General features: G+C 72.1%; 37 protein-coding genes, 1 rRNA gene and 1 other RNA gene (1 of these 39 running past the window's edge). 14 read left to right on the top strand and 25 right to left on the bottom strand.

The annotated features are described in order from the left end of the window. From ssrA to ftsE, 5 genes are all read right to left on the bottom strand, one after another. Positions 1-144: a transfer-messenger RNA gene (gene ssrA, locus ABZ370_RS40115) on the bottom strand; it reaches 226 nt to the left of the window's first position. A gap of 112 nt (positions 145-256) precedes the next feature. Continuing rightward, complete coding sequence (gene smpB / locus ABZ370_RS40110; RefSeq protein WP_358632189.1) at positions 257-742, bottom strand: SsrA-binding protein SmpB; 486 nt, start codon at positions 740-742, stop codon at positions 257-259. Positions 743-759: 17 nt separating this feature from the next. Then, positions 760-1,974, bottom strand: coding sequence for a S41 family peptidase (locus ABZ370_RS40105; protein WP_358632186.1), 1,215 nt, complete (start codon positions 1,972-1,974; stop codon positions 760-762). A gap of 68 nt (positions 1,975-2,042) precedes the next feature. Next, complete coding sequence (gene ftsX, locus ABZ370_RS40100) at positions 2,043-2,954, bottom strand: permease-like cell division protein FtsX (protein WP_358632183.1); 912 nt, start codon at positions 2,952-2,954, stop codon at positions 2,043-2,045. A gap of 9 nt (positions 2,955-2,963) precedes the next feature. After that, complete coding sequence (ftsE, locus tag ABZ370_RS40095) at positions 2,964-3,653, bottom strand: cell division ATP-binding protein FtsE (RefSeq protein ID WP_201857601.1); 690 nt, start codon at positions 3,651-3,653, stop codon at positions 2,964-2,966. 328 nt (positions 3,654-3,981) lie between these two features. Between ftsE and ABZ370_RS40090 the strand changes: the two genes are divergently transcribed. Next, entirely contained in the window at positions 3,982-4,182 is a 201-nt protein-coding gene (locus ABZ370_RS40090) for a hypothetical protein (protein WP_055555454.1), read from the top strand. A 151-nt stretch (positions 4,183-4,333) separates the two neighbouring features. Here ABZ370_RS40090 and ABZ370_RS40085 read toward each other — a convergent pair whose 3' ends face one another. From ABZ370_RS40085 to ABZ370_RS40070, 4 genes are all read right to left on the bottom strand, one after another. After that, positions 4,334-5,023, bottom strand: coding sequence for a PT domain-containing protein (locus tag ABZ370_RS40085; RefSeq protein WP_358632178.1), 690 nt, complete (start codon positions 5,021-5,023; stop codon positions 4,334-4,336). Positions 5,024-5,334: 311 nt separating this feature from the next. Further along, entirely contained in the window at positions 5,335-6,447 is a 1,113-nt protein-coding gene (prfB, locus tag ABZ370_RS40080; RefSeq protein ID WP_358632176.1) for a peptide chain release factor 2, read from the bottom strand. A 67-nt stretch (positions 6,448-6,514) separates the two neighbouring features. Further along, positions 6,515-8,020 (bottom strand): serine/threonine-protein kinase, encoded by a 1,506-nt coding sequence (locus ABZ370_RS40075; RefSeq protein WP_358632173.1) that lies wholly within the window; start codon positions 8,018-8,020, stop codon positions 6,515-6,517. A 195-nt stretch (positions 8,021-8,215) separates the two neighbouring features. Beyond that, the gene (locus ABZ370_RS40070) at positions 8,216-9,937 is read right to left on the bottom strand and encodes a serine/threonine-protein kinase (protein ID WP_358632170.1); all 1,722 of its coding nucleotides are present in this window, start codon (positions 9,935-9,937) and stop codon (positions 8,216-8,218) included. Between the two features lie 527 nt (positions 9,938-10,464). Between ABZ370_RS40070 and ABZ370_RS40065 the strand changes: the two genes are divergently transcribed. The 6 genes from ABZ370_RS40065 (at position 10,465) to ABZ370_RS40040 (ending at position 23,304) form a co-directional block, all read left to right on the top strand. After that, on the top strand, positions 10,465-15,435 hold the full coding sequence (locus tag ABZ370_RS40065) for an FtsK/SpoIIIE domain-containing protein (RefSeq protein ID WP_358632167.1): 4,971 nt from the start codon (positions 10,465-10,467) through the stop codon (positions 15,433-15,435). A 297-nt stretch (positions 15,436-15,732) separates the two neighbouring features. Next, on the top strand, positions 15,733-17,100 hold the full coding sequence (locus ABZ370_RS40060; RefSeq protein ID WP_358632164.1) for an extracellular solute-binding protein: 1,368 nt from the start codon (positions 15,733-15,735) through the stop codon (positions 17,098-17,100). Between the two features lie 22 nt (positions 17,101-17,122). Then, positions 17,123-18,496: a sugar ABC transporter permease gene (locus tag ABZ370_RS40055; RefSeq protein ID WP_358632161.1), complete on the top strand. Its 1,374-nt coding sequence runs from the start codon at positions 17,123-17,125 to the stop codon at positions 18,494-18,496. Further along, positions 18,493-19,374, top strand: a complete 882-nt coding sequence (locus tag ABZ370_RS40050; RefSeq protein ID WP_358632158.1) for a carbohydrate ABC transporter permease — start codon at positions 18,493-18,495, stop codon at positions 19,372-19,374. Before ABZ370_RS40055 ends, ABZ370_RS40050 begins: the two co-directional genes overlap by 4 nt. 958 nt (positions 19,375-20,332) lie before the next feature. Next, complete coding sequence (locus ABZ370_RS40045) at positions 20,333-22,315, top strand: stealth family protein (protein ID WP_358632156.1); 1,983 nt, start codon at positions 20,333-20,335, stop codon at positions 22,313-22,315. Then, positions 22,288-23,304 carry an FkbM family methyltransferase gene (locus tag ABZ370_RS40040; protein WP_358632153.1) on the top strand — a complete coding sequence of 339 codons (1,017 nt, stop codon included), beginning with the start codon at positions 22,288-22,290 and terminating at the stop codon, positions 23,302-23,304. Before ABZ370_RS40045 ends, ABZ370_RS40040 begins: the two co-directional genes overlap by 28 nt. Here ABZ370_RS40040 and ABZ370_RS40035 read toward each other — a convergent pair. Then, positions 23,288-24,382 carry a serine hydrolase domain-containing protein gene (locus ABZ370_RS40035; protein ID WP_358632150.1) on the bottom strand — a complete coding sequence of 365 codons (1,095 nt, stop codon included), beginning with the start codon at positions 24,380-24,382 and terminating at the stop codon, positions 23,288-23,290. The two genes, ABZ370_RS40040 and ABZ370_RS40035, sit on opposite strands and share 17 nt — an antisense overlap. A gap of 161 nt (positions 24,383-24,543) precedes the next feature. On the opposite strand from ABZ370_RS40035, the gene ABZ370_RS40030 reads away from it, so the two are divergent. Both ABZ370_RS40030 and ABZ370_RS40025 read left to right on the top strand, forming a co-directional pair. After that, positions 24,544-26,688, top strand: a complete 2,145-nt coding sequence (locus tag ABZ370_RS40030; protein WP_358632148.1) for a hypothetical protein — start codon at positions 24,544-24,546, stop codon at positions 26,686-26,688. A 273-nt stretch (positions 26,689-26,961) separates the two neighbouring features. After that, positions 26,962-29,007 carry a glycosyltransferase gene (locus ABZ370_RS40025; RefSeq protein WP_358632145.1) on the top strand — a complete coding sequence of 682 codons (2,046 nt, stop codon included), beginning with the start codon at positions 26,962-26,964 and terminating at the stop codon, positions 29,005-29,007. Between the two features lie 7 nt (positions 29,008-29,014). Here ABZ370_RS40025 and ABZ370_RS40020 read toward each other — a convergent pair whose 3' ends face one another. The 4 genes from ABZ370_RS40020 to ABZ370_RS40005 all read right to left on the bottom strand — a co-directional run bounded on the left by ABZ370_RS40020 (position 29,015) and on the right by ABZ370_RS40005 (position 38,622). Then, a complete protein-coding gene (locus ABZ370_RS40020) occupies positions 29,015-29,233 on the bottom strand; it encodes a hypothetical protein (RefSeq protein ID WP_358632142.1) in 219 nt (72 codons plus the stop codon). 29 nt (positions 29,234-29,262) lie between these two features. Beyond that, the gene (locus ABZ370_RS40015) at positions 29,263-31,062 is read right to left on the bottom strand and encodes a glycosyltransferase family 2 protein (RefSeq protein ID WP_358632139.1); all 1,800 of its coding nucleotides are present in this window, start codon (positions 31,060-31,062) and stop codon (positions 29,263-29,265) included. A gap of 71 nt (positions 31,063-31,133) precedes the next feature. Further along, the gene (locus tag ABZ370_RS40010; RefSeq protein ID WP_358632137.1) at positions 31,134-33,464 is read right to left on the bottom strand and encodes a CDP-glycerol glycerophosphotransferase family protein; all 2,331 of its coding nucleotides are present in this window, start codon (positions 33,462-33,464) and stop codon (positions 31,134-31,136) included. A gap of 184 nt (positions 33,465-33,648) precedes the next feature. Continuing rightward, a complete protein-coding gene (locus ABZ370_RS40005; RefSeq protein ID WP_358632134.1) occupies positions 33,649-38,622 on the bottom strand; it encodes an NAD-glutamate dehydrogenase in 4,974 nt (1,657 codons plus the stop codon). A 431-nt stretch (positions 38,623-39,053) separates the two neighbouring features. Here ABZ370_RS40005 and ABZ370_RS40000 point away from each other — a divergent pair, with 431 nt between their 5' ends. After that, complete coding sequence (locus tag ABZ370_RS40000) at positions 39,054-39,629, top strand: DJ-1/PfpI family protein (RefSeq protein WP_358632131.1); 576 nt, start codon at positions 39,054-39,056, stop codon at positions 39,627-39,629. Positions 39,630-39,694: 65 nt separating this feature from the next. Here ABZ370_RS40000 and ABZ370_RS39995 read toward each other — a convergent pair whose 3' ends face one another. Together ABZ370_RS39995 and ABZ370_RS39990 are read right to left on the bottom strand one after the other, a co-directional pair. Continuing rightward, positions 39,695-40,363 (bottom strand): HAD family hydrolase, encoded by a 669-nt coding sequence (locus tag ABZ370_RS39995; RefSeq protein WP_358632128.1) that lies wholly within the window; start codon positions 40,361-40,363, stop codon positions 39,695-39,697. A 48-nt stretch (positions 40,364-40,411) separates the two neighbouring features. Beyond that, positions 40,412-40,918, bottom strand: a complete 507-nt coding sequence (locus ABZ370_RS39990; protein WP_358632125.1) for a hypothetical protein — start codon at positions 40,916-40,918, stop codon at positions 40,412-40,414. A gap of 673 nt (positions 40,919-41,591) precedes the next feature. Between ABZ370_RS39990 and ABZ370_RS39985 the strand changes: the two genes are divergently transcribed. After that, entirely contained in the window at positions 41,592-42,305 is a 714-nt protein-coding gene (locus ABZ370_RS39985) for an Rv3235 family protein (RefSeq protein ID WP_358632122.1), read from the top strand. 90 nt (positions 42,306-42,395) lie between these two features. Here ABZ370_RS39985 and secA read toward each other — a convergent pair whose 3' ends face one another. Then, on the bottom strand, positions 42,396-45,230 hold the full coding sequence (secA, locus tag ABZ370_RS39980) for a preprotein translocase subunit SecA (protein ID WP_358632119.1): 2,835 nt from the start codon (positions 45,228-45,230) through the stop codon (positions 42,396-42,398). A gap of 242 nt (positions 45,231-45,472) precedes the next feature. Between secA and ABZ370_RS39975 the strand changes: the two genes are divergently transcribed. Continuing rightward, positions 45,473-46,099, top strand: coding sequence for a GNAT family protein (locus tag ABZ370_RS39975; protein ID WP_358632116.1), 627 nt, complete (start codon positions 45,473-45,475; stop codon positions 46,097-46,099). Positions 46,100-46,149: 50 nt separating this feature from the next. Next, complete coding sequence (locus tag ABZ370_RS39970) at positions 46,150-47,340, top strand: crosslink repair DNA glycosylase YcaQ family protein (RefSeq protein WP_358632113.1); 1,191 nt, start codon at positions 46,150-46,152, stop codon at positions 47,338-47,340. A gap of 36 nt (positions 47,341-47,376) precedes the next feature. Here ABZ370_RS39970 and ABZ370_RS39965 read toward each other — a convergent pair whose 3' ends face one another. The 7 genes from ABZ370_RS39965 to mtnA form a co-directional block, all read right to left on the bottom strand. Next, positions 47,377-48,114 carry a response regulator transcription factor gene (locus ABZ370_RS39965; RefSeq protein WP_358632110.1) on the bottom strand — a complete coding sequence of 246 codons (738 nt, stop codon included), beginning with the start codon at positions 48,112-48,114 and terminating at the stop codon, positions 47,377-47,379. Between the two features lie 219 nt (positions 48,115-48,333). Next, positions 48,334-49,026 carry a ribosome-associated translation inhibitor RaiA gene (raiA, locus tag ABZ370_RS39960; RefSeq protein WP_358632107.1) on the bottom strand — a complete coding sequence of 231 codons (693 nt, stop codon included), beginning with the start codon at positions 49,024-49,026 and terminating at the stop codon, positions 48,334-48,336. Positions 49,027-49,343: 317 nt separating this feature from the next. After that, positions 49,344-50,090: a ComF family protein gene (locus tag ABZ370_RS39955; protein WP_358632104.1), complete on the bottom strand. Its 747-nt coding sequence runs from the start codon at positions 50,088-50,090 to the stop codon at positions 49,344-49,346. 131 nt (positions 50,091-50,221) lie between these two features. Then, positions 50,222-52,090, bottom strand: coding sequence for an LpqB family beta-propeller domain-containing protein (locus tag ABZ370_RS39950; protein ID WP_358632101.1), 1,869 nt, complete (start codon positions 52,088-52,090; stop codon positions 50,222-50,224). After that, positions 52,080-53,999: an MtrAB system histidine kinase MtrB gene (mtrB, locus tag ABZ370_RS39945; RefSeq protein ID WP_358632241.1), complete on the bottom strand. Its 1,920-nt coding sequence runs from the start codon at positions 53,997-53,999 to the stop codon at positions 52,080-52,082. The genes ABZ370_RS39950 and mtrB overlap by 11 nt, the downstream gene beginning before the upstream one ends. A 112-nt stretch (positions 54,000-54,111) precedes the next feature. Continuing rightward, the gene (gene mtrA / locus ABZ370_RS39940) at positions 54,112-54,789 is read right to left on the bottom strand and encodes a two-component system response regulator MtrA (RefSeq protein ID WP_358632098.1); all 678 of its coding nucleotides are present in this window, start codon (positions 54,787-54,789) and stop codon (positions 54,112-54,114) included. Continuing rightward, complete coding sequence (mtnA, locus tag ABZ370_RS39935; protein ID WP_358632095.1) at positions 54,786-55,943, bottom strand: S-methyl-5-thioribose-1-phosphate isomerase; 1,158 nt, start codon at positions 55,941-55,943, stop codon at positions 54,786-54,788. The genes mtrA and mtnA overlap by 4 nt, the downstream gene beginning before the upstream one ends. 149 nt (positions 55,944-56,092) lie before the next feature. Between mtnA and ABZ370_RS39930 the strand changes: the two genes are divergently transcribed. Continuing rightward, a complete protein-coding gene (locus ABZ370_RS39930) occupies positions 56,093-57,307 on the top strand; it encodes a hypothetical protein (protein ID WP_358632092.1) in 1,215 nt (404 codons plus the stop codon). Between the two features lie 276 nt (positions 57,308-57,583). On the opposite strand, the gene rrf is transcribed toward ABZ370_RS39930, so the two are convergent. After that, positions 57,584-57,671: ribosomal RNA gene (gene rrf / locus ABZ370_RS39925) — 5S ribosomal RNA — on the bottom strand; the annotation flags it as partial.

Raw genomic sequence — 57,671 nt, 5'->3', positions numbered from 1 at the left:
AAGTCGCTACTTAGGCAGCGAGGGCGAAGGAATCGCGCTTGGTATTGGCGATTATTGTTTGCGACATATGGTTAACGAGATCATTGCCGCTTCCTCGACTCGCTTCCCCTGCTTCGACAGCCGCTGTCGAAACCGATCATCCCCATGTTGATTTTTCAATAGGTGGTGCTACCGCGCCCTCGGAGGGGCACGGCGTCCATCATAGGTGAACAACGCACGACGGGGCCACATCATTCCCGCCGGGCGGCGTCCGAGGTCAGACTCGGCCGCGCTCGCGGCGGCGGGCCGCCGAGATCACCCGGTCGGTCTCGCGGCGGTCCTGCTTCTCGCGGAGGGTCTGCCGCTTGTCGTAGTCCTTCTTGCCCTTGGCGAGCGCGACCTCGACCTTGGCGCGGCCGTCCCTGAAGTACAGGGACAGCGGCACGATGGTGTGGCCGCTCTCCTGGGTCTTGTGGATCAGCTTGTCGATCTCCGCCCGGTGCAGCAGCAGCTTGCGGCGGCGGCGCGCCGAGTGATTGGTCCACGTCCCCTGGCTGTACTCGGGGATGTGGACGTTGTGCAGCCACGCCTCGCCCTTGTCCAGCTGTGCGAAGCCGTCCGCGAGCGAGGCACGTCCCTGGCGCAGCGACTTCACCTCGGTCCCGGTCAGCACCAGACCGCACTCGTAGGTGTCCAGGATGTGGTAGTCGTGCCGCGCCTTCTTGTTCTGCGCGATCAGTTTGCGACCCGTCTCTTTAGCCATAGCGAGGTCATTCTCGCCTAGGACCCGCCCCCGAGGCCACTCAATACGGTTCTGGCGCGCGCCTCGGCGCTCGGGCCGCCGTCGCCGTGGACCGTGAGGTCGGGTGCGATGCCCGCGCCGTCGACGTTGCGGCCGGCCGGGGTGCGGTAGTGGCCGACGGTCAGCTCGGCGACCGAGCCGTCGGCGAGCTTGCTGGGCATCTGCACCGAGCCCTTGCCGAAGGTGCGGGAGCCGACGACGACGGCGCGGCCGCGGTCCTGGAGGGCTCCGGTGAGCAGTTCGGCGGCGCTCATGGTGCCGCCGTCGACGAGGACCACCAGCGGGCTGCGGGTGTCGCCGCCGGGCCGGGCTTCCAGGACGCGCTGCTCGCCCCGTACGTCGTACGTGGCGACGAGGCCGCCGTCGAGGAAGGAGGAGGCGGTGGTGACGGCCTCGGTGACCAGGCCGCCGGAGTTGCCGCGCAGGTCGAGGAGGATGCCGTCGCCCCGGGGTACGTGCCGCACCGCGCGGCGCACCTCCTCGCCGGTGCCCTTGGTGAAGGAGTCGACCTTGATGCGGACGGCGCCCGGCCGCCGGTCGCCGACGCGGTCGACGGTGACCGGCTCGGTGGCCAGCCGCGCCCGGTGCAGGGTCTGCCGCCACCGGTTGCCGTCGCGCTCCAGGCCGAGCGTCACCGGGGTGCCCGCCGAGCGGTCGCCGTGTCCGCGCAGCCGGGCGACGACCTCGGTGACGGGGCGGCCGGTGGCCTCCATACCGTCGACGGTCAGCAGCCGGTCGCCGGAGCGCAGCCCGGCCCGGTCGGCGGGGCTGCCGGACTGGACGTGATCCACTTCGATCCGGCCGCCGGTCGCGACCCGCGCGGAGAGCCCGACGCCGACGTAGGCGCCGTCGAGGTGCTGGCGGAATCCTTCGTACTCACGGGCGCTGTAGACCGCGCCCCACCGGTCGCCGCTGCGGCTCACCACGTCACGGGCGGCCTGCGAACCGGACTTACCGTCCTCCTCGGCCGCTGCTGCCGCCGCCTCGACCTGGTCGCTCTCGACGGAGCCGGCGGCGACCGGGCGGATCGGTATCCGCGTGGCCGGCGAGCCCCGGTCGGCGGCCCGGGCGGGACCATCCGCGCCCCATGAGCCGGTGGCGGCGCCGGTGGCGAGCACGCTCACGAAGACCAATGTCAGGGCGGCCCCGTGGCGAATGCGGCGGGGATGGACGAACAAACACGGGCCCGACATGCCGGTGAGTGTAGGGCAAGCCCGGGCGCCGTACGCCGCGTTGTGAGGTACGGCGCCCCAGGCGAATGTCACACCTTGAGGTACTTGCGGAGCGCGAAGAACGCCGCGAGGGCGGGCATGAGCAGCCCGATGGCCAGCACCAGCGGCAACTTGGCCAGCACCGCGTCCCAGCCGATGAAGTTGATCACGTCGATCTGGCCCGCGAGCCAGTTGTCGACCAGGAAGTACTGGCCGCTGACGAGGAGTACGCAGGCGAAGCCCGCGCCCATCAGCCCCGCGATGGCGGCCTCCATGATGAACGGCATCTGGATATAGAAGCTGGACGCGCCGACGAGCCGCATGATCCCGGTCTCCCGGCGGCGGCTGAACGCCGACACCCGGACCGTGTTCACGATCAGCATCAACGCGACCACCAGCATCAGCGTCATCACACCGAGCGCCGCGTAGTTCATGCCGTTGAGCAGATTGAAGAGATCGTCGACCAGGGCCTTTTGGTCCTGTACCTCCTGCACCCCGGGCCGGGCGGCGAAGGCGGTGGAGATGACGTCGTACCGCGTCGGGTCCTTCAGCTTGATGCGGTAGGACTCCTGCATCTGGTCCGGGGTCAGCGAATCGGCGAGCGGTGAATCGCCGAACTGCTCCTTGTAGTGCTTGTACGCCTGCTCACTGGTCTCGAACTGAACCGAGTCGACGATGTTCATCTGGTTCAGTTCGGAGCGGATCTCCTTCTTCTGGACCTCGGTGGCCGCGCCCTTCGCGCAGTTGGCCGATGACTCCTTGTCGTTCTTGTTGCAGAGGAAGATCGAGACGTTGACCTTGTCGTACCAATAGCCCTTCATCGTGCTCACCTGCTGGCTCATCAGCAGGGACCCGCCGAACAGGGCGAGGGAGAGGGCAACGGAGACGATCACCGCGAAGGTCATCGTGAGATTGCGGCGGAGACCGACGCCGATCTCCGACAGGACGAACTGGGCGCGCATGGCGTCCTTTCAGTGCTGGTAGCCGTAGACGCCGCGGGACTGGTCGCGGACGAGACGGCCCTTCTCAAGTTCGATCACGCGCTTGCGCATCTGGTCCACGATCTGCTGGTCGTGCGTGGCCATGACGACCGTGGTGCCGGTCCGGTTGATCCGGTCCAGCAGCTTCATGATCCCAACGGAGGTCTGCGGGTCCAGGTTGCCCGTCGGCTCGTCGGCGATCAGCAGCATCGGACGGTTCACGAACGCGCGCGCGATGGCCACGCGCTGCTGCTCACCACCGGACAGCTCACCGGGCATCCGCTCGTCCTTGCCGCCCAGCCCCACCAGGTCGAGCACCTCGGGCACCGTCTTGCGGATCGCGCCGCGCGGCTTGCCGATCACCTCGAGCGCGAAGGCGACGTTCTCACCCACCGTCTTGTTGGGGAGCAGCCGGAAGTCCTGGAACACCGTGCCCAGCTGGCGGCGCATCTGCGGCACCTTCCAGTTGGACAGCCGCGCGAGATCCTTGCCCAGCACATGGACCGCGCCGTGGCTCGCCCGCTCCTCGCGGAGCAGCAGCCGGAGAAAGGTGGACTTTCCCGATCCCGAGGAGCCCACCAGGAAGACGAACTCGCCCTTCTCGATCTCCAGCGAGACATCCCGGAGTGCGGGACGGGTCTGCTTGGGGTAAGTCTTGGATACGTTGTCGAATCGGATCACTGATGCACCACGGTGACCTGGGTAGCGGTACGGGCTGCCGCCGGAGCGGCTCCCGTCGGTGAGCGTGACCATACGCGAACCGCGCGCGCGTGCGCAGCGCCCATCCGGCTTGGTGCGTTTATTCACGGCACTATTGGGGGCAAACGGTTGACAAACTGGCCGTCCGGACCGTCCGAAACGGCCACAGAACCGGTACGGATGCGGCACGGATTCATGCGGGACGCGCCGAACCGGGCGGAAGCTGGCACAGTGGAAGGGGAACCAACCCTTTTCCCTGAGCGTTGGCCTCTTATCTACTGCGGCACCGCCGCGCGGGAGGAGAAAGCGCATGACGTACGACAGGCTCGTCTGCGCCAACTGCGCGAGCCCGGTCAGTGAGGGCCGCTGCCCGGTCTGCCGGGCCAGCAGGGAGCGCCTCCAGCAGCAGGAGGGCCCCTTCGCCGGGCTGACCCCGGCCGCGCTGATAGCGCTCCTGGTGGCACTGATCGCGGTGGCCGTGCTCGCTCATGAGATGGCAGCGGCGGCGTAACGCAGCGTTACCGCACGATCGATACAATCGACACCGACGCATCGTCGACACCCACGCATCGTCGATACCGGCGGCACCATCGATACCGACGCCCGAGGGGCCCGGAGCTCTGCAGCGCTCCGGGCCCCTCGATGTGCGTGCGGCGTATGTATCAGGCCACGTTGTTGTTGCGGTTCGCGAGACGCGGCACGACGCGGAAGCCGATGCCACCCGCGATCATCGTCGCGGCACCGATCAGCAGGAACGTGGTCTCGGAGGAAGCACCGGTCTCGGCCAGCTCCTCCTTGGCCTTGCCCTGCTCGACCGGCTTGGAACCGACGCTGTCGGTGTCCGTGTTGTCGTCGCAGTTGGTGGAGTCGAGGTCCACGGTGCAGGTCGAGTCGTCGCCGCCCGCGCCGCCGCCCTGGCTGGGCGAGGTGCTGGGCTGGCCGGAGGGCTCGTCCGTGGGCTGGTCCGTCGGCTGGCCCGTGGGCTGATCCGTCGGCTCGCCGGTGGGCTCGTCCGTCGGCTGGCCGGTCGGCTCGTCCGTCGGCTCACCGGTCGGGAGCGTCGGCAGCCCGGTGGGCAGGCCGGTGGGCTCATCCGTCGGCTCGTCGGTGGGCTCGTCCGTCGGCTCACCCGTGGGAATGCCGGTCGGCTCATCGGTGGGGTTGTCGGGCTTGCCGACGCCGACACCGACGTCCAGACCCTTCTCGTCCGCGTTGACCGAGGCGTCGACGCCACCGATACCCACGTCGATCCCCACGGCCGATGCGGCGCCGGCGGCGGTCAGCGACGCACCGGCGGCGATCACCGCGGCGGCCGCTATGCGCGCGACCCGCAGCCGCGTCTTCTTCGTCATCTGCCTGCTACCCCCAGTAGCTGTACTCGTCGATGGAGCAGCTATGCACGGGGCCACGGCCGTCAGGGAAAGAATTCCGCGGGCTCTGCCTGCACTGTCTGCTCAGGCGATCCGCCGGTCCCCATTCACACGCGCCCCAGTCATACGCATGCCGCGCGTCAGCCTTCCCAGTTTTCATGGCACCGTCAAGCGTCTTTGGGTGCGAGATGTCCGCTATGAAGGTGCTTGTGTGACGCATGGGTACAGGACTGTGACCAAAAAACGTCCTTGAAAGACCACTTGGCGATCAGGCCGACGGCCCGGAGGGGGTCTTAGCTCTCCTGCTCGCGCTGCTTGCGCCAGCGGATTCCGGCCTCCAGGAAGCCGTCCAGCTCGCCGTCGAGCACCGCCTGCGGGTTGCCGACCTCGAACTCGGTGCGCAGGTCCTTGACCATCTGGTACGGGTGCAGGACGTACGAACGCATCTGGTTGCCCCAGGAATTGCCGCCGTCGCCCTTGAGCGCGTTCATCTTGGCCTGCTCCTCCTGACGGCGCCGGTCAAGGAGCTTCGCCTGGAGGACGTTCATCGCGGTCGCCTTGTTCTGGATCTGCGAGCGCTCGTTCTGACAGGAGACCACGATGCCGGTGGGGATGTGGGTCAACCGCACCGCGGAGTCGGTGGTGTTGACGCCCTGCCCGCCGGGGCCCGACGAGCGGTAGACGTCGATCCGCAGCTCGGACTCGTCGATCTCGATGTGGTCGGTCTGCTCGACCACCGGCAGCACCTCGACCCCCGCGAAGGAGGTCTGACGGCGGCCCTGGTTGTCGAACGGCGAGATGCGCACCAGACGGTGGGTGCCCTGCTCGACGGAGAGCGTCCCGTACGCGTACGGGATCTGCACGACGAAGGTGGTCGACTTGATGCCGGCCTCCTCCGCGTACGAGGTCTCGTAGATCTCCGTCTTGTAGCCGTGCCGCTCGGCCCAGCGCAGATACATCCGCTGCAGCTGCTCGGCGAAGTCGGCGGCGTCGACGCCGCCCGCCTCGGCGCGGATGTTGACGACCGCCTCACGGGAGTCGTACTCGCCGGACAGGAGGGTACGCACCTCCATCTCGTCGACAGCCTTGCGCACGGCCCCCAGCTCGGCCTCGGCCTCGACGCGTGTGTCCTCGTCGTCCTCGTCGGCGGCCAGCTCGAACAGCACCTCGAGGTCGTCGATGCGGCCGCGCAGCTCCTCGGCCCGGCGCAGGTGGCCCTGGAGGTAGGAGAGCTTGCTGGTGATCTTCTGCGCGTTCTCCGGGTCGTCCCACAGGGACGGGGCCGCCGCCTGCTCCTCGAGCACGGCGATGTCGGCCCGCATCTTGTCGAGGTCCAGGACGACCTCGATCGACCCCATGGTCGAGGAGAGGGACTTCAGCTCTTCGGATACATCGACGACTGCCACGTGCACCAGCCTAACCGCTATAGAAGGATCACCGGCCCGTCGGTCCCTCGCCGGGACCGGCGGGCCCTCAGCGGGCGCCGGAGTCCTGTCCGGACCCCTGACCAGAGCCTTGTCCGGACCCCTGACCAGAGCCTTGTCCGGACCCCTGACCGGAGTCTTGCCCGGACCCCTGTCCCGACCGCTGTCCGGAGCCTTGTCCGGAGTCTTGCGAGGACGAGTGCTCACCGCCCTTGGGGGCATCGTCGCCGTCATCGCCGCCCGCGACCAGCCATCCGCCGACGCCCACGGTGATCAGCGCCGCCACCGTGACCGCGGCGACCTTGAGCCTCCGGCGGCGCAGCGCCCCCGAGACCGCCGGATGGCGCGCCGAGCCCGCCCGGCGCTCACCGTGTACGCGGGGGGCGCGGGCGGTGCCGTGCGCGCCCCCCGCCAGCTCGTCCGGGCTGGGTACGCGCATGCTGGTGTGGGTCTCGCGGCTGCTGTCCGGCACCGCACCCGGGACCAGCGGGACAGCGCCGCGCCGCCGCCGCTGCTGCCCGCCGTCGGCGCGCCCCTGGCCGTACCCCTGCTCGTATCCCTGGCCCTGGCCCGGTGCGGTGGGGGCGGGCTGGTGGCCGCCCTCCACGCGCGTGCCCTCGCCCTCCCGCCGCTCCTGCTCCTCGTCCTCGTCCGGCTCGTCGATGTCCAGCGGCGGGTACCCGACCAGGCTGGGCAGGATCTCGCGCAGCCGCGCGGCCAGCTCGGAGGCGCGCAGCCGGGACGCGGGCGCCTTGGCGAGGCACTGGAGCAGCAGCTGCCACAGCTCGTCGGGGATGCCGGGCAGCGGGGCGACGGTCTCCGTCACATGGCGGCGCAGGATCGCGCCGGGGTGGCCGCCGCCGAACGGGGTGAAGCCGGCCAGCAGCTCGTACAACACCGTGGCCAGCGCGTACACATCCACGCTGGCCCGCGGCGGCAGCCCCTCGATGATCTCCGGCGCGAGGTAGTCGGGGGTGCCGATGACGCTGCGCGGGTTGGGCGAACGGCCCTGGGACGTGTGCTGGCCGCGGGCGGGCCGGCCGCCGCGGGCCCGGCCCGGTTCGTCGACCAGGCGCGCGATGCCGAAGTCGGTGAGCAGGGCGGGGTGGGAGCGGCCGGGGCCGAGCGGGCCCTCCATGTCCAGCAGGACGTTCTCCGGTTTGACGTCCCGGTGCACGATCCCGGCGGCGTGCGCCGCGGCCAGCCCGTCGGCGACGTCCGCGGCGATCGCGACCGCGGCCTCCGGGGACAGCCGCCGCTCGCGGTCGAGCCGGGTGCGCAGATCCGTACCGCGGATCAGGTTCATGACGAGCGCCAGGTCGTTGCCGTCCACCACGAGATCGCGCACACCGACCACCCGGGGGTGGTCGAGGCTGAGCAGCGCGGTGCGCTCCTGTACGAAACGGCCCACGAGCTCCTGGTCGGAGGCGAGATCCTCGCGCAGGAGCTTGATGGCGACCGGGCCCTCGGGACCCTCGCCCAGCCACACCGTGCCGGCGCTGCCGCGTCCCAGGACCTGGTGCGCGGTGTACCGGCTGCCGATCTTCCGTGACAAGACTGCTCCGAATCCTCCGACAGGGGGCACGTTGGCGACAAAGCTACGCGGCTACTGACGCGTTGGGGGCATCAGACAGCGCCAACTGTCACTTCTGAGCGGAAAACACCCCTTGGATGTCGACAAATCATCTGACTCGGCGCATCGGTCGGGGTGTTGAGGGGGTTCCGGCGTGCTTCCGGCGTGCTTCCGGCGTTAGCTCGGGCCGCCGAGCGCGGAGATCCAGTCCTTGACCTCGGTGACCCAGGACGAGACCGCGTCCCAGTAGCCCTTGCCCTCGGCGACCCAGTCCTTGAGCGGGGTCAGCTCCCAGATCAGCCAGGAGCCCACGACCAGGATCAGGATCACGAACAGGCAGCCCTTGAGGCACCCGAGCCCGGGAATCTTCATCCGGTTGGGGTTGGACCCGCGCTGCCGGGGCTCGCGGCGCGGCTCCGGCTGCTGGGGCTGCTGCGGCGGGGCGTACTGCTGGGGCTGCTGCGGCGGCTGCTGTTGCTGGCGGCGCTGCTGACGGCGCGACGACGGCTGCGGCTGCCGGGGCTGCTGTTGCTGCTGGTACTGCTGTTGCTGCTGCTGGTACGGCTGTTGGTACTGCTGTTGCTGATACTGCTGCTGTTGCTGCTGGTACCCCTGCGGCGGCTGCTGCGGGCCGGGGCGGTGCGGGCGGCGGCGCAGCGGGTCGTCGCCCGGGTCGAGGGGCTGGACCTGCGTCTGCTCGTTGCGGTCACGGGCCGCGCGCATCTGGTTCTGCCAGGGGTGCTGATCGTCCTGGCCGGGGACGCCGCCGGGCGGCACGGGAGGCATGGCCCGGGTGGGGTCCGCCCCGGGGCCGTTCGGGCCGTTCGTCGGCATCGCCTGGGTGGGGTCGGCGTTGGGGCCCGTGGTGGGGAGCACGTTGGTGGCCGCGGCCGGGTCGTACGCATTGCCCGGCGCGTTCGTCGGCAGCACCTGGGTCGCGTCGCCCGCGCCCGTGGGGGCGGTGTCCGGGACCGGGGCCGGCGCCGGGTCCGGCGCGAGCAGCGCGGCGACGCCGAGGGCGGCCTCCGCCTGCGCACCCGAGGAGTGCACGCCGATACCGGCGGCGACCACGCGCAGGCCCCGGGCCAGGCTCTCGGCGCTCGGACGCTCGTCCGGGTTCTTGCGCAGACAGCGCTCTATGACCGTCCACAGCGGCTCGGGCACGGTCGTGGGGCGGCGCGGCTCCTCGCTGAGGTGGCGGTGCAGCACCTCCAGCGCCGTGTTGCCCGCGAACGGCGGACGGCCGGTGACCAGCTCGTACAGCATGATGCCCGCGCCGTAGATGTCCACCGCGGACGTCTGCGGACGGCCCTCGGCGGACTCCGGCGCCACGTAGGCGGGGGTGCCGACGAACTCCTGAGTGCGGGTCAGGCCGGGCGAGTCGGCGAGCCGCGCGATGCCGAAGTCGGTCAGCATCGGATGCATTTCCTCGCCCTCGCCGGTGCCCGCGAGGAGCACGTTGGCGGGCTTGAGGTCGCGGTGCACGACGCCGTCGGCGTGGCTGGCGGCGAGCGCGTCGGCGACCTGCGCCATGAGGAGGGACCCGGCGACGGGGCTGAAGGGGCCGTTGGCGCGCAGGTAGTTGTGGAGATCCGGACCGTTGATCAGGTCCATGACGAGGGCGAGCAGATCGCCTTCGACGACGAGATCGCGGGTGCGGACGATGTTGGGGTGGGTGAGGCGGAGCAGTACGGAACGCTCGCGGAGAAAGCGCATGACGATATCCGCGTCGTTCGCCAGCTCCTCCTTGAGGACCTTGATCGCGACCGTCTCGCCGGGCTGTCCGGCCACGGCCGCCTCGGCGCCCGCCGTCTCCCGCTGGCTGGCCCGCCAGACGGTGCCCGTGGCTCCGCGTCCGAGCGGCTCCTCGAGCAGGTACTTGCTGCCTACCGGCCGCACGTCATGCGCTCCCTGGTCGTGGTCATATCACTTGCATCGCTTGCTGCATCGCTTGTACTGCCTGCCGTGCTCGTCCGCCCACTGTAATGGGGACGGACAAGGTGCCGTGCCGATCACCGCTGATCACCGTCCGAGTAGGGCGTCGAGGCCCCGCCGGGACCCCGCCGGGGCCCCGTCACGGGCCGCCGGGGTCCCGGGGAAAGACGCGTGATCCGGGGAGTCGGTTGCCCACTCGCGGCCTCTTAACACAGCCGATCCGGTCCTCCTGACCCAGCGAATCCGGTCGCAATCAGCCAGTTTCGGCCGAGTAGCCGACCAATCAAGATCATGTGGTGCCGGGCGGCAGGCGAAGTGTCAGTGGCAGGTGCGAGGATGCACGCAGCACGGAAGCGCCGAGCGGCGGGAGACTCACGCTCCGTGATCCGTACGACCCCGTGCGGACCTGTACGTGCCGAAGCGCCTGGGGGCGAGACGGTGGGGTTGGCACCCCCGTCCGGCCCCCCGGACAGAAGGGACCGTTGACGGCGATGCAGATTCGGCTGACCGTCCTCGGGTCGCGCAGCGCCCATCCGGGCCGTTCCGGCCATCCTGCGCCCGCGCCGCCGCCGCACGCCCTCGCGGGCGCGGTGGATGTGCTCGTGACCGCTCCCGTCGGCACCGCCCTCGCCTCCGTGACGAGCGGCCTCGCCGCCGCCGTCGCCGCGGCCGGGCACGACGCGGGGGGCGGCACCGGCGCGGTCGTGGTGTACGCGGGCGCGGAGCGGCTCGACCCCCAGCGCTGCGCGCTCGGCGACCCACCACTGGTGGACGGCGCGGTGCTCTCCCTCCACGCCCCGGCCGACCCCGACCACTACCCCGGCTACCCGGGCTACCCCGGCCTGCCCGAGGCGGCGGTGTCCGACGCCACGGTCCACCTGGACGTGATCGCGGGGCCCGACGCGGGCGGCGTCCACCTGCTGCACGGCGGCCAGGTCCGCATCGGCCGCTCCGCCGACGCCGACGTCCCCCTGGACGACCCCGACGTCTCCCGGCTGCACTGCGCCGTGACGGTCACCGAGGACGGCCGGGTGACCATCGCCGACCTCGGCTCGACGAACGGCACCGCGGCCGACGGCGCCCCGGTCGGGCGCGACCCCGTACCGCTCGCGCCGGGCGCGCTGCTCCGGATCGGCGAATCCGCGCTGCGGCTGCGCGCCCCCGGTGCGGCCCCGTCCTCCCCCGCCCGCCTCCCCGCGCAGCCGGACGGCGAGGGCCACCTGCGGGTCACCCCGCGCACGGACGGCGTGGCCCACGCCAAGGGCCCCTGGACCGGCGCCCCGGCCCCCCGCCACCCGGGCCGCGGCTGGACCCCGGTGGGCCAGGGGGCCACCACGCCCCACCCCGAAGCCCCCACCACCCACGGCACCGGCACCCACCCGGGCGACGGCCGGACGAACGCAGCCGCAGCCCCGGCGGTCGGCACCGGCCCGTACGGCGACGGGGCTCCCGACGGACGCACGGCAGCCCCCACCCACGACGCGCAGGCGCCATGGCCGAGCGACGGCCGAACGGACGGGGGCAGAACCCCCGCAGACCGCCCCGCCGCCGGACAACCGGGAGCCCCGGGCCCGGCGGGCAGCAGCGCGCGCTACGGCACCTCGACCGGAAGCGGCCGGGGTCCGGCTGGACGGTCCGCAGGCCCCGAGCACGGGGGCCAAGAACCGTGGGCCGGAGCCCCGGCTACGGACAGCGGCACACCGTACGGCGCAACCGACCGACGCCCGGGCGGACAGCCCGGCGGTCAGCCGGGAGCCCCGGCGCGCGACGGCGCGGCCGGTGGCCCCGGGCGCGGCACGCGGGACGTCCGGGCCGAAGGCCCGGCGGGCGGCAACGCGACCGGGAGCGGCCGAGACCCCGGCGGACGGGACGCCTGGGCCGAAGGCCCAGCGGGCGGCGGCGCGTCGCACGGCGGATCGACAGATACCGGGCGCCGCGGCGCAACCGAGCGACGACCGGCCGACGACCGGGGACGCCCCGGACAGCCGGGCGCGGGCGGCAATGGGCCCTACGGCGACCCGACCAGCAGGCACCACGGAGCCACCGGGCAGCCCGGCACAGCCACAGGCCCCAATCGCGGCGCGCGGGACCCCAGGGCCGAAGGCCCGGCAAGCGGCAACGCGTCGCACCGCGACCCGGCCGACGGCCAAGGGCACCCCGGGCAGCCGGGCGCGGGCGCCAACGCGCCGTACGGCACCCCGACCGGGAGCAGCCGGAGCCCCGGCGGACGGTCCACAGACCCCACGCACGGTGCACAGGACCGCTGGCCGGACGACGCCCGAACCGGCACCGGCAGGCAGCCCGGCGCGGCCGCAGGCCCCGAGCGCGGCGCGCGGGACCTCTGGGCCGAAGGCGGCGCGTCGTACCGTGACCCGGCCGACGGCCGGGGGCGTCCCGGGGAGCCGGGCGCTGGCGGCAGCACGCCCTACGGCGACCCGAATGGCAGCAGCCGAGGCCCCGGCGGACGGTCCGCAGACAGCGGAGCCACCGGACGGCCGGGCACAGCCGCAGGCCCCCGCCGCAGGGAACGGGACCCCCAGGTCGAAGGCCCGGCAAGCGGCGGCGCGTCGTACGGCGCAACCGACGGCCGGGGGCGTCCCGGGCAGCCGGGCGCGGGCGGCAACGTGCCGTACGACGACGGGCCGACCGGCAGCAGCCGGGGCCTCGGGGGGCGGTCCGCAGACCTCACGCACGGCGGGCAGGCGCCATGGTCCGGCGACGGCCGAACAGCAGGCACCGGCAGGCAGCCCGGCGCAGCCGCAGGGTCCGAGCGCGGCGCGCGGGACCCCTGGGCCGAAGGCGGCGCGTCGCACCGTGACCCGGCCGACGGCCGGGGGCGTCCCGGGCAGCCGGGCGCCGCCGGTGGCGCGTCGTACGGCGGACCGAACGGCAGCGGCCGGGACCCCGGCGGGCGGGCGGCGGGCCCCACGCACGGCGCGCAGGAACCCTGGCCCGGCGGCCCTGGCCACCCCGGCGGGGCCGCCCCGGCAGGCGGCGGCGCAGCGTACGGCAATCCGCCCACCATTCCCGAGCAGCCCGGCGCGGCCGACCGGCGCACCGCCGCACCGGGGAGCCCCGGGCGGGGGACTCCGTTGCGGGGGACCACCGTGCCGCAAGGGCTCGGCGAGGCGAGGGCGGGGGCGGAGGCGTACGCGTACGACGCTCCCGGGGCGCAGGTCCGGCGGCGCGGGATAGGGGCCTGGGTGCGGCAGTTGACCGGGGGCCGGGGCGCGGACGAGCGGGGCGCGGACGAGACCGTGGGCGCCGAGGACCGGGCGGCGCAGGCGGCCGAGGAGGCCGCCACGCTGCACCGGCGGTGGCCGGACCCCGCCGCCGTGCTGATGACGGCGCTGGGGCCGGGGCCACGGCTGTGGGAGCGCGGGCCGGGCCATCCGGACGCGCTCACCGTGCGGCTCGGCTCCGCCGACCGGCTCTCGGGCGCCGGGGGGCTGCTGCCCGCCGCGCCCGTGACCGTCGATCTGCGGCAGGCCGGTTCGCTGGGGCTGGCCGGGCCGCGCGGGCGGCTGGCCGGGCTCGCCCGGTCCGTCGTGGCGCAGCTCGCGGCGCTGCACTCGCCGGGCACGCTGGAGATCGTGCTGCTCAGCACCGAGGACCGGCCCGCCGAGTGGTCCTGGCTGGGCTGGCTGCCGCAGCTCCAGCCGCTGCGCGGGCAGGACTGCCGGTTGCTGCTGGCGTACGACGCGGAGCAGGTGACGGCCCGTACGGCGGAGCTGACGCGGCGGCTGGACGACGCCACGGGCCCGGCCGGGCCGTACACGGTGGTGATCGTGGACGGCGATCCGGGCCCGCCCGCGCTGCGCGAGACGCTCGGGCGGCTGGCGGTCGGCGGTCCGGGGGCCGGGATTCACCTCCTGTGTCTGGCCGAGGCCCCGGCCGCGTCGCCCGCGTCACCGCTGTCGGTGAGCTACGAGACGGCGTGCGCGGCCTCGGCGGCGTTCGCGTCGTGCGAGGTGGCGGCGGTGCTGAGCGGTGATGTGGCCACCGGGCTGCAGATCGTGCGGCGGGACGCGGCCACCGGCGGCGCGGGCGTCCCCATGTGGGTGGCCGGGGCCACCACGGCGGCCACCGTGGACGCGGTGTCGGGGGCGTGGGCCGAGCGGTTCGCGCGGGCGCTCGCGCCCCTGCGCCCGGCCGCTTCCGGCCACGGCGACGAGGGCGGCCCGGGGCGGCAGGTGTCGGCCCCGCTGCCCGACTCGGCGCGGCTCCTGGACGAGTTGGGGCTTGCCCGGGCCACTCCGGCGTCGCTGATGGCGCGTTGGGCGGCCGCCGCGGACGAGGTTCCGGCGGGCGGCCGGGCGCTCGCGGTGCTGGGCGCCGGTCCGCGCGGGCCGGTCACCGTCGACCTGGCCGCCGACGGCCCGCATCTGCTGATCGACGGCGGCGCGGGCACCGGCAAGACGGAGCTGCTGCGGTCGCTGGCCGCCTCCCTCGCGGCCGCCGAACGGCCCGACCGGCTGGAGCTGGTACTCCTCGACGGCGCGGGGGCGGGCGGCGGGGCGGAGCGCGGCGAGGGGCTGCGGGTGTGCACCGACCTGCCGCATGTGTCGACGTATCTGGCGGCCTCCGACCCGGTGCGGATGCGGGAGTTCGCGCAGGCGCTCAGCTCGGAGCTGAAGCGCCGGGCCGAGTTGCTGGGGCGGCTGGACTTCGTCTCCTGGCACACCCGGCCGAGGGAGGGTACGGGCGCGAGCGCGTCCGGCGGCGCTCCCCCGCGGGTGGTCGCGCCCCGTTCCCCCGGGGACATCGACCCACCGCCCAGCACGACGCTGAAGCTGCGCCCCCAGCGCGGCCGCAACAACCAGCCCGACCAGCAGGGCCAACAGGGGCAGCACGGCCAACAGGGCCAGCACGAGCCCGCCCCGCGCCCCTTCCCCCGCCTCGTCGTCCTCGTCGACGACTTCGACGCGCTGGTGGCCCCGGCCCTCGGCAGCCCGGGCCGCCCGGCGGCCGGTTCGGTGGTGCGCGCGCTGGAGGCGATCGCCCGCGACGGCGCCCATCTCGGCGTCCACCTGGTGGCGGCGTCCGGCCGCCCGGACCGTACGGCGGATACGGCGGCGGTCGAGCGAGCCGGGCTGCGGGTCGTCCTGGAGCCCCGTCCGCTGGGGCCCGCCTCGTCCGAGCGGCCGGAGGCGGAGGCTTACGCGTCCGACGCGTCCGGTGAGTCCGGCGGTGAGCACGCCCCCGGCCGTGGCCGCCTGCTACGCCCGGACGACGCCGCCGCGACCCCGTTCCAGGCGGGCCGGGTCACCGGTCGGATACCGCGTACCGCGACGCAGCGGCCGACGGTCGTCCCGCTGGAGTGGGAGCGGATGGGCGATCCCCCGGCCCGCCGCCCACTGCGCGAACTGGGCAATGGGCCGACCGACCTGGCGCTGCTCGCCAGCGCGCTCCAGCGCGCCGCTCAGTCGGCGGACGCGCCGACCGCGCCCGCGCTGATCTGACGGTCACGCGGGCCGCATCACGGGCCGCACCGCGGGCAGCCGAGCCGTCCGATTAATTGATGCTTTAACGAATCACAGCCCCGCCCCTCCCCCTCACCTTTGCGATTCGATCCCCCGTGCGAACCGCCTGACCCACCTGTCCCGTTCCCGCCGTTCTCGGCGGAAGCGTTCATCACGGCACGGTCACGACCGTAAGTGAACGCGGAAAACAGTATTGCCACGTTGGGTGACCGGGCGTAGGACTGTCGCACGGCACACGACCGCGCGCGAGGCGGTCGGCATCGGAGGGAAACGGGGATGCAGAAATCGCTTCGCGGGAAGCGGAAGAAGCGAACGGTACGAGCCGCGCTGGCCACGGCATCGGCGGGAGCGCTCATGCTCACCGCCGCGGGCTGCGGCGGCGACGACGGGGACACGGTCAGCGGCGGCCCGCCGCCGGTCACCGTGAAGCTGCCCAGCCTCAAGGGCCAGAAGCTCCAGGTCACCGCCGTCTGGACGGGCACCGAGCAGGAGAACTTCACCAAGGTGCTGAAGGAGTTCGAGAAGCGCACCGGTGCCAAGGTCTCCTTCGTCCCCAGCGGCGACGACATGGCGGGCTTCGTCGGCTCGAAGGTCGCGGGCGGCTCCCCGCCGGACGTGGCGATGGTCGGCCAGGTCGGGGTCATGCGCGAATTCGCGCAGAAGGGCTGGGCGAAACCGCTCGACGCCACCGCCACGGCGGAGGTGGACAAGAACTTCGCCAAGGGCTGGCAGGATCTCGGCTCGTACGACGGCAAACAGTACGGAGTGTATTTCAAGACCAGTAACAAGTCCCTTCTCTGGTACAACACCTCGGCCTTCGACTATGCGGGTGCGAAGGTTCCCAAGACCTGGCGGCAATTCCTCGACCAAGCCCAGTTGATCTCGGATTCCGGCACCGACGCGGTCGCGGTCGGCGGCCAGGACGGCTGGACGCTGACCGACTGGTTCGAGAACGTCTACCTCTCCCAGGCGGGCCCGGAGAAGTACGACCAGCTCGCCCAGCACAAAATCAAGTGGACCGATCCGTCCGTCAAGAAGGCGCTCGAAACGCTCGCCCAGCTGTGGGGCGCCAAGGGCCTGGTCGCGGGCGGCCGGAGCGGCGCGCTGCAGACCGCGTTCCCGGATTCGGTCACCAAGGCGTTCGGCAATGCCGCCCAGCCCGACGCGGGCATGGTCTTCGAGGCCGACTTCGTCGCCGCCAACGTCGCCGACGCGGGCGCCGAACTCGACAAGGACGCGAAGGTGTTCCCGTTCCCGGCGGTCGGCGCCAAGCCACCGGTGGTGACCGGCGGCGACGTGGGCGTGGCGCTGAAGAACAGCAAGGCCGCGCAGGCGCTGCTCACCTTCCTGGCCTCGCCCGACGCCGCGACCATCTGGGCCCAGTCCGGCGGATTCATCTCGGCGAACAAAAACGTGAAACTCAGCGCCTATCCCAACGCCCCGATGCGCGACATCGCCAAGGCGCTCATCGCGGCGGGCAATGACTTCCGGTTCGACATGTCCGACCAGGCCCCGGCCTCCTTCGGCGGAAAGCCCGCCCAGGGCGAATGGAAAGCGCTCCAGGACTTCCTCAAGAACCCGAGGAACGTGGAAGGAATCCAGCGCCAGTTGGAAGCCGATGCCGCCAAGGCGTACAAGAACTGACGACTCGACCGGGAGATCCATCATGTCGACCGCGACAGCGGGCGGCGCGGCCACACCTGGCCGGGCACCGTCCGGCCCACCGGCCACACCGCCCATCGTGAAGAAGAGGAAGAGCCTCCTGGGCACCCGGCCCTGGCTGGCGGCGGTATTCCTGCTGCCCGCGCTGGCGCTGCTCGGCGCGCTCGTCGTCTATCCGATCGGCTACTCCGTCTACCGCAGCTTCTTCGACGCGAGCGGCAACGGCTTCGTCGGGCTGGACAACTACACGGAGATGTTCTCCGACGACGCGACCAAGACCGCGATCAAGAACAACATCATCTGGCTGATCCTGGCGCCGACCATCTCCACCGCGCTCGGCCTGATCTTCGCCGTGCTCACCGAGCGGGTGCGCTGGGCCACCGCGTTCAAGCTGATCGTCTTCATGCCGATGGCGATCTCCATGCTGGCCGCGGGCATCATCTTCCGGCTGGTGTACGACCAGGACCCGGACAAGGGCGTGGCCAACGCCATGTGGGTGGGCGTGCATGACTCGTTCAGCGCCTCGCCGCCCTTCCCCGGCGCCCATCCGCGCCCGGCCGCCGGGCTGACGGAGTCCTCGAACGGCTCCTTCACCACCCAGGACGCCGTCCGCGCCGGGTCCCCCGCCGCGATCCCGCTGGTCGCCGCCCAGCGCGACGACATCAGCGGCGCGCAGGACGCCAAGGCCGCGCGACCCGAGGCCGGGAAGGTCACCGGCACCGTCTGGTTCGACTTCACCAAGGGCGGGCTCGGGAAGCAGGGCGCCATCGACAAGGGCGAGAAGGCGATGGCCGACCTCAAGATCGAGGCGGTCAAGGACGGCAAGGTCGTCGCGAAGACGACCTCGGCGGCGGACGGTACGTACGCCCTCCCCGCCAAGGCCGAGGGCGCCCAGCTGCGGCTGCCCACCTGGAACTTCTCCGCGCCGTACAACGGCATCGACTGGCTCGGCCCGTCCCTCGTCACCCCCGCCATCATCGGTTCGTACGTCTGGATCTGGGCGGGCTTCGCCATGGTGCTCATCGCGGCCGGGCTGGCGGGCGTACCGCGTGAGCTGATGGAGGCCGCGCGGATGGACGGCGCCAACGAGTGGCAGGTCTTCCGGCGCGTCACCGTGCCGCTGCTGGCGCCGGTGCTCTCGGTCGTCGTCGTCACGCTGATGATCAACGTGATGAAGATCTTCGACCTCGTCTACATCATCGCGCCGGGCCCCTCGCAGGACGACGCCAACGTCCTCGCGCTCCAGCTCTTCCAGTCGTCCTTCGGGACCGACGTCAACCAGGGGCTCGGCAGCGCGATCGCTGTCCTGCTGCTGTTGCTGGTGCTGCCCGTCATGTTCTTCAACCTCCGCCGGATCCGAAGGGAGAGCCGCCGATGACCAGCGCGGACACGGTCGTAAAGACAAAGCGGTCCCTGATCGGGCGGATCGCCGAACGCGCCGGGGGCGGGGTGGTGCAGGTCGTCCTCGTCCTCATCGGCCTCTTCTGGCTGATGCCGACGGCGGGGCTCCTCCTCTCCTCCCTGCGCGACCCGTCGCAGGTGAACATCTCCGGGTGGTGGAAGGTCTTCAGCGACCCCTCGCAGCTGACCTTCGACGCGTACGACAAGCTGCTCGGCAACCAGCAGATCACCGACTCGCTGTGGACCACCCTCGCCATCACCATCCCGGCGACCCTCCTGGTCGTCATCTTCGGCGCGCTGGCCGGGTACGCCTTCGCCTGGATGGACTTCCCCGGCCGCGACTGGTGGTTCCTGATCGTCGTCAGCCTGCTGGTCGTCCCGATCCAGGTCGCCCTGATCCCGGTCGCCAAGCTCTTCGGCGAGATCGGCATCTTCCAGACCACGACCGGCGTCGTGCTCTTCCACACCGCCTTCGGCCTGCCCTTCGCGATATTCCTGCTGCGGAACTTCTTCGCCGAGATCCCCAGGGAACTGCTGGAGGCGGCCCGCCTGGACGGCGCGGGTGAGCTGCGGCTGTTCTTCCGCGTCGTCATGCCGCTGGGCGCCCCGGCGATCGCCTCGCTCGGGATCTTCCAGTTCCTGTGGGTCTGGAACGACATGCTGGTCGCCCTGATCTTCGCGGACAGCGGCAATCCGCCGATCACGGTGGCGCTGCAGCAGCAGGTCCGGCAGTTCGGCAACAACATCGACATCCTGGGCCCCGGGGCGTTCGTCTCGATGGTCATCCCCCTGGCCGTCTTCTTCGCCTTCCAGCGCCAGTTCGTAGCGGGCGTCATGGCGGGCGCGGTGAAGTAACACTCCCACCGCACCCCGGCCCGGCCTTCCCTGGCCTACGCGCTCCGCTTCCGCGCCCCAGGCGCTCCCGCCGCACCCGGCCCGGCCTCTCCCGGAGGCCGGGCCGCAGCCGTCCCCACGGCGTGCCCCGCGCGGGATGCCGGAGGGGAATTCCCCCACCCCGCCCCTTCCCGAAACCGGGGCTCGCCCCGGACCCCGGCCCCCGGAGCCCCGGGGCGGGCGCGGGCCCGCAACGGCTTGGCGCCGGGCTTGCCCGAGCCGAGAGCTGGCAGCTGGAGCACCGGGTACGGGCCCACAACCCCCACACCGAACCCCGAGCAAGCGCGGCGGGCCACAGCCCACCCCGCAACGGGGTCCGGGGCTGGCCCCGAATGTGGGAAGGGGCGGGGACTATCAGCCCCTCCGCAATCACGCAGCAGGCCGACCCACCCGGCACCACCGGGACCCGGGGGCCGCAGCCCCCGCCGCGCCTAGCGGCTCGGGGCCCAAGCCCCGCACCGGGCCCGCTGGCCCACGCCCGGGTCTGCCCCCCCCAGCCCAACCCAGGGCCGCAGGCCACCCCGCAGCGGGGTCCGGGGCGGGCCCCGGGTTCGGGAAGGGGCGGGGTGGGGAAAAACCCAGCCCGCCCCGCAGCAACCCGGCCCTCCCGGCGCCACCGGGCCCCGGGGCCGCCACGCCAAACGGGTCGGGGCCCCAAGCCCCGCACCGGGCCCGCAAGCCCACGCCGGGGTCCGCACCCCAGCCCAGCCCCGGGCCGCGGCCCACCCCACGACGGGGTCCGGGGCTGGCCCCGGGTTCGGGAAGGGGCGGGGTGGGGGAAAGCCCGGCACGCCGCAGGGGGGCTGGGCCGAATGGGGGCAGTTTGGGGGTGTCCGCCATGGCGGCGCCTCATCACGGCGGCGTTCAGATGATGGTGTGAGGAACCACCCGTCCCGCGCCGCCCGCCCCAGGACGCACGATGCCCCTCACCGCACCGCCGCCCGCCGCCCCCCGCCCCCCGTCGTGGCTCGCCGATCCGCCCCTGGTGCGCGGCTACCGGCGTACGGTCCCGCTGCGCGTCCGCCGCGCGGTCATCGCCCTGACCGGCGTCGAGTTGCGCCGCGCGGCCATGCACGGGCTGGGCCGGATGTCCACCGCCTCCGGGGCGCTACGGCTGCGCTGGGCTCGGCGGCGGCTGGGACGGCTGGTGCGTACGGGGCTGCTGTCCGCACCGGACCGCATCGTGATCGCCGACGACCGTGGCACCCGGATCGCGACCGTCGTCCCCACCCCGACCCCCCTGTTCGCGCGCGCCGAGAACCTGCGGCTGGTGTGCGAGGCGCTGGACCGGGCGCGGCTCGACCACTTCGTCATCCGCTGCTACAGCAACGTCGCCTCCGCCGTGGGCGTACGGGCGGATCAACGGGCCGCGGTGGTCGCCGCACTCGGCGCGCTGTGCGCCCGGGAGGCGGGTTACGTCTCGCCGCCCGCGCGCCGGAAGGGCGGGGCGGGAGCGCTGCGCCTCGGCGCGGCGGCCCGCGCCTGGCGGCCGCTGGCCGCCGCGCCCGTCGTCCGCTTCACCCGCTTCCACACCACCCCCCGCGGGGACCTCGTCCTGGGCTCGTCGCACGGCTGCGACATCGAGTTCTGGGAACACGGCCCGGCGGACGGACCGGCGGACGGACCGGCGGACGGACCGGCGGACGGACCGGCGGACGGACAGGCGGACGGACCAAGCGTGGCGGAATCAGGCGTAACGCAACCCGGCGCAACGCACCCCGCCCGCGCGCCCCACCTCCACGCCCCCCGCCCCAACCGCACCACCGCCTCCGTACCGCTCGCAGGCGACGCCGTCCGCGCGCCGGACCAGATGTTCACCCGGCTCGCCCCGGCCGAGGGCTGGGCTCCGGGCCCCCTCGTCCGGACCCGGCCCGAGTTCACCACCCGGCTGCCGGACGACGTCCGCTTCCCCATCGACGTCGTCTACACCTGGGTCGACGGCTCCGACCCGCAGTGGCAGCGGCGGCGCGCCGCCGTGACCACCACCGGGGACGGCGCGGGCTACCACGAGCAGGCCGCCAACGCCGCCCGCTACGCCAACCGCGACGAGCTGCGCTACTCGCTGCGCTCGCTCCACCTGTACGCCCCCTGGGTGCGCCACATCTACATCGTGACGGACCGCCAGGTCCCCGCCTGGCTCGCGGTCGACCACCCCGGCATCACCGTCGTCGACCACCAGGACATCTTCGACGACCCGAGCGTGCTGCCCACCTTCAACTCGCACGCCATCGAGACCCGGCTGCACCACATCAAGGGCCTGGCCGAGCACTTCCTCTACTTCAACGACGACGTCTTCCTCGGCTCGCCCGTCACCCCGCAGGACTTCTTCCTCGCCAACGGCGTCACCAAGTTCTTCCCCTCCCGCGCGCTCATCCCGCTCGCCCCCGCCGACCCCCTGGACGTCCCCGTATCGGCGGCGGGCAAGAACAACCGGAGGCTGCTGGAGGGCCGGTTCGGGGCGACCGTCACGCAGAAGATGAAGCACACCCCGCACGCCGTGCGCACCAGCGTCCTCGCCGAGATCGAGCGGGAGTTCCCGGACCCGATCCGCGCCACCATGGCCAGCCGGGTGCGTTCCACCTCGGACATCTCCCTGCCGTCCTCGCTCCACCACTACTACGCGTTCCTCACCGGCCGCGCGGTCCCGGCCCAGCTGCGCTACGACTACTTCGACCTCGCCCGGCCCACCATCGACAACCGGCTGGCGAGACTGCTGCGGTCGCGCAGCTGCCAGGCGTTCTGCCTGAACGACACGGTCTCCTCCGAACACGACCTGGCCGGTCAGCTGGCCCTGCTCCGCCCCTTCCTCGACGCCTACTTCCCCGTCCCCAGCCCCCTGGAGCGGGCCGTTACCCGACAGGAGACGCGGCAGCCATGCCCCTCGCCATCACCCTCCCGCTGAACCCGGACGTCCTGGCCACCCGCGGCCCGTACCCCCGCGCGCTCAATGTGCTCAGCCGCAAACAGACCGCGGTGCAGCGGCAGTTGCGCCGCTCCGGCCTGGCGGGCTACGAACCCACCACCCAGGCCACCCTGCTGGCGCTCGCCGGGCAGGCCCCGGCGGGCAGCGCGGTGTACGACATCGGGGCGCACATCGGGCTGTACTCGGCCCTGGTCGACGCGGTCTACGGGCATGGCGGGCCGCACACCATCGCCTTCGAGCCCACCCCGCAGACCGCCGCCCTCTGCCGCCGCATCCGCCACTGCAACCGCCTCGACTATGAGGTGCAGCAGACCGCGCTCTCCTCCGAACCCGGCACCGCGGAGCTGTACTTCTCCCACAAGTCGGAGTCCTCGAACTCCCTCAACCCGGCCCACCGCAAGCACACCGAATCGGTGACGGTCCCGGTCACGACGGTGGACGCGTTCACCGAGGACCGCGGCCTCACCCCCCACCTCATCAAGGTGGACGTCGAGACCTACGAAGCGGACGTCCTCACTGGCGCCCTCGCCACCATCCGCCGTCACCGCCCCTGGATCATCTGCGAACTCCTCCCCAGCGCCGACCACGACACCCTCCGCACCGCCCTGACCCCGCTCACCGCCATGGACTACGGCCTCCACCCGATCACCCCGGAGTCCCCCTGGCAGCGCTACGACGAGACCACCTACCAGCAGGCCGTCAGCCCCCAGTCCCGCGATTGGCTGCTGGCCCCGCGCCCGCTGACCCCCGCCTTCCACCGCGCCGTACGCCGCTGGCTGATCGCGATCCTGGCCTGCGACGAGACGACGAACCTCATCACCCCCGACAAGGCGTCCTTCCCCTACGCCTGGAACGCCCCCTACCGCTCCCGCGCCCTCCGCCCCACCCTGACCCGCCTGACCACCGCCGCCACCCTCGCCCGCCGCGCCTTCCCCCCGGCCACCCCACCCGTCACCACCCCGCGCTGACCGGCCCCGGCGCGACGGCCCTCGACACCGCAGCGATCAGAGCCTCGACGCCCGCGCCCCAGCGGGAGCTGATGACCAGATCCCGGGCGGGGTCGGCCCACAGCAGATGGCCGCCGCCGTTGCCACGGGCGCAGCGCCCGGTGGCCGGAGCGGTGGGCCATACCGTGCGGTGGTCGTTGAGCCACCAGGACAGCCCGTAGTCCGGCTTGACCCGGCACGGCGTCCACATCTGCTCGATCCACCGGGCGGAGACGACCCGGGCGCGTCCCCATCGGCCGCCACGCAGGCACAGCTGCCCGATGCGGGCCAGGTCGAGCGCGCTGATCCACAGCCCTCCGCCCCAGTGGGCGCCGCCGGAGACCACCGGCACCCGGGCGCCGTCGAGGTCCAGATACGCGTTCGCGTAGCCGTGCCAGGACCAGGACGACGACGCGCCGACCGGGCCCATGACCCGCTCCCGCAGCACATCCGGCAGCGCACGGCGGAGCAGCACGGTGAGCGCCAGGGCGGTCAGGTTCACCCGGACGTCGTTGTACGCCCACCCCTCACCCGGCGGCCCGCCCGCCGACTCGGTGCCCTCCCGCGTGCTCTGCGCGTCGGCCGACGTCGGCTTCCCCCACAGCTCGCCCTCCCACTGGCTCGTCTGGTCCAGCAGATGCCGCCAGGTAACCGCCCGCCCGTGGACCCCGTCGAACTGCGGCAGCCCGACCCGCGCGGAAACCGGCTCGTCCAGGACCAACAGCCCGTCGTCATGGGCGATGCCCGCCACCAGCGCCAGCACGCTCTTCGTCGCGCTGTACGCCATCTCCACGCGCGCCGGCTCTCCCCAGGACGCGATCACCGCACCCCGCCGGACGACGACCCCACTCGCGCCCCCGCCGTCCAGCAGCGGCCCGATGACCTCCCGGTGGGAGGCGTCGGCCACCTGGTCGGCGAGGTACGACGCCATGTCACCCACCCCGGCCACGGCCCGCGCCGCCTGCTCCCGAACAGCCCGCCCCACGCCCCCGGCGTCCACCCCTTCCCAGGGGTCCCCCAAACCGCCCGCGTCGTCCAGGTCCACAAGAGCCTCGTCCATGCCCAACCTCCCCGACACCACCGAGTCGACGGCACCTTCCGTCACAGCCTGCCAGGGCCTGATCGCCATTCGAGCCATTCGGATAGCGACAAAAGGCGCATATACGGCGAGTCGCCTAGGGTGCGGTGAGTACGACGTATCCGCCGCGAAGGGCTCGCGCCATGAATCGCCTCGGTGTCCGGAGTTTCCGCGGTCTCGCGGCGTTCGCCGTGGTGGCCGGGGGGATGGGGGTGATGGCGGGGGCCGCCGTCACCGGGGCCGGTGGGGTGTTCGTCGGCGCGTCGGCGGTGGCGGTCGGGGGTGATCTGCTGCTGCAGCGCAGTGAGCCGGGGCTGATAGGGCGTCTGGGGCGGCTGCACATCGGGGAGACGCTGCGCTGTGAGCTGCGGTGTGTGCTGCTGCTTCTGCTGCTCGGACGGATGCATGTCACCGGTCCGGTCGGGCTGGCCTCGGCGATGGCGCTGGTGCTGTGTCTGCTGGGCGGCCAGGCGCTGCATGCCGCGATATGCACGCTGATCCGCCGTCGGCGACAGCTCGCGGTCGCGGCGCGCCATATCGATCTGCGCGGGCTGGGCATCCGCGACCGGCCGCCGCGGCGGCTGACGGAATGGCCGGGGCTGCGGATGCTGGCGTACGAGGTGTCGGCGCTGGGCGGGCTGGCGGCGACGCTGGTCACCGGGGACGCCCGCTGGGTGGTGGCGGGGCTGACGGCGGCGGCCGGGGGATGTGTGGTGACGGTGCTGGCACTGCTGCCGTACCTGGTGCGGTCGCTCCGGCTGCCGGGCCCGGCGCGGGTGCTGGCCGAGGTGGACGCCTGGCTCGTCCGGCACCGGCCGGAGACGGTGCTGTACTTCTCCGGGCCGCGGGAGGCCGCGTACCAGGTCGACATGTGGCTGGAGACGGTGGCGGCGCTACGCGCCCCGTCGCTGGTGATCCTGCGGGAACGGCATCTGCTGGAGGCGCTGGCGCCGACCGCGCTGCCGGTGCTGTGCGTGCCGGACGCGACGCATCTGCGGAGGCTGGACCTCGGCAGCGTGCGGGTCGCGCTCTATCCGGCGGATGTCGGCGAGAACATCCACCTGCTGCGCGTCCCCACCATGCAGCACGTGTTCCTCGGCCACGGGGACGGCGACGGGGACGCGGGCGGGGACGGGAACGGCGACACGGCCGCCGGGGTCAGTCCGTACAGCAAGGTCTACGACCAGGTGTGGGTCGCGGGCCGGGCCGGGCGGCAGGCGTACGCGGAGGCGGCGGTCGGGGTCGAGGACGCGAACATCGTGGAGGTGGGACGGCCCCAACTGGACGGCATCCGAGTCCAGGAGGACGACGGCCGCGCCCCGGACCGCCCCCTCCCCACCGTGCTGTACGCGCCGGGCCCCGCCGCGCTGACGGCCGCAGGCGAGACGCTCGTACAGCGGCTGCTGGAGAGCGAGCCGCCGGTCCGGGTCCTCTACCGGCCGCACCCGCTCACCAACGGTCGAGCGTCCGCCGCGCACCAGCGCGTCGTCGCCCTGATCGGCACGGCGAACGAGCAGCGGGCCGGGAAGGAGGGGGCGGACGAGCCCGAGGAGGTCACGGCGCTGCGCGCCGAGGCCGCCCGCTGCCGCGCCGAGCTGACGCGACGTATCGCCGCACACACCGCACGGCTGCGCCGGGCCGACGCCGACGAGGCGATGCTCACCCGCGACAGCGCCGCCCCCGATCCGGCGCTGCCGTACGAGGCCAGGGAGCTGGCCGAGCAGTGGCACCGGGCGCACTGGGCGGCCTCGCCGCCGTGGCTGCACCAGGTGGTCGACACGACGACACCGGATCTCCACTCCTGCTTCGACCAGGCCGATCTGCTGATCGGTGACCTCTCCGGCGTGGTCCCGGACTTCATCGCCACCCTCAAGCCGTACGCCCTCACCGATACGGCGGGGCTCGGCGCGCTGGAGTTCCGGCGGCAGCACACGGTGGCCCGCGCCGCCTACCTGCTCGGCCCGGAGGCCACCGGGACGGACGACGAGGCCGACGGAGGGGGCGACGCCGGGGCGGACGACGAGGTCGACGGCCTCCTCCGGGTGCTCTTCGACCCCGCCCGGGACCCGTTGCGCGCCGCCCGCCACGAGCTGAAGGCGTATCTGCTCGGCCCCACCGTCCCGCCGTCCATCCAGCGCTTCAACGAGGCCGTCGACGCGCTCGCCGCGAAGGGCGAGGCACTCATCCGGCTGCGCGAACGCCAGACGATCCGCGAGGGAGCACTCGATGAGCAACCGACGGCCGCACCCTGCACATGCGCTCCTTCCGCGCCGCCGCCCGCGAAGTGAACGGGTCCGGCGTGCCGTACGTCGAACGGGGCGACCCGGACGCCGACCGTCATCCACTGTCAGTACACCCGTCCCTCATCCCCGGCCAAGACCATGAGCAGCCGCCATAAGCAGCCGCCCGGAGCATCCGGAGCACCCGGAATCAGGAGCGATCATGGGAACGCAGCACGTCAACCGCCGCGATGACCGCGACCGCGGCACCCCCGCACGCCCCCGCCCGTCCGCACCCCCCGGCAACGCCGCCTGAGCCCCACCTCACCCACCGGAGTCCGCATGTTGCCGCGCACCCCACGCCCCGGCCCGCGCCCCCGCGTCAGCGTGATCGTCCCCGCCCGCAACGCCATGCCCGCACTGACCCGCGCCCTCGCCTCCGCCATGCGGCAGACGATAGGCATCGCCCGGCTGGAGATCATCGCGGTCGACACCGGATCGACCGACGGCACCGCCGCGGAGCTGGACCGGCTGGCCGCCGACTGCCCCGCCCTCAAGGTCGTCCACCAGGAACCCGGCGGCGGACCGGGCAGGCCCCGCAACACCGGACTCGACCTCGCCCGCGGCGAGTACGTCTTCTTCCTCGACGCCGACGGCCACCTGGGCCCCGACGCGCTGCGCCGCATGGTCGCGATGGCCGACCAGAACGGCACCGACGTCGTCCTCGGACGGATGGCCTCCCCCACCGGGCGCGGCGTCCCCCGGGCCGTCTTCCGCCACAACCAGCTGCGCACCGACGCCCTCGACTCGCAGGCCTACTCCACCCTCGGCCCCTGGAAACTGTTCCGCCGCTCCCTCATCGAACGGTTCCACCTGCGGTTCCCGGAGGACTGCCGTACCGGCGAGGACCAGCCCTTCACCGCGGCCGCCTACCTCAACGCCTCCGGCATCTCCGTCGTCGCCGACTACGACTGCTACCACCTCACCACCCGCCCCGAGACCGGGCCGAACCCCGCCCGCACCGGCCTCACCGACCGCATCGACACCATCCGGCTGCTGTTCCAGACCGCCGCCCGCTACACCCAGCCCGGCCCGCGCCGCGACCATGTGATGCGGCGCCACATCCGCCGGGAGCTGTGCGGCGCGCTGCGCGCCCTGCCCCGCGAGGACGAGACCGAGGCGCGGACGCGGTTCTTCCCCGAGCTGCGCCGCTGGGCGACCGACCACTGCTCGGACACGCTCTTCCGCACCCTCACCGCGCCCGAACGGCTGATGGTCCACCTGCTGCGCACCGGCCGCTTCGACGATCTGCTGACCGTCATCCGCACCGCGAAGGAAGACGCGGGCCGCGGCCATCTGGTCGAGAAGGGGCGCGTGTTCTGGCTGCACCCCTTCTTCCGCGACCCGGCGGCCGACGTCCCCGACGTCTGCTTCGACGTCACCGACCGGCTGCCGGTCCGCCACCACCTCACCGGTGCGGCCTGGCACGACGGCTCCACCCTGCGGGTCCGCGGCCGGGCCGAGGTCAAGGGCCTGAACGCCGGCCCCGAGGACCGCACCGAACTGGTACTGCGCCGCCGCGAGGCCAAGGACGAACTGTGCGTGCCGGTCACAGTGGTGGGCGACGAGGCGACGGACGGAAAGACGAGGGACAGCGGCGCGTCGGTGAACGGCGAGTTCGCGGCGGACATCGACATCACCACCGCCGACTGCGGCGCCCCGCTGCGCCCCGGCGTCTGGGACGTCTTCCTCGACGTACGCGCCGAGGGCGTCAGCCGCACGATACGTTTCGGCAACCGCCACGACGAGGGGCTCGACATCGGCACCGCGCGCCGGGTGGTAACCGCGGGCCCCGGCCTGCGCGCCCGCGTCACGCCGTACTTCACCACCCCCTACGGCAATCTCTCCCTCGACATCGGCCCGGCCCCGCGCGGCGCGCCCTGCGAGGTGACGGAGGCGCTGTGGCATCCGTCCGACAAGGGCACGCTGGTCGTCGCCGGGCGGCTGCTGCCGCCGGGCACGCCGCCCCGCAACCGGGTGCTGCGGCTGCGTGCCGAACACACCGACGGCCGCGTCCTGGACCACCCCGTGCGGTACGCGGCGGGCCACCCGGCGGGGGCGTTCACCGCCCGGCTGCCGGTGCGCGACCTGGGCCGCGGCCGCTGGACGGTGACGCTCGCCCTGATCGACCGGGGCGACGGCCCGCCGCGCGCCGCCCCCGTACCGGTACCGCCGCCCGAGCGGCTGCCCGGCACCCGCTGGCTGCGCCACGGCCGTCCGTACTACGCCAAACCGCTCACCGGGCACGGCGAGGCGACCCTGGAGCTGCGCATCGCCCCCGTACGCCTCTTCGCCGCCGCCCGCAACCGCCTCGGCCGCCGCGGCTGACCCGCGGTCATCCGCCAGTACGGAGACGACGAGTACGGGCCCGGGCCCGCCGCCGCACACCCGCGGCGATCCTGACCGGCGCCACCTCCAGGGCAAGGGCCTCCCGGGCCGGGTCCAGGGCAGACCGCCGGGTGAGCGGTTTGGCGTAGTACGGACGGCCGAAGCGGAACCAGCGGGTCCCGGCCAGCCGCGCCGGGCGGGGCACGTCGACGCTGCGGTCCTCCATGGTCAGCGTCAGCGTCCAGCGACCCGCCGTCAGCCGTTCGACGGGCAGCAGGGCGGTGAAGTCACCGGAACCGGAAGCGCCGCAACCGGTTCGAACCGCGCCGCGACCTCGCGCACCGCGCCCGTCCCGCTCTCGGCGCGCAGCCGCAGGCCGTCCCCGTTCCGGGTGACATCGCCGGTCAGCCGCCCGCCGACGATCAGGACGGCCTTCCTGGTGCCGTGCCAGGCGGTCCGGGTCACCTGGCAGGGGATGTCGTCGTCGCGGGCGTGGGCGACCCCGCCGACGTCGAGCGAGAGATTGCCGTAGGGGGTGACGTACGGGACGACCACCACCGGTTCGCCGCGCGGTGTCGTCACAGCGCGCTGCGGCGGCCGGACGATCTCACCGTCCTCGCGGCTGCCGCGGAGCCGTACGACACGGCTGACGTCCTGGGCCCGGACGTCCAGGTAGAGGTTCCACAGGCCGCGTTCCAGCGGTGCGCCGTCGTCGGCGGTGGCCGGGTCGATGTCGGCGACAAGACCACCGGATGTCCCGGCGGAGGTGGTGGGCACCCGGATCTCGGGGCGGTCGGACTCGTACTTGCGCAGGACGAGTTCGGTACCCGGTTCGAGCGCGTCAATGCCCTCGATGCCTTCGATGGCCTCGATGCCCTCGATGGCGGCGTGGCCCGTCAGCCGCAGCACTCCGCCGTGCCACCGCGCCGTATCGAGGCGGTGGTGGACCGGCAGCCGGTCGGTGATGTCGAAGCAGGCGTCGGGGACGTCGGCGGTGTGGTCGCGGAAGAACGGATGCGTCCAGTAGACGCGCCCCTTGTCGACGAGGCGTCCGCACTCCGCGTCCCGCTTGGCGTCGCGCGCGACGGCCAGGACGTCGTCGAAGCGGTCGGCGCGCAACAGATGGATCAGCAGCCGGTCCGGGGCGTCGATCCGCTGGACGATGGTGTCGGTCACCCAGGTCCGCGCCCAGTGCCGGAACTCGGGGAAGAAGCGCTCGCGCGCGTCCCGTTCGCTCTCGCGGGGCAGCAGCGCCCGCAGCGGACCGCACAGTTCCCATTCGACGTGACGGCGCATGATCTGGTCGCGGCGGGCGCCCGGTTCGAGGTAGCGGGCCACGGTCTCGAAGCACAGCCGGATGCCGTCCATGCGGTGGGCGAGATCGGACGCGGTGAGGGTGAGATTGCTGCGGTTCTCGCGGTAGCGGACGTAGTAGCAGTCGTAGTCGGCGACGACGGAGATGCCGGAGGCGTTGAGGTAGGCGGCCGCGGTGAACGGCTTGTCCTCACAGTTGCGGTAGGGCGGGAAGCGCAGCCGCAGCCGCTCGATGAGCGACCGCCGGAAGAGCTTCCAGGGGCCCAGGGTCAGATAGGCGTGGGAGGAGAAGATGTCGGTGCGCGGCTGGTTGTGCGAGAAGACGGCCCGGGGCACGGCGCGTCCGCCCACCGAGGCGATCTTGCCGAGCACGATGTCCGTGCCGTTCTCGTCGGCCATGGCGACCATGCGGCGCAGCGCGTCCGGCCCGAGGTAGTCGTCGGAGTCGAGGAAGAACACGAAGTCGCCCCGCGCGCGGTCCAGTCCGGTGTTGCGGGGGCTGCCCGCGCAGCCGGAGTTCTCCTGGTGGACGACGCGCAGCGCGGGGCAGGTGCGGGCGAGCCGCTCCAGCTCGTCGCCGGTGCCGTCGGTCGAACCGTCGTCCACCGCGATGATCTCGATGTGCTCCGGGCCGAGGGTCTGGTCCATCGCGGAGGTGACGGCCCGGGTCAGCTCCGGCATGGCGTTGTAGGCGGGAATGATCACGCTGACGCGGGGGCGGGCAGGGGACGCTGCGGACATGACGGCCTCCGGACTCCGGCTCACGGACCTTCACGGACGTACGACGGGGGTACGACAGGCGTACGACGGGATCAGTCGCTCTCGAAAACCTCGGGCACCTCGGGAACCTCCGGAACGGCACGCGTGGGCTGCACGGCATGCGGCGGCAGCGCGCCCCCGCCGTGCCCCCGCGCCTCGTGCGGCGACGGCACCGTACGGCTCCCGGGCCGCCCCTGCGCCACGGACGGCAGCGGCCGGGCCGTGACGTCCTCGCCCAGCATGAGCGTCCGTACGACGCGCTCGGCCGCGTGGCCGTCGTCGTACGGGCAGAAGCGGGCCCGGAAGGCGGCGCGCAGCGCGGCCGCCTCGGCGTCGCACCAGCGGCCCTCGCGGAAGACGGCGACCAGTTCGTCCAGGGTGCGGGCCACCGGGCCCGGAGTGTCGCCGGGGCGGCCCGACAGCAGGTCGAAGTAGACGCCGCGGGCGGCCCGGTAGGTGTCCCAGTCGTCCGCGTAGATCACGATGGGCCGGTCCAGCAGCGCGTAGTCGAACATGATCGACGAATAGTCGGTGATCAGCGCGTCGGCGGCCAGGCACACCTCCTCCACCCGAGGGTGGTTCGACACGTCGCGCACCAGCCCCGCCGCGTCGAGTTCGCGCAGCGCCGCCGACGGCCGGTACGAGTAGTGCGCCCGCACCAGGAGCGTCGTACGGGGGCCCAGGGCGCGGCTGACCCGCTCCAGATCCAGCCGGGGGACGAACCCCTTCTGGTAGTCGCGGATCGTGGGGGTGTAGAGGACGGCGGTGTGGCCCTCCGGAACGCCGAGCCCGGCGCGAGCGCGCCGTACGTCGTCCGCGGAGGCCGAGACCAGCACGTCGTTGCGCGGATATCCGCATTCCAGCAGCCGGTAGTCGGCGGGATAGACCCGTTCCCACACCTCGCTGGAGTGCGGATTCGAGGAGAGGGCGACGTCCCAGCGGTCGATGCGCTTGAGGAGATTCCCGAAGCTCATTCCCGCCGCGGCGGCGGGATAGTACTGCTGGTCCAGGCCCATGCATTTGAGCGGTGTGCCGTGGAAGGTCTGCACATGCACCGTGCCGGGCCGTTTGACGACGTCGTTGGGGAAATTGACGTTGTTGATGAAATAGGTGGCGCGGGCCACCGTCCGGTAGAAGTCCCGGGTGCCCGAGACGACGTAGTCGACGTCCTCCGGAAGCGAGGCGATCTCCGACTTCTTGACCACCCACACCCCATGGATGTGCGGTGCCAGTTCCCGGGCCTTGTAGTAGATCGCCGCCGGATTGCACAGCACTCCGCGGCCCCAGTACGCGCTGTAGACGGCCAGGTTCGGGTCGGCCGGGCGCCGCCGGTGGGCCCGGTACAGGGCCCGTTTGCCCCGTACGGCCAGCGCCGCGCGCGCCATCCGCCTGGCCTTGCGGGCCCCGGCGACGGCACGCGTCGCCGTCTCGTGCTCCCGGTAGCGGGCGAACGAGCCGCGGGCCAGCGCCGCGAAGCGCCATTCGGCTCCGGCGGGCGGCCGGAATCCGTCCGGGATGTGAGTCCGGTACCAGGTGGCGGCCCGGCGGAAGAACCGGGGCCGGTCGGCCGCCGCCACCCGGGAACGGCGGTCCAGGCAGAACAGGAAATGGGAGACGGCCCGCTCGAAGAGCAGACACCGCAGCGGATTCAGATGCGGATGCTCGTCGAGGAAGGTGAAGAGCCGGGCGTACTGGTCGAATATGACGAAGTGTTTCTCGCCGGGACTTCCCGTACTGGCGCCGACCCGGCGCTGACGGTATTCCAGGCCGACCAGGTCCACACAGGAGATGCGCCGCGCCGTCAGCATCGTCAGATACGACAGCAGCGCGTCCTCGTAGATTCCCTCGCTGAACGAGAAACCGTGGCCGGTGTAGAAGGCGCGGCGGTAGACCCGGTTGGACGACATCGCGAAGATCCGCAGGAATTCGGGGCGCTCCAGGACGGAGAACACCTCCGTGCCCGCCGAGGCCAGCAGCTCCCCGAAGACGCTGGGCGCGGTACGCCCCGACCAGTAGGTGCGTACGTGGTTGAAGTAGAGGATGTCCGGGTCCTCGTCGAGGGCGAGCCGTTCGGCGAGGCCCTCCAGGGTGCCGGGCGCGAGGGTGTCGTCCCCGTCGAGGAAGAGCAGATAGTCGCCGGTGGCCCGTTCGACACCGGCGTTACGGGCCTGGCCGGGGCCGGAGTTGACGGCCTGGTGCACGGGCACCACCCGGCTGTCGTGGGCCGCGCGGGAGTCGATGATGGCACCGCAGTGGTCCGGCGAGCAGTCGTCGACGGCCACCACTTCCACGTCGCGGAACGACTGGGTCAGCACGGAGTCCAGGCAGGCCTGCAGATAGCCCTGCACGCGGTAGGCGGCGATGACGATGCTGAAGCGGGGCATGCGGGCTCCTCGGGACGCGACGGACGCGACGGCGGGTCGAGGCGCGAAGCGCTCACTGACTCACACCGTAGGGTCGTACGTCCCGATATGCCCGATAAGCCCAAGGCGGGGGCGGCCGAGCGGGTGAAAAACGCCCCCGGCGGGCATGAAACCCGCCGGGGGCGCCGAAAACCGACCGGAGCGGTCAGCTGTGCGTGCGCAGCAGCGTCCGCATGGTGCGCATCGCCACCGACAGGTTCGCCAGGTCGAACGTCTCCGACGACTGGATCTCGTCCAGCGTCGTCCGCGCCCGCTGGAGGATCGCGGCGTTCTTCTGCTCCCAGGCCTTGAAGCGCTGCTCCGGCGTGGAGCCGCCGTTACCGACCGACAGGACGTCGGAGGTGAGGGCGGCCTGCGCCGCGTACAGGTCCTCGCGGATGGAGACGCGGGCCATGGACTGCCAGCGGTCGGCCCGCGGCAGTTCGATGATGCGGTCCATCAGCTGGCTGATCGACAGCCGGTCCGCCAGGTCGTAGTAGACCTCGGCGACCGCGAGGGGGTCCTTGCCGGTGCGGTCCGCGATGGCGACGATGTCCAGCGTCGGGAAGGCGGACGAGAAGCCCGCCACCCGGGTCGCCAGATCGTCCGGGACACCGGCGGCGGTCAGCTCGTCGTGGATGCGCTGGTACCACTCGATGTCGCCGCCGCGCAGCAGCTTGGGCAGCTGTGCCCGCACCGCGGCGACCCGCTCGGCGAAGAATTCGATCGTCCCGGCCAGCTCCAGCGGCTGCGGCCGGTTGTTGAGCAGCCAGCGGGTGCCGCGCTCGACGAGTCGGCGCGAGTGCAGCCGCATCCGGGTCTGGAAGTCCGCGGCGACGACCGTGTCCAGCGCCTCGACCTCGTCCCAGACCTCCCCCAGCTCGAAGATCATTCGGGCCGCGGTCTGGGCGCGCACGACCTCCTCGGTGGAGGCCCCGCTCTCCTCCCGCATGCGGTGCAGGAAGGTCGAACCGGCGGTGTTGATCGTGTCGTTGACCAGCACCGTGGTGATGATCTCGCGGCGCAGTGCGTGCCCGTCGACGTACTCGGGGAAGCTCTGGCGCAGCGCCTGTGGGAAGTAGGCGTGCAGCAGCCGCTGGAGGTACGGGTCGTCGGGGAGCCCGGTGCCGATCAGCTCGTCCGCCACCGTGATCTTGACGTAGGCGAGCAGCACGGCCAGCTCGGGCTGGGTCAGACCGCGCCCGGCGGACAGCCGCTCGCGGATGACCCGGTCGGCGGGCAGGAACTCCAGCCCGCGGTCCAGCCGTCCCTCGCGCGACAGCCGGCGCATCAGCCGCTGGTGGGCGTGGAGCAGGCTGGGGGCCTGGGCGGCGGAGATGGCGAGGGTCACGTTCTGCGCGTAGTTGTTGCGCAGCACCAGCGCGCCGACCTCGTCGGTCATCTCGGCCAGCAGCTTGTTGCGCTGCTTGACCGTCATGTCCCCCTCGGTGACCAGCGCGTTGAGCAGGATCTTGATGTTCACCTCGTGGTCGGAGGTGTCCACCCCGGCGCTGTTGTCGATCGCGTCGCTGTTGATCCCGCCGCCGTTGGTGGCGAACTCGATGCGGCCGAGCTGGGTCAGGCCCAGGTTGCCGCCCTCGCCGACGACCTTGACCCGCAGGTCCTGGCCGTCCACCCGGATCGCGTCGTTGGCCTTGTCGCCGACGTCGGCGTGCGATTCGGTGGACGCCTTGACGTACGTACCGATGCCGCCGTTCCACAGCAGGTCGACCGGGGCCTTGAGGATGGCCTTCATCAGGTCGGCCGGGGTCATCTTGGCGACCTTGGTCTCGATGCCGAGCGCGGCCCGCACCTGCGGGGTGATCTGGATGGCCTTGGCGGTCCGGGGGTGGATGCCGCCGCCCGCCGAGATCAGCCCGGTGTCGTAGTCCTCCCAGGACGAGCGCGGCAGCTCGAACAGCCGGCGCCGCTCGGCGTACGAGGTGGCCGCGTCCGGGTTGGGGTCGATGAAGATGTGCCGGTGGTCGAAGGCGGCGACCAGCCGGATGTGCTCGCTCAGCAGCATGCCGTTGCCGAACACGTCACCGGACATGTCGCCGACGCCGACGACCGTGAAGTCCTCGCTCTGGGTGTCGTGGTCCAGCTCCCGGAAGTGCCGCTTGACGGACTCCCAGGCGCCGCGCGCGGTGATGCCCATGCCCTTGTGGTCGTAACCGGCCGAACCGCCGGAGGCGAAGGCGTCGCCGAGCCAGAAGCCGTACGACTGGGCGACCTCGTTGGCGATGTCGGAGAAGGTCGCGGTGCCCTTGTCGGCGGCGACGACCAGGTAGGTGTCCTCCCCGTCGTGCCGGACGACGTCCTTCGGCGGCTCGACCTGGCCGCCGACCAGGTTGTCGGTGATGTCGAGCAGACCGGAGATGAAGGTCTTGTAGCAGCCGATGCCCTCGGCCATCCAGGCGTCCCGGTCCACCGACGGGTCCGGCAGCCGCTTGCCGACGAAACCGCCCTTGGCGCCGACCGGCACGATGACCGTGTTCTTCACCATCTGCGCCTTGACCAGGCCCAGGATCTCGGTACGGAAGTCCTCACGCCGGTCGGACCAGCGCAGGCCACCGCGCGCGACCTTGCCGAAGCGCAGGTGCACACCCTCGACGCGCGGCGAGTACACCCAGATCTCGTACGCCGGGCGGGGCGCGGGCAGATCGGGCACGGCCTGCGGGTCGAGCTTGATCGACAGGTAGTCGTGCGGCGCGCCGTGCGCGTTCTTCTGGAAGTGGTTGGTGCGCAGGGTGGCCTTGATGAGGGTGAGGAACGAGCGCAGGATGCGGTCCTCGTCGAGCGAGGCCACCTGGTCCAGCGCCGCGTCCAGCTCCTCCATCAGGGCATCGGTCAGCTCCAGGCCCGCCCGCTGCCGCTCGGGCGACATCCGGGCCTCGAAGAGGGAGACCAGCAGCCGGGTGGTGTGCACATTGTTACGGAGGGTGTCCTCCATGTACGACTGGCTGAAGGTCGAACCGGCCTGCCGCAGGTACTTGGCGTACGCGCGCAGCACCATGGCCTGCCGCCAGTCCAGCCCCGCGCCCAGCACCAGCTGGTTGAAGTTGTCGCTCTCGGCCTGGCCGGTCCACACGGCGGCGAACGCGTTCTGGAAGCGCTCGCGGGCGTCGTCGGCGAGCGCCTCGCCCTCGCGCAGCGGCAGCCGCAGCCCGAAGTCGTAGATCCAGGCCGTCGTCCTGTCCGCGCAGCGCAGCTCGTACGGGCGCTCGTCGACCACCTCGACGCCGAGCGTGTTGAGCACCGGCAGCACGGCCGACAGCGACACCTGGCCGCCCGCCCGGTAGATCTTGAAGCGGCGCTCGGCGTGGGCCGCGCCGACCGGCTCGTACAGGCTGAGCGCGAAGTCCTGCGGGCTGTCCTCGGCGGTCAGCCGCTCCACGTGCTGGAGGTCGGCGACGGCGCCGCGCGGCGTGTGGTCGGCCTTGTAGCCCTCCGGGAAGGCGTGCTGGTAGCGGCGCAGCAGCTCGGCGGCGCGCTCCTCGCCCACCTCGGAGACCAGGGCCTCGGAGAAGCCGTCGGCCCAGGAACGGGCGGCGTCGACCAGCCGGTTCTCGATGCGCTCGACATCGGCGTCGGTCAGGTCGGGCAGCTCCGTACCGGGCTGGACGCGGACCACGAAGTGCAGCCGGGACAGCACCGACTCGGTGTGCAGGGCGGTGAAGTCCACCGGCGGGCGGCCGGTCAGCTCCTCCAGCAGGATGTCGGTCAGCCGCAGCCGCACATCGGTGGTGAAGCGGTCACGGGGCAGGTAGACCAGCGCGGAGTAGTAGCGCCCGTACTCGTCCTGACGCAGGAACAGCCGCAGCCGGCGGCGCTCCTGGAGGTAGAGCACGCTGGTGACGATCGAGCGGAGCTGGTCGACCGGGGTCTGGAACAGCTCGTCGCGCGGGTAGGTCTCCAGGATCTGCAGCAGGTCCCGGCCGTCGTGGCTGTTGGCCCCGACCCCGGCGCCCGCCAGCACCTCGGCCACCTTGCGCCGGATGACCGGGACCCGGCGCACCGACTCGGTGTACGCGGCGGACGAGAACAGCCCCAGGAAGCGGCGCTCGCCGATCACATTGCCCTCGGCGTCGAACTTCTTCACGCCGACGTAGTCGAGGTAGGACGGCCGGTGGACGGTGGCGCGGCTGTTGGCCTTGGTGAGGACCAGCAGCTTGTGCTCGCGGGCCTTGGCGCGCGCGTCGGCGGGCAGCCGGTTGAACGACGGGGACACCGGGGCGGGCCCGGCGTGGACGCTCTCATCAGTGTCCTGGTGGGCCGGATCGGAGCGCAGGATGCCCAGGCCCGTGCCGGGCACCGCGCTCAGCACGTCCTCCTCGCCACCGGCCTCGGTGGGCGCCTGGGTCAGCTCGTACTCGCGGTAGCCGATGAAGGTGAAGTGGTCGTCGGCGAGCCAGCGCAGCAGCTCACGGGCCTCCTCGACCTCCTCCGGCAGCACCTCGGCGGCCTTGGGCTCCTCCGGCAGCACCTCGGACAGCCGCAGCGCCGACTGGCGCATCTTGTCCCAGTCCTCGACGGCCTCGCGGACGTCGGACAGGACGCGCAGCAGATCGGAGGTGATCTGCTTGAGGTCGCCGCGGTCGGTCTCCCGGTCGGTCTCGACGTGAATCCAGGATTCGACGACGGCGTCGTGCGGCAGATTCTCACGGGCCTTGCGGTCGTACGAGGCGTCCAGCAGCTCGATCAGCTTGCCGGTGATGTCACGGCGCACGACCACCTGCGGGTGGATCACCACATGGATGCCGCGGCCCTGGCGGGTCAGCTCATTGGTGACCGAGTCGACCAGGAACGGCATGTCGTCGGTGACGACCTCGACGACCGAATGGCTGCACGTCCAGCCGTGCTCCTCGACGGTCGGAGTGTGCACCCGAACGTTCGCCGTGCCCTGCGGGCGCGCCTCGGCGAGCCGGTAGTGGGAGAGTCCCGCACCGAAGACGTCGACCGGGTCGCGGTCCGCGAGATCCTCCGGCGGCGTGTGCAGGTAGTAGTGCTGGAGGTATGCGGTCAGGGTCTCCGGGCCCGGGCCCTGTACCGGTGGTTGCCCCCCGGCAGGACTGTTCTCGGCGACCCGCGCGGCCCGTGCGAGCAGCTCGGCCTTGGCTTCGTCCAGCTTGGTCTGCATGTCCTCTGGCTCCTGTCGCGCGCCGTTGCGTGACATAGGTGGCGGTGGCATGACGCCGCGACTCGGGGTATCCGGTCACGTACGACGGTATGCCGGATCGGGAGAAGGCCGCGGCGTACTCGGCCGTAAGTGACCAAGACGACCCCACGCGGCGTCGACCAGCGGCAGCGGCTCCGGCCCGGAGGCGCCCCGGGCTGGGAGCGAGGGCCTCCTTGCCCCCGTGGACTATCGCGCTGATCACGCAGTAAGGCTATCGCTCCACCCCAGGGGCTCGTCATGAGCCGTTCGTGTACAAAACTCGGCCCGGATGTTTGCCGAAATGGACAGGGAGGGCAGGGTGCGAGGTCTCATCACGCGCTCTTGGCAAACCCTTGATGCGGATGCAGGGTGACATCGACGGTGGTAAGCGTGGAAACGTGGAGGTGGGCGGCATGAGCGGCACGGCTGCGAAGATCCTGCTGGTGACCGGGGACGCGGCCGAGTCCCTGGAGGTGCTGTACCCGTACCAGCGGCTGCGCGAGGAGGGCTACGACGTACACATCGCGGCCCCCACCCGCAAAACGCTGCGCTTCGTGGTGCACGACTTCGAGGACGGCTACGACACCTACACCGAGAAGCCCGGCTACAGCTTCCCCGCCGACCTCGCCTTCTCCGACGTCGACCCGGGACAGTACGCCGCCCTGGTCATCCCGGGCGGCCGGGCCCCGGAATACCTGCGCAACGACCCGGAGCTGCGCAAGATCTGCAAGTCGTTCTTCGACGCCGACAAGCCGGTGGCGCAGATCTGCCACGGCCCACTGCTGACGGCGGCGGTCGGCGCGCTGACCGGACGGCGGGTGACCTCGTACCCGGCGCTGGAACTGGACATGCAGGCGGCGGGAGCGACGTTCCAGGACACGGAGGTCGTGGTGGACGGCACGCTGGTGTCGTCGCGGGCATGGCCGGACCATCCGGTGTGGATGCGGGAGTTTCTGGCGGTGCTGCGACAGAAGGCGCCGATCAGCTGACAGATTCCGTTATCTGTCAGCTGATACCTGAAGTCTGAAATCTGCCATCCGCTACCCGCTGGCTGTCAGCTGTCAGCCAGCGTCTCGGCTTCCCGTACGGCTTCCTCCAGGGTGTCGACCACCGGCACCCCGGCGGCCAGCAGACTGGTCCGGCTGTGCGAGCCGCCCGTGTAGAGCACCGCCCGCGCGCCCACATGCCGGGCCGCCACCGCGTCGTCCACCGCGTCCCCTATGACCACGACCCGCTGCGGCGGCACCTTCTCCAGCGCGGCGAGATGGCGCACCATCTGCTCGGCCTTGCCGGTGGTGCTCTGCCCGGTGCGGCCGTCCACGCGGACGAAGTGGCGTTCGATGCCATGCGTACGCACCAGGGGCATCAGATTCTCGTGCGGCGCGAGCGAGCACAGCGACTGGGTGAGACCCGCCCCCTGCCACTCCGCGAGCAGCTCCCGGGCGCCGAGCGCCAGGCCCGCACTCTCGGCCAGCGCCCAGTAGTGCCGGTGGAAGGCCTCGTCCATGACCTCCCACTCGTCATCGGTGGGCAGCCGCCCCATCAGCCGCTCGTAGAAGAGCGGGACCGGGACGCAGTACAGCTCCCGGTAGCGCTCCAGAGTGATCGGCGGCAGGCCGATCTCCCCGAAGGAGGCGTTCGTCGCCAGGATCACGGCGTCGATGTCGTGAAAGAGCGTGCCGTTCCAGTCCCACACGATGTGCGTCACCCGGTTCTTCCCCATCCCTCGACGGTACCCAGCGGGACCGGCGAACGGGACAGGGCAAGTAGCTCACTCGATGAGATGGGGGATCTCCTGGGTGGCGTACCACAGCAGCTCGTGGTCCTCCGCGCCGTCCACGGTGAACTGGGCGTCGTCGTCCCCGACGTCCGCCGCGCCCAGTGCCTCGGCCGCCGCGGCGACGTCCCGCTCGGCGTCGTCGGCGTCCAGGTGCACCGCCGCGGCCTCGGACAGCCGCACGGCGGCGGCGATCCGCACCTCCCCCAGCGCGGACTGGTCCAGCCCCCGGTCCGGATCGGCGACCGCCTGCCCGTCGGGCACGTCCAGGGCCACCACCACGCGCCGCCGCGGCACCTGCCGGTCCACGGCGAGCAGCCGCAGGGACGCCTGCGCGGCCCGGCTGAGCGCGGCGTACTCCAGCTCTTCGATGTCGTCCGACACGTACCACTCGCGCAGCGCGGGCGTCACGGCGTAGGCGGTCAGCGGCCCCGGTCCCAGTTCTCCCGTCTTGTGCGCCTCGGCGAGACCGGAGAGGGTCAGGGGGACGTAGACGCGCATGGGCCGCCACTTTCACGAGACATCAGGTCCCGCCAGCATACGTTCGACGCTCCCGCCGTGAGGGCCCAGTTCGCCTCCGGGACGCCAAAGCCTCCCCCAGCCACCGCTGGGAGGTGCCCCCCTGCCGGTAGAGCGCGGTTGCCCGAGCGCCGGAGGCATCCGAGGGCCGCCGGGCCTTCATACGACAGCTCGCGGCGATGCGGCGGCCGGGGACGCGGCGCCCGGCCCCCGGCAGCCCGGTCAGCCGGGCCGCCACCCGCATGGCACCGGCGCTGCGACGGCCCTGCGGTCCGCCTCGCCCCGGCGGCACACAACGCCCAGCCGGGCGGTGGCGTGGCCCGCCTTCGGCGGGGGCGGTGCGCTGCGGGACCAAGCGGGCCGGGCCTGCGGGGCCCGGCCTCCGTCCCGGCGCAGCCCGGAACGGCTTCGCGGGGCGCCCCTCGCGGTCCCCGTTCGGGGTATTTCCGGGGGCCTGTGGACCCCGGCTCGACCGCCGCTTCCTACGCCGCCACCAGGCCTTCTACCCAACCGATTCCCCCGGATAGGTGAAGCCCCATGCCGCCCCCAGGCGCCCGGGACCGGGCATTGCGGGTGGCGGAAACACGTCGGTAGAAGTCTCCCAACGGAAGCTACTGCCCGGTACTCCCCGGGCCCGGCAGAGACGGCGAGGCGCATGCACGAGACCACCCGGACGACGACGCCGACCACAGTCACCGAGGAGGGCCGCCCGGCCCGGCGGCCGGACCACGGCGCCCACGGTGATGCCCCCAGCGGTGCCCACGGCGGCGGCAGGGGCAGCGAACGGGGCACGACGGGCACCGCGGCCCGGCGCCGGAGCGGCGGGGCCGGAGGCCGCGGCGGGCCGCCGGGCCGCCGCGATTCCCGGCGCCCGGGCGGCGCCACCGTACAGCGCCCGGGCGGCGGCGCCACCGTACGGCGGCCGGACAGCGTGCCCGGCGGCGTGGCCGCGCCGCGCCCCGGCATCCACACCGCACCGGCCCTGCGCACCGCGGCCGTCTCCCGCACGGCCGCCCTCGCCGCCTTACGACGGGAGCGGGACCGGCTGCCGCACTACTGGTTCGCGCACCGGCTGCTGCTCACCCTCAGCGGCCAGCGCCCCGTCCACACCCTGCTCGGGCACGCCCTCCCGGACGCCTACGACCAGCTGATCGCCCTCGCGCCGCGCTCCCCGCTGCGCCCCGCCGCCGGACGCGCCGCGCCCGTCGTACGGCGCTGCGGGGAGTACCGGCCACGGCACGGGGTGATCGAGGCGTTCGCCCGGATCGTCTCCGGCGACCGGCTCAGCGCGCTGGCGTTCCGTCTGGAGCTGGGCGCCGACGCCCGCTGGCGCTGCGCCGCCGTCGACCTCGGACCGCTGGTCACATGAGAAGGCCGGGGCACCGTGCGATCGCACGGTGCCCCGGCCTTCTGACGAACTGACGAGCTACTGACGCGCCGACGAGCTGACGAACGCGCCCTACTTCTTGCGGCGGCGACCGCCCTTGTTGGCCTTGCGCCGCTCCGCCCGGGTCATCCCGTCGGCCTCGGAGCGCGGCGCGGGCGGGGTGTCACCGTTGGCGAAGTCGCCTTCCACGATGCCGCCCTCGCCGTCCACCGTCGGGGCCGAGAAGTGCAGCCGGTCCGGCCGCTGCGGGGCTTCCAGGCCCTTGGCGTGGATCTCCGGACGCCCCGAGGACGCGCCCGCCGGGACCGCGTCCTGCACGTCCTTCTCCAGCGAGGCCTTCACCTCGGCGTCCTCGACCGGGACCTCCTCGACCTGCTGCTCGACCTGGACCTCCAGGTTGAACAGGTAGCCGACCGACTCCTCCTTGATGCCCTCCATCATGGCCTGGAACATGTCGAAGCCCTCCCGCTGGTACTCGACCAGCGGGTCCTTCTGGGCCATCGCGCGCAGCCCGATGCCCTCCTGGAGGTAGTCCATCTCGTAGAGGTGCTCGCGCCACTTGCGGTCCAGCACGGACAGCACGACACGCCGCTCCAGCTCGCGCATGATCTCGGAGCCGAGCTGCTCCTCACGGGTCTCGTACTGCTGGCGGATGTCGTCCTTGATGGCCTCACCGATGAACTCGGCGGTGATCCCGGCACGGTCGCCGGTCTCCTCCTCCAGTTCCTCGACGGTCACCTCGACCGGGTAGAGCTGCTTGAACGCGCCCCACAGCCGGTCCAGGTCCCACTCCTCCGCGAAGCCCTCGACGGTCTCCGCCTGGATGTACTCGTCGATCGTGTCGTTCATGAAGTGGACGACCTGCTCCTGCAGGTCCTCGCCCTCCAGGACGCGGCGGCGCTCGCCGTAGATGACCTCACGCTGCCGGTTGAGGACCTCGTCGTACTTCAGGACGTTCTTACGGGTCTCGAAGTTCTGCTGCTCGACCTGCGACTGGGCGGAGGCGATGGCGCGGGTGACCATCTTGTTCTCGATCGGCACATCGTCGGGGACGTTGGCCATCGCCATCACGCGCTCGACCATCTGCGCCTTGAACAGCCGCATCAGGTCGTCGCCGAGCGAGAGGTAGAAGCGGGACTCGCCGGGGTCGCCCTGACGGCCGGAACGACCGCGCAGCTGGTTGTCGATACGGCGCGACTCATGGCGCTCGGTGCCCAGCACATACAGCCCGCCGAGCTCCTTGACCTCCTCGAACTCGGCCTTGACCGCGGCCTCGGCCTTCTCCAGGGCGGCGGGCAGCGCGGCCGCCCACTCCTCGGAGTGCTCCATCGGGTCCAGCCCGCGCTGGCGCAGCTCGGCCTCGGCGAGGTCGTCGGGGTTGCCGCCGAGCTTGATGTCCGTACCACGGCCGGCCATGTTCGTCGCGACCGTGACGGAACCCTTGCGGCCCGCCTGGGCGACGATCGTCGCCTCCCGGTCGTGCTGCTTCGCGTTCAGCACCTCGTGCGGCACTCCGCGCTTGGAGAGCTGCTGCGACAGGTATTCGGACTTCTCCACGGAGGTGGTGCCGACCAGGACCGGCTGGCCCTTCTCGTGCTTCTCGACGATGTCCTCGACGACCGCGTCGAACTTGGCCACCTCGGTGCGGTAGATCAGGTCGGACTGGTCGACCCGGGCGAGCGCGCGGTGGGTCGGGATCGGGACGACGCCCAGCTTGTAGATCTGGTGGAACTCGGCGGCCTCGGTCATCGCCGTACCGGTCATGCCGGAGAGCTTGCCGTAGAGGCGGAAGAAGTTCTGCAGGGTGATCGTGGCGAGGGTCTGGTTCTCGTCCTTGATGTCCACCGCTTCCTTCGCCTCGATCGCCTGGTGCATGCCCTCGTTGTAGCGGCGACCGGCGAGGATACGGCCGGTGTGCTCGTCGACGATCATGACTTCGCCGTCGATGACGACGTAGTCCTTGTCCTTCTTGAACAGCTCCTTGGCCTTGATGGCGTTGTTCAGGTAGCCGACCAGGGGGGTGTTGACGGACTCGTACAGATTGTCGATGCCCAGCCAGTCCTCGACCTTGGTCACACCGGACTCATGGATGGCGACGGTGCGCTTCTTCTCGTCGACCTCGTAGTCGCCGGTCTCCTCCTGGCCGCGCTGCAGGTTCGCCGCCTCGCCCCGGGACAGCCGCAGGACGAGCTTGGCGAAGTCGCCGTACCACTTGGTGGCCTGGTCGGCCGGGCCAGAGATGATCAGCGGGGTACGGGCCTCGTCCACCAGGATCGAGTCGACCTCGTCGACGATCGCGAAGTTGTGGCCGCGCTGGACCAGCTCGTCCTGCGACCACGCCATGTTGTCGCGCAGATAGTCGAAGCCGAACTCGTTGTTCGTGCCGTAGGTGACGTCGCACGCGTACTGCTCGCGGCGCTGTGCCGGGGTCATATTGGCGAGAATGCAGCCGACCTCGAGGCCGAGGAACTTGTGCACCCGGCCCATCCACTCGGAGTCACGCTCGGCCAGATAGTCGTTGACCGTGATGAGGTGGACGCCCTTGTCGGACAGCGCGTTCAGATAGGCGGGCAGAGTACCCACCAGGGTCTTGCCCTCACCGGTCTTCATCTCGGCGACGTACCCGAGGTGCAGCGCGGCGCCGCCCATCAGCTGGACGTCGTAGTGACGCTGGCCAAGCACCCGCTTGGCCGCCTCGCGCACCGTCGCGAATGCCTCCGGCATCAGGTCGTCGAGGCTTTCGCCGTCGGCGTACCGCTCCTTGTACTCGTCGGTGAGGGCACGCAGCTCGGCGTCGGAGAGGGACAGGAAGTCCTCTTCGATGGAATTTACCTGGTCCGCGATGCGGTGCAGCTTGCGCAGGATCTTTCCTTCGCCTGCACGCATGAGCTTGTTGAAGACGGACACGTAGGCTGGCTCCTTGCCGGTCGGGCCTGGCACGGTTGTGGGGTGCGCTGGCGCGGCATTGTCAAGGGGCACAAGCCCCGCCGCAACGGCCATCGTAAGACAGACCCCGCCTGGCCGGGAGGTCCGTCACCACGCGGGCCGGGTGTCACCACACCGTGTCAACGCGTGAGAGGTCGCCGGGGTGCCCCCGAATTCGCCAAAACCACTCGCGGCACCGCGCGGCAGCGGCCCAGACTCGGCCCATGGAGCCCGTCACCCTCACCACCGAGCGACTCGTTCTGCGCCCCTTCCGGCCGTCCGACGCCCCGGCGGTCCACGCCGCCTGCCAGGACCCGGACATCCTGCGCTGGACCACCGTGCCCGCTCCGTACGTACGCGCACACGCCGAGGACTTCGTCCGGTGGACCTGCCCGGAGGGCTGGCGGAACGACAGCACCTATAACTTCGCGCTGGTCACCCAGAGTAGGGGCGGTAAGGACCGCGAGGACGGTGCGGGCGAACTCATCGGCGCCATGGGCCTGGTACGGCTGGCCCGACTGCGCGGCCCCGAGCGCCAGGCCGAACTGGGCTACTGGACGGTACGGAAGCACCGGCGGCGCGGCTACACGGGCGAGGCGGCGCGGGCGGTGGCCGAGTGGGCGTTCACCGCGCTGGGCGTGGAGCGGCTGGAGTGGTGCACGGAGGCCGGGAACGAGGCGTCGCGGGCGGTCGCGATCGCCGTGGGCTTCCGCATGGAGGGGACGGACCGGGCGCGGATCGTCCGCGAGGGCACGCGGCGGGACGCCTGGCGGGGCGCGCTGCTGCCCTCCGACTGGGGGCTGCCCTCGACCACCCCGTACCTCCCCGCCCCCGCCGCGAACCCGGTCTGAGCCACATCCGGGGCGGGGCGTTGTCGGTGGTCACCACTACGGTGGCGCGCATGACGAATCCAGCCGCCGGGTCCGGGAGTACCGCACCCCACAAGCCCGAGGTCACCCTGTCCGCCGACGAGGCGCGCCGGATCGCGCTGCGCGCCCAGGGGTTCCTGGGGGCGCCCGACCGGCGCGGCGGGGTGCGCGGCGTCCTGCGCCATCTGGGCGCGGTGCAGCTGGACACGATCTCGGTGCTGGCCCGCTCGCATGAGCTGATCCCGTACGCGCGGCTGGGCGCGGTCGGCCGCCGGGCGGTCGACTCGGCGTACTGGAGCGACACCCACGCCTTCGAGTACTGGTCGCACGCGGCCTGTGTGCTGCCGATCGAGGAGTGGCCGCACTTCGCCTTCCGCCGCCGCGCCTACCGCACCCGCCCGCACTGGCACCACGAGCTGCCGGACGGGGTGTACGACAAGGTGGTGGCGCAGCTGCGGGCCGAGGGCCCGCTGACCGCGACCGAGCTGGGCGGCGCCAAGAACGGCGGCCCGTGGTGGGACTGGTCGGCGGCGAAGGTCGCGGTCGAGCGCGCGCTCATGTACGGCGAGGTGGTGTGCGTGGAGCGGCGCGGCTGGAAGCGGGTGTACGACCTGGCGGAGCGCGCCGTGCCGGCCGCGCTGCTCCACGACGACCTGGACGACGCGGAGTGTCTGCGGCGGCTGGTGCGGCTCGCGGGCCAGTCCCTCGGCGTGGGCACCCGGGCGGACCTCGCGGACTACCACCGGCTCAAGGCGGAGCAGGTCGACGCGGTGATCGCGGACTCGGGGCTGGTGCCGGTGACGGTCGCGGGCTGGTCCAAGGCGGCCTGGGCCGATCCCGAGGCGCTGGCCGCCGCCCCGCGCGGACGGCACCGTACGACCCTGCTGTCGCCCTTCGACTCGCTGATATGGGACCGGGCGCGCACCGAGCGGATCTTCGGCTTCAGCCATCGGCTGGAGGCGTACGTGCCCCGGCCCAAGCGGGTGTACGGCTACTTCGCCATGCCGCTGCTGTCGGGCGGGCGGCTGCTCGGCCGGGTCGACCCGGCCCGTGAGGGGAGCACGCTGGTGGCCCGGCAGGTGTCGCTGGATTCGCCGAAGGCCGTGGCACCGATGGCCGAGGCGCTGCGCGAGGCGGCGGGCTGGGTGGGCTGCGACACGGTGCGGATCGAGCGCGTCGACCGCCCGGAGCTGGCCGCGCCGCTGGCGGCCGCGGTCCGCTGACCGCGGCCCGGTCCCCGCTCACCCGAGGGCGAGCGCTCACCTGATTTCGAGGATCTTCTCCCGCATCGCGTAGACCACGGCCTCCATCCGGGAGTGCAGCTGCAGCTTCTCCAGGATGTTCCGGACGTGGTTCTTCACGGTGTTCTCGCTGATGAACAGCTCCTTGGCGATGTCGCGGTTGTTCATGCCGGTGGCCACCAGCTTCAGCACCTCCAGCTCACGGTCGGTGAGCCTGGGAGCCGGTACCAGCCGCCGCTCGTCGGTGCGCTGGATCATCGACTTGAACTCGGTGAGGAGCTTGGCCGCCATCGACGGGCTGATCTGCGACTGGCCGTCGGCCACCGCCCGGATGGCGGTCGACACCTCGTCGGTCGAGATCTCCTTGAGCAGATAGCCGGTGGCGCCCGCCTTGATCGCGTCGTAGAGGTCGGCCTCCTCATCGCTGATCGTCAGCATGATGATCTTCGCGCTGGGGGCCACCTCCTTGATCGACGTGCATGCCTCGATCCCCCCGCGCTTGGGCATGCGCACATCCATCAGGACGATGTCCGGCAGCAGATCCGCCGCCTTGTCCACGGCCTCGGCGCCGTCTCCGGCCTCGCCGACGACCTGGATGTCCTCCTCCTGGGCCAGGACGATCTCCAACCCACGCCGGAAGAGAGCGTGGTCGTCCACTACGAGGACCCGAATCGGCTCCTTGCGCGGCTGTTCCCTGTCCGGCCCCAGGCGTTGGTCATCGCCTTCGTCGGACACGGGCCCGAAGCTGTCCGCCATCGTTCCTCCCCCTGAAGGCCATGGCCCTTGCGGTTTGCACGCTGTGGTGCACGGGTGCGGTACGGCATCAACCAGTCGTTTCCCCATGCCGGTTGGCCGTCGAGCCATGATTTCATGCCCGGACCGGCCACGGGACCGCGCGGCGCATACGCCGCGCGATCCCGCTCACTCTCTGTGCGCCCGCCCAGAGGCGGTCGAGGCGTCGAGGCCCGGCCGGCCTCAGGCGCCGAGCGCGCCGCCCGCGCCGCCGGGCTCCTCCCCGGCGAACGCCTCCGGCTGAAGATGAATGACCCCGTAGTCATAGCCGTGCCGCCGGTAGACGACGCTGGGATGGCTGGTGTCGGAGTCGACGAACAGATAGAAATCGTGCCCGACCAGCTCCATCTCGTAGAGAGCCTGGTCGAGCGTCATCGGGACTGCGGCGTGGGTCTTCTCACGAACCACGAGGGGGCCTTCGCCCTGGACTTCCAGGGGTCCCATCCGGGTGGTCGGGACAGTGTCCGACGGGGTGCGCTGGGCGGCGATCTCGCCGTGCCCGTTGATGCGTGCCGCGTTGGGCACCGTGATGGCCACGTCGCTGGCCGGAATGCGTCCGTTGCCACGCCGGGTGTGTCGCTTGTCATGCTGCTTGCGCATCCGCGCTTCCAGCTTGCCGGCCGCCAGGTCCAGCGCTGCGTACGGATCGGCCGCCGCGGCCTCCGCCCGGATGACCGGGCCACGGGAGCGAAGGGTGATCTCCACTCGGTCGGACCGGTCGGCCTGCCGCGGATTGTGCTCCTTGGACACCTCGACGTCGAGGCTGATCACCTTGCCGTCGAGCTTCTGGATCTTATCCAGCTTCAGCTTCTCGGCCACGTGCTTCCGGAACCGCTCGGGCACATCTGTTTTACGGCCCTTGACGACGATGTCCACGCAGAACTCCGTTCCCGGGTCGCTCCGGATCATCCACCGGAGCTCATCCCTTGTGCACTAGGCTCCGGCGTCTTCCGGAGCCACCGGCTTGGCGGCTTTCACCTCTCCTTCCCACGGGGAAGAAGTCCACCCCGTCTTGCCCAACGGCTCACAAGAAAGTACCCAAAGCACGCCAAGCGGATTTGCGAGTCATAGCACTTGCCACTCCTCACAACCGAACATAGCTCGCTCGGACGGATGTCGGCACCCCCTACCGGGCCGAACCTCCGATCAGGTGCTTCGGCATCCTTACAGCCTGCAACGACGCGGCTTCGTAATCAGTTCCGCTTATCGCTCGCGAAGGGTCTGAGACGCCCGGGAGACCTCGAAGGAGGGGCCTGCGGCGCGGCCACCACCGCCCCGCCCACGACCTGCCCGCCCGCCTCGGCCACCGCCCGTGCCGCCTCCGCGAGCGAGGCCCCCGTCGTCATCAGATCGTCCACCAGCACCACCGGGCCCGCCACCAGGAGCCGCCCGCCACCCGGCACGACCTCCAGTGCCCCCGTCACGTTCTCCCGGCGCTGCAGGGCGCCCAGCCCCGACTGGTCGGTCACCCGGCGCCGCTGCCGCAGTACCCCCGGAACCCGCGCGCGACACCCCTCGCGGCGCAGCACGCCCGCCGCGGCGAACGCGATACGCCGGGCCGGATCATGGCCCCGCGCCCCCACCGCACGCCGCGCCGAGGGCACCGGCACCAGCAGAAGCGGTGGGTCTCCCGGGGCCCGGGGCAGGGCCCCACCGGCCGCCGCCCGCACCGCACCGGCGAGCGCCTCACCCAGCGGCCCCGCCAGCCGCAGCGCTCCCCGCTCCTTGTGGGCGAGCAGCACCGCCCGGGCCTCGTCCACGTAATCCATGGCCGCGTGGACCACCGGCAGCCCCGGCGGCACCGGACCCGGCACCCGACGCGCCCCGGACCCGCGCAGCGCCCCATGACACCGGTCGCACAGCGGGACACCCGGCCGACCGCACCCCGCGCAGTCGGCCGGCAGCACCAGATCGGCGATCTCCTGCCACCAGCCCCGCATGGCCCCCACTGTCCCGTCACACCGGCCCGGCCGCCACCCCCTGTGGAAAACCACGCGCATGTGAACAACCGGGCGCCCCCATGGCGGAACAGGCGGTGACGCGGCCGCCACCGCCTCCCCCCGGCATACGGCTATCCGGGGTACACCGGCCCCGAACCGTCCTCGTCCACGGTCTTCCAGTCCGTATTCGGCAGCAGCCGGACGATCCCGTTCTCCCTGGTCTCGGCGATCAGCGGCCGGGTCTGGTCCTCCGAGGCGGCCACCGTCTCCACCCCGTTCGGGCCCGGCACCTCCGGCAGGTCCGCCGGTGAGCCGTCCGTCTCGACGTACTGCAGCTGCTGCACGCCGTCCGACTCACGGCCCGCGACCACCAGGCGGCTGTCCCCCGCCCAGGACGCGGTGTCGACGTCCTGCAGCTTCGGCGCGATCGCGTGCAGCGCCCGCACCGACAACTTCGGGTGGTCCGCCGTGCCCCGCCGCTCGATCCGGCCCAGCCGCAGCGTCGTATGCCCGCCCTGCTTGACCAGCATCGCGATCCTCGTACCGTCCGCGGACACCCGCAGCGCCGTGATCCGGCCACCGTCGAGCGCCGGCAGCGCGACCTCGTCCGCCGGGCCGGTACCGCCCCGCAGCCGCAGCAGCCGCGACCGCTGCGGGTCCCGGTCGGCCACCCACAGCCCGCCCAGCCCGTCCCAGCTGGGCGCCGTCAGCCCGTGCTCGCGGCTGCCGCCCTGGCTGTGCACCCGCACCCGGCCCCGCTCGGCGCCGGACGACAGCTCCGTCACATACAGCGACCGGCCGTCCTCGCTGACCGCGGCCGCATCCCTCTCGTCGCGCGAGACCGCCACGGTGCCCAGCCCCGCGCCGTCGGCGCCGAACGGCCCCGGCACCGGCCGTGGCTTGTCCTCGTCGTCGGACAGCCGGACCATCCGCTGCTGCGCGTCCACGAAGTACTGGTGCTGGGGCCGCCCGATGACACGGTCGGGCGCGTACGCACGCGCCGCGTCGCTCGACAGGGAACACAGCTCCGAGCCGCTCTGCCGCTCCAGCCGCACCCCGCTGACCTCATCCGATCCCTCCCAGAGGTCCTGCACCGTGAACAGCGTCTGCGCCGCCATCCGCGCACATCGGCCCGCGCTGATCTGCGCCGCCTGGTCGCTCAGCCGGATCTTCAGCGCGTTCGAATCGTCCAGCGACAGCCGGTCGGTGTGACGGCCCAGCGCCGTACCGGCCGGGAACGACGTGCTCACCACCGGATCGAGCCAGTCCGTCGGGCCGTCCAGCAGCGCCTTGACGGTCGCCGTGACCGGATTGATGCGCCGCCGCAGATAGACCGGGTCGGCGACCAGAACCTCGTCCCCCACCGTTGAGTCCGAGGCATCCGGGCCGAGCTTCGCGAAGTAGTACTTGTTGACCGAGTGGTAGATGCGCTGGAAGTCGGACTCGCCGAGCACCAGCCCGGGCGGCGGCCCGTCGATCCGCCACTCCGACCCGCGCAGGGTGAGGTGGATGCGCTTCTCGTACCTCTCCTCATCGGGCCGGTAGGCGTGGGTCGCGTCCACCGTGGCGATCCGCTCGCCCGACAGCACGACCGTCTTGCTGTTGCCGTCCCGGTCACCGGGGTCGGTCTCGACCCGCACATCCGGCGCCTGCTCCAGCACCGTGGTCTGCGCGAACGGATTCCAGTCCTTGGAGGCACCCCGGGTCAGATACTCCTTCGCGGTGGCGAAGTTCTCCTCGTCACTCGTCGTGGCCTCCAGGAAGCCGGAGACCAGCTCCGCGGGCTGCTCGCCCTTGCCCGGACTCACCCCGTACACCCGGACTTGCGAATCCACATCGGAGCGCGGCGAGGAGTCGACCCGGCGCACATCCCCGCTGTCGGGCATCGAGGCACAGCCGGACAGCAGCAGCGCCCCACACGCCAGCAGCGTGCCGGTGCCCCGCGCACGGCGGCGGGCGCCGGAGCGGGAACGGTCGCGGTCGGCACGGTCAGCGCCCACGGGGGCTGCCCTCCCCTTCGTTCGGTGTCGTTCGCTCGCGGTGCTCCCGGTGCGGCGGCTCCGCGGCGCCACGCACCACCCGCGCCCCGTTCCCCGGCAGCGCCGTCGGATCGGCCGAGGGCGCCGGGGCGTCGGCGGGCGGCAGCGCGGAGCGGGGCTGCGCGGGCACCGAGGCCAGCCGCTCCGCCGCAGGCTGCGCCTGCCCGCCGCCGGCCGGGAGCCGGTTGCGCCGGGAATCCTCGGGCTCCAGCGGGATCGGCGAACCGCGCAGCACATCGCCATTGACGCGCGGCAGCGTCAACCGGAACTGCGAACCGCCCCCGGGCTCGCCCCACGCCTGGAGCCAGCCGCCGTGCAGCCGCGCATCCTCCACCGCGATCGACAGACCCAGACCGGTGCCGCCGGTCGTGCGGGCGCGCGCCGGATCGGCCCGCCAGAAGCGGTTGAACACCCTCGTCGCCTCGCCGGGCTTCAGCCCCACCCCGTAGTCCCGTACGGCCACGGCAACCGCGCCGCCCGCCGCCGCGAGCCGCACCACCACGTCCCGGCCCTCGCCGTGCTCCACGGCGTTGACCACCAGATTGCGCAGCACCCGCTCCACCCGGCGGGCGTCCGCCTCCGCGACCACCGGCGCCTCGGCGCCCCGCACCACTATCCGGGTGCCCTTGGCGTCGGCCAGCGGCTCGGCGCCGTCGACCACCCGGTTCACCACGTCGCGCAGATCGATCTGGTCGGCCTCCAGGGCGGCCGCGCCCGCGTCGAACCGGCTGATCTCCAGCAGATCGGAGAGCAGCGACTCGAAGCGGTCGACCTGGCCCCACAGCAGCTCGGCGGAGCGCGCCGTGATCGGGTCGAAGTCCTCACGCCCCTCGTAGATGACGTCCGCCGCCATCCGCACGGTGGTCAGCGGCGTGCGCAGCTCGTGCGAGACATCCGAGACGAACCGCCGCTGCATCCGGGACAGCTCCTCCAACTGCTGGATCTTGAGCTGAAGGTTCTGGGCCATCTTGTTGAACGCCTCGCCGAGGCGGGCGATGTCGTCCTCCCCGGTGACCTTCATCCGCTCCTGCAGCAGACCGGCCGCCAGCCGCTCGGAGATCCCGGCCGCCATCCGCACCGGCGTGACGACCTGCCGCACCACCACCCAGGCGATGGCGCCGAGCAGCACCACCACGAACACCCCGGCCGTGGCCAGCGTGCCCTTCACCAGGCTCAGCGACTTCTCCTCCTGGGTGAACGGAAAAAGGTAGTACAGCTGATAGGCGTCGCCGTGGTTGTCGTCCAGCCGCTTGCCGATGATCAGCGCGGCCTCCGTGTCGCCGGAGCCGAGATGCTCGATCCGCCCGTACTGCTCATACGGCGCGGTCCGGCCCTCGTCCACCCGCCGCCGCAGGTCGGCGGGGACACTGTCCGCCTTGACGTCCCCGGAGGCCCGGGGGCCGCGGCTGGCCACATAGGGCGTCTCCCCGGAGTCGGAGCTGAGCGCGACCACCGAATACGCGCCCTTGCCGCCACTGGCCAACTGCTCCACCAGGGCGTTCAGCCACGCCCCGGCGTCCTGGGTGCCGCGGCTGCCGGGGCCCGCACCGTCCTGGCCACCGGCATCGCTCTTACGGTCGGCCATCTGCTCGGCCACCTCGAACCCGCCCACGGCCTGGCCCTGCGCGGCGTGCCGCTTGGCGTCCAGCAGTCCGTTACGCACCTGGCCGATGACGACCAGGCCGAGCAGGATCACCACGCCGAGCGACATCAGCAGCGTGGTGGCCACCACGCGCAGCTGGATGTTCCGCCGCCACAGCCGGGCAGCGGGCAGCAGCGGACGGCGCGCCCACCGCCCGAACAGGCGGATCAGGGGATGGGCCGGTCCGCCGGAGGCGCCGTCGGGCAGCAGATGCCCGCCGCTCCACAGCCTCCGGAGCAGCGGAATGTCACCCGCCGGGTCGGGGCGCCCCACCCGGCCGCTCTCCGGCGCCCCGGCTCCGGAACCCTGGGGCCGCGGAGCCGTGCCGCCACCCGTCATCTCAGCTGGGCCCGGCCTTGTAGCCGACGCCGCGCACGGTCACCACGATCTCCGGCCGCTCCGGGTCCTTCTCGACCTTGGAGCGCAGCCGCTGCACATGGACATTGACCAGCCGTGTATCGGCCGCGTGCCGATAGCCCCAGACCTGCTCCAGCAGCACCTCGCGGGTGAACACCTGCCACGGCTTACGGGCCAGGGCCACCAGCAGATCGAACTCCAGCGGGGTCAGCGCTATCGACTGCCCCTCCCGCTTCACCGAGTGCCCGGCGACGTCGATCACCAGATCGCCGATCGTCAGCTGCTCCGGCGTCGGGTCCTCGGACCGCCGCATCCGCGCCCGGATGCGGGCCACCAACTCCTTCGGCTTGAACGGCTTGACGATGTAGTCATCGGCACCGGACTCCAGCCCGACCACCACGTCGACCGTGTCGCTCTTGGCGGTGAGCATGACGATCGGCACTCCGGACTCGGCCCGGATCAGCCGGCACACCTCGATTCCATCCCGCCCCGGCAGCATGAGATCGAGCAGCACCAGATCCGGCTTGGCCTCGCGGAAGGCGGCAAGAGCCTTGTCGCCGTCCGACACGAACGACGGTTCAAAGCCTTCGCCGCGCAGCACGATGCCGAGCATCTCTGACAGTGCGGTGTCGTCGTCGACGACAAGGACGCGTCCCTTCATGAGGCCATCATCCCATTACCTGATCGTGACCTGGCGCACAGCTCTGCGATACCTCCCTCGGTGACCGGAGCGACGACACCACGCTCGGTGACAATCGCGGTCACCAGCTCCGGCGGTGTGACGTCAAAGGCCGGGTTGAACGCCTGAGTGCCCAGCGGAGCCAACGGCACTCCCATCGCCGCCTCGGCACCGGGACCCGGGGGATGCGGCACTATGACGTCCGTCACCTCGTGTCCGGGCCGCTGTTCGACCTCGATCGCCGCCCCGTCGGGGGTGTCCGGGTCCACCGTGGTGGTCGGGGCCACCACGATGAACGGCACATGGTGGTAGCGGGCCAGCACCGCGAGCGGATAGCTGCCGATCTTGTTGGCCACCGAGCCGTCCGCTGCTATCCGGTCCGCGCCTATCAGGACCGCGTCCACTTCCCCCGCCGCGAACAGCGAACCCGCCGCGTTGTCGGTGAGCAGCGTGTAGGCCATCCCCTCCCGGGCCGCCTCGTACGCCGTCAAGCGGGACCCCTGGAACAGCGGGCGGGTCTCGTCCACCCAGAGCCGCCGCAGCTGCCCGGCCCGGTGCACCGCCTTGACCACGGCCAGGGCGGTGCCCTCACCGCCGGAGACCAGCGCACCGGCGTTGCAATGGGTGAGGATGCGGTAGCCCCCCGCGGGCAGCAGCTCATCGAGGAGCGCCTGGCCGTGCCCGGCCATCCGCTCACTGGCCTCGGCGTCCTCACCATGGAGGGTGCGGGCTTCGGCGAGCGCGGCAGCGGCGGCCCGGTCGGGGTCCGCCCCGCCCCTGACCGCCGCGTGGTACGCGGCGGCGGCCCGGCGGACGCCATAGCCGAGGTTGACGGCGGTGGGGCGGGCGTGGGCGAGCGACTCGGCGGCCTCGTCCACATCGAAGCCGCGCACCGCGGCGAGGGCGACCCCGTAGGCCCCGGCGATGCCGAGCAGCGGGGCTCCCCGTACGGAGAGCGAGCGGATCGCCTCCACCAGCACCGGCACATCGGTGCACACCAGCTCGACCTCCTCGGCGGGAAGCCGGGTCTGGTCGAGGAGCACCACCACGGGCCCCTCCGGTGGTTCCTCCCAGCGCAGTGCGAAAGCAGTGGGCGCCGCGGCGCCTTCCGGGGAGCCCCGGTGCTCATCAGCCATCCGCCCAGTCTGCCCCCTGCGGCACCGACTAATGAAGTGGTCAGCCCACCCCAGCGACCGATACGCACCACAACGCACCGTGGCACGATGGCTACGAAGCGGCCGTCACCGCATCCGCGACCGGCCAACGAACGACCTACGGAGCGACGATGAACGAGTCTCCGGGCTGGGCTCCGCCCGGATCGTCCCCTTCCGACGAGCCCGACCACGGCAGTCAGCAGCCGAACGAGCCCGTCGACCACCCCGTACCGGAGCGGCCTGCGCGGGGCAGCACCTGGGCCGAGCAGCAGCCGCCCGCAGGACGCTGGACGGCCCCGGGCGGCGGCATCTCCACGCCGCCGCCCCCGCACCCGGCCGGACCGGCGAACGGCGCCGGCTGGGGAGCCGGTTTTCGACAGCCCCTGCCCGCACCCCGCCCCGGCGTCATCCCGCTGCGGCCGCTCGGTGTGAGCGAGATCCTCGACGGCGCGATCGCCACCATGCGTGCCCACTGGCGCACGGTCCTCGGCATCTCGCTCGCCGTCTCGGTGGTGGCCCAGGGGCTGATCACCGTCATCACCGGCCTGTGGTTCCGCACGACCTCCGGCACCGCCACGGTCGACAAACCGGACCCCACCCTCGGAGAGGCGCTGGAGGCCGTACGCAGCGCGCTGGGCAGCAGTTCGGTGACCTTGCTCGTCGGCGTGCTGGGCACCATCGTCACCACCGCGCTCCTGACCATGGTCACGGCCCGGGCGGTCCTGGGCCGTCCCGTGACCTCCGGCGAGGCCTGGGGCGGTGCCCGGCCGCGCCTGCTTCAGCTGTGCGGGCTGCTCCTGCTCATCCCCGCCATCACCGCGGCCGTCATCGGCGTGGGAATGGCTCCGGGGATGCTCCTCGCAGCGGTGGGTGTGGGCAGCGAGGGCGCGGCACTCGCCTCGCTCGGCGCTCTCGCGGGAACGGGCGTCGCCATCTGGCTCTGGGTCCGCTTCAGCCTTGCCGCCCCGGCCCTGATGCTGGAGAAGCAGGGAATCATCTCCGCGCTGCGCCGCTCGGCGAAGCTCGTACGGGGAGCGTGGTGGCGCGTCTTCGGAATCCAGCTTCTCTCCATCGTGCTGGTCTTCCTCGTGGCCGCCATCGTCGAGGTCCCGACCAGCGCCGTCGCGATGGCGTTCGGCGGGGACAGCGCCATCGACTACCTGTCCGGCGAGTCCGTCTCCGTCGGCTGGGCCTTTCTGATCGTCGTCGGTATCGGCGGGGTGATCAGCTCGGCTGTCACCTTCCCGATCAGCGCCGGTGTGACCGCTCTTCTCTACATGGACCAGCGCATTCGCCGCGAGGCACTCGACATCGAACTCGCCCGCGCCGCCGGCTACGGCGACTGATCTGGTGACGCTGGCAGGTGGTGGCGTCAGACCCGACCCCGTAACGGGCCCTGACGCCGCCTCCACCGCTCTCCCGGCCCGCAGCACGCTCAACACCCCCCGCTTCTCCTCACCCCTCCTGTCCGGCGATTCTGAGCGGTCCCGCACTCGCCACGCCAGGGCCGCAGCCCCGGTTCACTCGATCCGGTGATACATCAGTTCGATTGGGAACCTGGCGCTGAACGCAAAAATGCCTCGGCCCCGAGCATGAAATGCTCAGGGCCGAGGCTAAAGATTGTTCGGCGGCGTCCTACTCTCCCACAGGGTCCCCCCTGCAGTACCATCGGCGCTGAAAGGCTTAGCTTCCGGGTTCGGAATGTAACCG

The sequence above is a fragment of the Streptomyces sp. NPDC005962 genome (genome assembly GCF_040629205.1).
In the GTDB taxonomy this organism is placed as follows: Bacteria; Actinomycetota; Actinomycetes; order Streptomycetales; family Streptomycetaceae; genus Streptomyces.
This window is presented reverse-complemented; position numbering and strand designations above follow the sequence as displayed.

Coding starts and splice junctions, on each gene's coding strand:
- smpB (WP_358632189.1), bottom strand. CDS start 742: ATGGCTAAAGAGACGGGTCGCAAACTGATCGCGCAGAACAAGAAGGCG.
- ABZ370_RS40105 (WP_358632186.1), bottom strand. CDS start 1,974: ATGTCGGGCCCGTGTTTGTTCGTCCATCCCCGCCGCATTCGCCACGGG.
- ftsX (WP_358632183.1), bottom strand. CDS start 2,954: ATGCGCGCCCAGTTCGTCCTGTCGGAGATCGGCGTCGGTCTCCGCCGC.
- ABZ370_RS40090 (WP_055555454.1), top strand. CDS start 3,982: ATGACGTACGACAGGCTCGTCTGCGCCAACTGCGCGAGCCCGGTCAGT.
- ABZ370_RS40085 (WP_358632178.1), bottom strand. CDS start 5,023: ATGACGAAGAAGACGCGGCTGCGGGTCGCGCGCATAGCGGCCGCCGCG.
- ABZ370_RS40065 (WP_358632167.1), top strand. CDS start 10,465: ATGCAGATTCGGCTGACCGTCCTCGGGTCGCGCAGCGCCCATCCGGGC.
- ABZ370_RS40060 (WP_358632164.1), top strand. CDS start 15,733: ATGCAGAAATCGCTTCGCGGGAAGCGGAAGAAGCGAACGGTACGAGCC.
- ABZ370_RS40055 (WP_358632161.1), top strand. CDS start 17,123: ATGTCGACCGCGACAGCGGGCGGCGCGGCCACACCTGGCCGGGCACCG.
- ABZ370_RS40050 (WP_358632158.1), top strand. CDS start 18,493: ATGACCAGCGCGGACACGGTCGTAAAGACAAAGCGGTCCCTGATCGGG.
- ABZ370_RS40045 (WP_358632156.1), top strand. CDS start 20,333: ATGCCCCTCACCGCACCGCCGCCCGCCGCCCCCCGCCCCCCGTCGTGG.
- ABZ370_RS40040 (WP_358632153.1), top strand. CDS start 22,288: ATGCCCCTCGCCATCACCCTCCCGCTGAACCCGGACGTCCTGGCCACC.
- ABZ370_RS40035 (WP_358632150.1), bottom strand. CDS start 24,382: ATGGACGAGGCTCTTGTGGACCTGGACGACGCGGGCGGTTTGGGGGAC.
- ABZ370_RS40030 (WP_358632148.1), top strand. CDS start 24,544: ATGAATCGCCTCGGTGTCCGGAGTTTCCGCGGTCTCGCGGCGTTCGCC.
- ABZ370_RS40025 (WP_358632145.1), top strand. CDS start 26,962: ATGTTGCCGCGCACCCCACGCCCCGGCCCGCGCCCCCGCGTCAGCGTG.
- ABZ370_RS40020 (WP_358632142.1), bottom strand. CDS start 29,233: ATGGAGGACCGCAGCGTCGACGTGCCCCGCCCGGCGCGGCTGGCCGGG.
- ABZ370_RS40015 (WP_358632139.1), bottom strand. CDS start 31,062: ATGTCCGCAGCGTCCCCTGCCCGCCCCCGCGTCAGCGTGATCATTCCC.
- ABZ370_RS40010 (WP_358632137.1), bottom strand. CDS start 33,464: ATGCCCCGCTTCAGCATCGTCATCGCCGCCTACCGCGTGCAGGGCTAT.
- ABZ370_RS40005 (WP_358632134.1), bottom strand. CDS start 38,622: ATGCAGACCAAGCTGGACGAAGCCAAGGCCGAGCTGCTCGCACGGGCC.
- ABZ370_RS40000 (WP_358632131.1), top strand. CDS start 39,054: ATGAGCGGCACGGCTGCGAAGATCCTGCTGGTGACCGGGGACGCGGCC.
- ABZ370_RS39995 (WP_358632128.1), bottom strand. CDS start 40,363: ATGGGGAAGAACCGGGTGACGCACATCGTGTGGGACTGGAACGGCACG.
- ABZ370_RS39990 (WP_358632125.1), bottom strand. CDS start 40,918: ATGCGCGTCTACGTCCCCCTGACCCTCTCCGGTCTCGCCGAGGCGCAC.
- ABZ370_RS39985 (WP_358632122.1), top strand. CDS start 41,592: ATGCACGAGACCACCCGGACGACGACGCCGACCACAGTCACCGAGGAG.
- ABZ370_RS39975 (WP_358632116.1), top strand. CDS start 45,473: ATGGAGCCCGTCACCCTCACCACCGAGCGACTCGTTCTGCGCCCCTTC.
- ABZ370_RS39970 (WP_358632113.1), top strand. CDS start 46,150: ATGACGAATCCAGCCGCCGGGTCCGGGAGTACCGCACCCCACAAGCCC.
- ABZ370_RS39965 (WP_358632110.1), bottom strand. CDS start 48,114: ATGGCGGACAGCTTCGGGCCCGTGTCCGACGAAGGCGATGACCAACGC.
- ABZ370_RS39955 (WP_358632104.1), bottom strand. CDS start 50,090: ATGCGGGGCTGGTGGCAGGAGATCGCCGATCTGGTGCTGCCGGCCGAC.
- mtrA (WP_358632098.1), bottom strand. CDS start 54,789: ATGAAGGGACGCGTCCTTGTCGTCGACGACGACACCGCACTGTCAGAG.
- mtnA (WP_358632095.1), bottom strand. CDS start 55,943: ATGGCTGATGAGCACCGGGGCTCCCCGGAAGGCGCCGCGGCGCCCACT.
- ABZ370_RS39930 (WP_358632092.1), top strand. CDS start 56,093: ATGAACGAGTCTCCGGGCTGGGCTCCGCCCGGATCGTCCCCTTCCGAC.